Below are 57,671 nucleotides of genomic sequence, written 5' to 3'. Positions count from 1 at the left end.
AGGACTCGCTGGCCTCGGGTCTGCGGGACCTCAGACGCAGAATCTCCGCGTACGGCACGGCCGGCCAGGTGGCCCGTTGGGTGGATGCCCTGCGCGAGTACTTCCTCTCGGTGGTCTGGGAGGCCGAGCACCGCAGCCGCGGGACCGTCCCCGACCTGAACGACTACACCCTGATGCGCATCTACGACGGCGCGACGTCGGTCGTCCTGCCCCTGCTGGAGATGGGGCACGGCTACGAACTCCAGCCCCACGAACGGGACCAGACGTCCGTCCGGGCCGCGGCCGAGATGGCGTACTTCATCATCTGCTGGGACAACGACCTCTTCTCGTACCACAAGGAGAGCAGAACCGGCCGGTACTACCTGAACGTGATCCGGGTGCTGGAGCACGCGCACGGCGTCACACCCGACGAGGCCCTGTCCACGGCCATCGCCCACCGCGACCGCGTGCTGTGCCTCTTCGTCCGCCTCTGCGACAGCCTGCGCAGGCAGGGCAGCCCGCAGTTGCGGCAGTACCTCGACAGCCTCGAAGCCTTCATCCGGGGGGCTCAGGACTGGGGCATCAGTTCCCTGCGCTACACCACCCCGGACGATCCGGCGGACCTCCCCGAGGCCTTCCGCGAGACACCCACCGACGACAGCCAGGAGCCGCTGGACATACCGGCGATCGCCTGGTGGTGGGATCTCCTGCCCCGCGAGTCCTCCTCCCAGCGAGCGGACCACCGCTCGACCCTCTACGCCCTTCCCAAGCTCGCGGCACTTCGCACCGCGTAGATCCCAGCAGCAGAAAGGAGCACCGAGGTGGCATCCGGACTCGAGTCGATCCCGCGCGCACCGGGCGGACTCCCGTTCCTCGGCCACGTCTGGCCGATGTCGCGAGGGCCGCTGGCGTTCGTCAAGTCCCTCAGGGCCACGGGCGATCTGGTCCGTGTCGACCTCGGCACCCTGCCGGTCGTCTTCGTCGCCAGCCCCGAACTGGCCCACGCCGTGATGGTCACCCACGGGTCCAGCTTCGAGAAGGGCCGGCTGTTCGACCGGGTCCGCGGATTCGTCGGCGACGGCCTGGCGACGGCCCCCAGCAAGCTCCACCGGCGCCACCGCAGACTGATGCAGCCCTCGTTCCACCGGACCCGGATCGCAGGCTACTGCGACATCATCAGCGACCGGGCCCGGGACCTCGCGGCGAGCTGGGAGCCCGGCGGAACGCTCGCGATGGAGGAGGAGATGGCCAGGTTCTCGATCGGCACGCTGGCCGCGACGATGTTCGCCGCCGAGATCGGAACGCCGGTCGTGGACGTGGTGCGCCGGGACACCCCGACCATCCTCAAGTACATCCTGCTGCGCGCGGTCTCCCCGCAGTTCCTGGACAGGCTGCCACTCCCGTCGAATCGGAAGTTCGATGCGGCCGCGGCGAACCTGCGGCAGGTCATCGACGACGAGATCGCGGCCACCCGCCGGCGCGACCACGCCGACAGCCCCGACCTGCTGTCGACCCTGCTGGCCGCCCGCGACGCGGACACCGGCGAGACACTGACCGACGTCGAGGTCCGCGACGAGCTGGTCACGATCCTGTTCGCCGGCACGGAGACCGTCGGCTCGACGATGGCCTGGGCCTTCCACGAGATTGCCCGGCACCCCGAGGTCGAGAAGCAGCTCCTCGCGGAGATCGACGAGGTTGTGGGCACCAGGCCCGTCGGCTTCGAGGACGTGCCCCGGCTCACCTACACCCGCCGCGTGCTGGACGAGGTGCTCCGGCTGCACGGAGTGACCCTGCTGATGCGCCGTACGACTGCGCCGGTGGACCTGGGCGGAGTCACCATCCCCGAGGGAACCGAGGTCGCGTTCAGCCCGTACGCGCTGCTCCGCGACCCGGTCCTCTACCCCGAGCCCGGTCGTTTCGACCCCGACCGCTGGCTCCCCGAGCGGGCGGCGGACCTGCCGCGCGCGGGGTTCCTCCCCTTCGGCGCGGGCTCCCGTCAGTGCATCGGGGACGCCTTCGCCCGCGCCGAGATGACCATCACCCTCGCCACTGTCCTGGCCCGCTGGCAGCTGCGCCCCGTCCCCGGGCACACCCCCCGGGAAGCCATCGCGGCCATGCCCCACCCGGACCGCGTCCCGATGACGGTCCACCCGCGGGAGACGGCGGCCCCGGCCTGAACGGGCCGCCCGAACGCCGGGCGCACCGCGTCTGTGTGCGTCACGCCCACCCGGACCGTCGCTCGTAGGCTGACGCGGCCCGCGCGCACGAAGAGCTGGTGCGGATCAACACGGCGTCGGCGGTGGCGCACGGTGCGCCAGGCCCTCGCCGTGGCCGGTCATTAGCAGTCTTTCGATCGGCAGCAGCTCCGTCTGTGAGCGGTCATCAGGTCATCTCTGGCGGGATCGGTGAAGGGTTGCGGCCACTCGACGAGCTGTCATCCAATCGTATTAGTCTGTGCTGGGTCCATGTCAGGGCGACTGCAACGGGGGGAACGTGGCGATCGAGCTACCCAGCGAACTGATTTGGGTGATGGACCTGCTGGGCCTCAACTGGCCCCAGGTCAACGAGGACAAGGTGCGGGAGTTCGCTGACCACGTCCGCAAGTTCGCCACCAACATCGACAGCACCCACGAGACAGCCACGGCGACCATCCGGCAGATGGCGGAGCATTACCAGGCTGACTCCTACCAGCAGTTGGTCGAGCGCTGGACCAAGATGTCCAACGACCACATGTCCGAGATCGTCCAGATCTGCGGCACCGTGGCCACGCTGCTCGACGTGGCAGCAGACGCCATCGTGGCCGCCAAGCTGGCCGTCATCACCGAGCTCGGAATCATGGCGGCCGAGTTCATCGCCGCCCAGGCTGCGGCCGTCGCCACACTGGGCGTCGCCGAGGCGGCCGAGGCCGGGCCTTCGCCCTGACTGGTGGACACGCTGATACTGGATCTGCTTGATTCGGAGGAAGCGAGAACACCGCCGATGGCGATGAAGGACTACTCGGACGAGTTCAAGGCCGATGCCGTGGCCCTGTACGAGTCCACGCCCGGGGCGACCTACAAGAGCATCGCCGCTGACCTGGGTATCAACAGGGCGACGATTCGCGAGTGGGTGCTGCGGGACCGCGAACGCCGTGGCGTCGCCCCCACCGCCTCTCGGGCAGGCGAGGCAGCACCGGCCGGGACGGGACAGCCGGCACCGACCGCCGACCCGGACGAGCGGATCCGGCAGTTGGAGGCCCGGGTGGCCGAGCTTGAGGCGAGCGAGCGGAAGCTGGCCACCGAGCGGGACATACTCCGCAAGGCGGCCAAGTATTTCGCCGGCGAGACGAACTGGTGAGCCGCTTCCAGTTCGTCCACGACCACCGGGACGCCTACGAGGTGAAGCGGCTGTGCCAGGTCCTGGACGTCAACCGGTCCAGCTACTACAAGTGGCTGAGCGGTGCCCAGGCCAGGGCGGTCCGGCAACGCGAGGACCGGCTCCTGGCCGAGGAGATACGCCGCATCCACGCCGTCTCCGGCGGCGCCTACGGCTCGCCCCGGGTGACCGCGGAACTGCGCGAGTCCGGCGCGCGGGTCAACCACAAACGAGTCGCCCGCGTCATGCGGATGTACTCCATCGCCGGTGTCCGCCTGCGCAAAAGGGTCCGCACCACGATCCCGGATCCGGCCGCGCAGACGGTTCCGGACTTGTTCCAGCGGGACTTCACCGCGCCGGAGCCGGGACGCAAGTACATGGGCGACATCACGTATCTGCCGTTGGCGGACGGGGAGTTCCTCTACCTGGCGACCGTGCTGGACTGCTTCAGCCGGAAGGTCGTGGGCTGGTCCATCGCCGATCACATGCGCACCGGCCTGGTCGCCGACGCGCTTGGGATGGCGGCCGCGACCCGCGGCGGTCTGGACGGGGCGGTGTTCCACACCGATCACGGGGCGCAATACGTATCCCGGGCCTTCGCCGACCTGTGCTCGGACTTCGGCGTCACCCAGTCGATGGGCTCGGTCGGCAGCAGCGCGGACAACGCGGCCTGCGAGAGCTTCCACGCCTCCCTCAAACGCGAGACGCTCCAGGGCGCCCGCGACTACGGCGACCCCGTCACCTGCAGAAGGACCGTCTTCGCCTGGCTGACGCGCTACAACACCCGCCGCCGCCACTCCGCCAACGGCCACCTCAGCCCCAACGAATACGAACGACGACACCACACGGCTAAGCTCACGCTCGCCGCGTGACACACGAACGCGTGTCCACCTTCAAGGGCGAAGGCCCGCCCCCCTGATCGAGGCGACCAAACGGATCGTCAACCGGCTCCTGCAGGAGCTCGAGGACCAGATCATCGGGCAGCTCGTCGAGCAGGCCATCGGCCCCCTGGAAGAGGTGGTCGAGCGAGCCCTCGCCGGCCTGGTCTTCAAGGGCGTCCAGGCCGCCCTGGACGGGGTGGCCCCCGCCGGCGGTACCGGTGGTGGGGGCGGAGGTGGCTTCCGGATCAATCCAGAGGAGCTGCTGCGGCTGGCAGCCACGCTTCACGACCACTCCGACCAAGTGACCGGTCACGTCAGTACATTCGCTGCTGCCACCTCGGGGGTGTCGTTCAGTTGAGTCATCCGATCGCCAAGGCGCTGGAAGACGCCGCCGAGAAGATAGGCAAGAAGCTGAGCCACGAGGCCGGCCGCGCGGTCTCCGACATGTACAAACAGGCTGGCCATGGCACCGAGAAGGTGGTCAAACACATTCTCGATGCTGATGATGCTCACAAGAAGGAGATCATCAAGCTCGCCGAGAAGATCGGTAAGAACCACGGGGAGATCGGACCGGGCGCCAGGGCGCGCATCAGGCGACAGGCTGATGCCCGGTCCAAGATTGGCCAGCACTTCGGGGTCAAGGGTGACTATGACGCCGAGATGGTCATCCCCCGGTCCAGGTATCCCCACTCGGCCGACCACATCGAGGAGGCTCAGCGCGGCGAGATCTGGCGAGGCGACCAGTCCCACCAGGGGCGGCCGAAGCCATCGGTGGTGACCATCGACCGACCCAATGGTGACGCCAACCGCGAGGACTCGCTGCGCGGCATCCCGACTCGTTCGCCCGACGACCGCGACGAGTACCCGCCCGCCATGTACAAGGAGGGCGGCACGGGCGCGAGCGTAAAGTACATACCCAGCGGCGACAATCAGGGCTCAGGCTCAAGCATGGGCAGCGCCGTACGCGGCCTACCTGAAGGAGCTCGCGTCAAAATCAGGGTGAAACATTAGCAAGGAGGGAGACCGGATGAATGCCGCTGAAGAGCTGATCGCCCAAGCCCGGCATGGCCGGTTCAGCGAGCTGCTGCCCGACTTGCTGGCGATGGCCAGGCGCGCGGACGGTGACCGCGACGAGGTGTGGGAGGCGACTGCCGCTGCCATCCAGATCCTCTTCTGGCAGGACCGCTTCGCTGAGGCCGCCGAGCTGGCCGAGGCGATCATCGCCCAGGACGGCCCCCTCGGCGGTGAGCTGTGTGACCAGGACGTGCCCTTCCGCAGCGCCTTCCTGGCGGCCGAGCTCCACGGGGGCACACCGGCCCCGTCGCGACTGCTGGCAGCCGCGGAGCATGTCCCGGCCGGCCGGAACCTGAGCGAGGACCTGCTCTGGCTGGCGGAGCAACTGCCCGAGCGCCCCGTGGAGGAGTTGCTGCCGAGCCACTTCGACTGGGGCGGGCCGGCCAGATCGCTGGACGTAGCCACCACGGAACTGCTCGAACGCGGCTTCAACGAGCTGGCCGCGACCGACAAGTCCCTCGTCTGGCAGGCCCTGGCCAAAGCCAACGATTTCGAGCGTGCCCACGCCGTGGCCGAGGCGTCCGACGAGAAGCCGGACCGGTTCGCCACGTGCCTCTGGATGGCCGGCTGGTACGCCGTGCGCGGCGACATTCCGCGCGGCGAGCAGATGCTGCTGGCCGCTCACAGCCGGTGGTGGCCGTACATGAAGTGGGACGCGATCCCCGACGCTCCTGTTCTGCAGCTGACTTTGCGCCTGGTCACGACCGACCGGGTACGAGAGCAGTATCTGACCCGGCCGATCGGCCCCGAAGCAGCGGAGAAGAACGCATGACGCAGAGCGCCCTGGAGCAGCTGATGGGCCGCGCCCGCGGCCCGATGGGCCCGGCGATCGATCTCGACTTCGGTGTCGAGAGCGGCCCGTTGGTCGAGCTCGGCCGAGTGATCTCCCGCATGAACGGGTTCTTTCTGTTCAATGGCGGCATCCAGGTGTTCCGGGTGGGCGAGGAAGGCCTTGGGCCCGACATGCTGTCCTGGAACTCCGACGAGGTTTGGAAGGACTCCTACGCCGGCCTTGCCGACGACCTGTTCTGCTTCGGGCAGGACCTCTTCGGTAACCAGTTCGCCGTTATGGGCGGCGAGGAGGTCGTCCGGTTCGATCCGGAGACCGCCGACGTGACGCCCCTCGGCACCAGCCTCGAAGCCTGGGCGCAGTGGCTGCTCGCAGACCCCGACGTCAACGGGGTGAACTCCTTCGCCCACGCGTTCCAGAATGAGAACGGCGCGCTCAAGCCCAACGAGCGCCTGATCCCGCTCCAGTTCTTCGTCATGGGTGGCAGCTACGACTTCGACAACCTGTCGGTCAAGGACGCGGCCGTCACCATGCAGATTCGGGGCCCCATCGCCCAGAAGATCCACAACGCACCGGACGGCGCCACGATTCACCTCAGCACGAGCTGAAGCGACCGTTCGCGAATGACGTATCGACGGACTGACCCCACCGAAGAGGCTTCCTCGGTGGGGCCCAGGCCCGTGCGGGCGGACGACGGCGCGGTCAGCCTCTCGCCGGCACCGAGCCCCGGGAACGCCGAAGGCCGTTCTTCCCGAAGGAAGAACGGCCTGGTCAGGCGATTGCCTCGCTGTGCGCCGCCAGGGACTCGAACCCCGGACCCGCTGATTAAGAGTCAGCTGCTCTAACCAACTGAGCTAGCGGCGCCTGCTGACGACGGAGACTCTACGCGACCTCGGCCGAATCTCCGAATCGTGATCATCCGATCACGCTCAGCGGTCGCGGGGGATGATCCGCCATGCCACGAGGACGACCAGGAACGAGGCCGCCGAGAAGCCGGTGCACCACCAGGCCGTGGTGGTGTTTCCCCGCATCCAGGCGTCGGTGGCGACGGTCAGCGCCCAGAGCTGGCCGATCACCACGGTGATCGCGAGGACGACCCGGGCGGTGAGGATCGAGGAGCGCCCGGGCTCCTGCTCGGTGCCCGCACCGGGGCCCGGGCCGGTGCGGGTGACCCGCGGGTCGGCGTAGCCGCTGGTGGCGCGGATCTGGGGGTAGCGCTCGGGGACGGGGCGGTTCAGCCGGGGTTCGTCGCTGCCGGGGCGGTAGCCCTCGGGGAGGTGGCCTTCAGGGAGGTGGCTCTCGGGGAGGTCCGGGGAGGTCATGACGCACCACCCGCCGTACCGACCGGGGAGCCGTCGCAGCCGGCCCGGGCGGCGAGCTCGGGGTCGCTCTCGCGCAGGCCACGGCAGAGCCCGGCCCGTTCGGTCTCGCCGGATCGGGCGGTGCCGATCGCCCAGACCGCGCCGTCCTCGTCCTCGACCACGACCACCTTGGGGAGCGGACGCGGTGGCGGCCCGGACGTCACCTCGCCGGTCCGGGCGTCGAACACGCCCTCGTGGCAAGGGCAGTAGAGCTCGCCGTCCTCGCCGCGGTCCTTGCGCCAGAGCACTCCGCAGGCAAGGTGGGTGCAGATCGTCGAGTACCCGACCACCGACCCGTCGGCCAGCCGGACGGCCATCGCCCGGTCGTCCTCGCCCGGGTAGGTGAAGGTGACGGCCTGGCCTCTGGCCAGGCGGTCGGCGACCTTCAGCGGTTCGGCGATACCGTCGCCGTGCCGGTGCAGAACCCCGGCCGAGACCACCGTCGAGCCGACCACCAGCCCGCCCGACACGGTGGCCACGATCCGCAGGTAGTCGCGGCGGGTGGTGAGGGAGTCGGCGCTGATCCGGTCGACCAGGGCCGCGTGCTCCTCGGGCGATGTGCTCACGAGACCGCTCCGTTCCCGGGCGTGGCCCGCCCGTTGACCTCGATGACCCGCAGCAGTCCACCCGCCGGCGCGCCGTCGGAGCGCGAGGCGGCCGACACCGGGCCGTCCGGTACGTCCCCGACCGGCACCCCGCCCGGCGGCAGCCCGCCCGGCACGGCCGCCCGCTGCTCGGCGGGCACCACCATCGCCACGCCCGTCCTGACCGTCACGTCCCCGAACGCGAACATCGTCGAGACGTCCACCCCTGGCCGCTCGGCCTGCAGCTCCTCCAGCGTCCCGTAGAACAGCGCCCCGGTCGGGCAGACCGTCGCGCACATCGGCGCCAGTCCGTACGAGGTGCGGTCGTAGCAGGGGTTGCACTTCATCTGCAGTTTCGCCTCGAGGTCGATCTTCGGGACCCCGAACGGGCAGGCGTTGACGCAGTTGGCGCAGCCGATGCAGCGGGTCGGGTCGGCCTCCTGCACCACGCCGTCGGCGGTGATCAGGATCGCGTCCGCCGGGCAGACCTCGGCGCACGGGGCGACCGGGTCCTCGCAGTGCATGCAGACGGTGGGCAGCGAGGCGACGGAACGGCCCTCCTCGGGGTAGTCGAGGTGGATCATCGACCTGCCGCGGTGCGAGTCGCACTCCCGGCAGGCCGAGACGCAGGCCTGGCAGCCGATGCAGCGGCCGGGGTCGATGAAGATCGTCCTCCCGAGCACCCGGATCAGCCCCTCTCCGCCGTGCCGCGCCCCTGCGGCGAGGTCGGCGGCAGCGGGTCGGTGCGGGACGCCTGGGCCCCGGGGCCCGCCTGCCGCCCCGGCGGGCTCGGCGGCGCGGGTACGTCGTCCAGGGAGGGCGCCCGCTCGATCCGTACCGCGCACACCTTGTACTCGGGGATCTTCGAGCGCGGGTCCAGCGCGGCGATGGTCAGCTCGTTGGCGGCCACCGGGTACGGCCAGTGGTACGGGACGAAGACGTGGTCGGCCCGGATCGCCTCCGTCACCAGCGCCGGCAGCACCGAGCTGCCGCGCCGGGTGACCACCCGCACCGGGTCGCCGGTGCGGTACCCGTGCGAGGGGTGCACCCCGACCCAGGGGCGCGGCGTCTGCTCGACCAGGGCGCCGAGCCGCCGGGTCTGGTTGCCGGAGAGGAAGTGTGCGACCGTCCGCCCGGTGGTCAGGGCCGTTGTAGTCGACGTGCCGGGACTTCAGCGCGACCCGGGCGAACTTGCCCACCAGGTACGTCTTCTCGGAGAACAGGCTGGCCCCGCCGAGCAGACCGAAGGCGTCCGCGCCGTGCTGCGCCTGGATCCGGCGGATCTCGTCCACCGTGTACGAGAGCGCCTCCTCCCAGCTCACCTCGCGGAAGGGCTCGTCGCGCGAGCGGCGCATCAGCGGCGCGGTGAGCCGGTCCGGGTGGTTGACCTGCTGGTAGGCGTTGATGCCCTTGGGGCACAGGCGCATCCGGTTGATGTCGTGGTTGCGCGGCTCGACCCCGAAGACCTTCCCGGCGCTGTTCACCCGCAGGTACATCCCGCACTGCACCCCGCAGAAGCAGCAGTGCGTGGGCACCAGCGTCTGCTCGGTCTGGTTGGCCCGCCAGGCGTCGGCCGGGAGCCCGCCCGCGTCGCGGAAGCCCCGGGTGCCGGGTGGCGCGATGTCCGGGTCCACGCGCTCCGTCACTTGAATCCTCGCTTGACCTGGGAGAGGTAGGCGTTGCCGCGCAGCACGCGTTTGCAGCGCGGGCAGTACTCGGCCCACGCGTCGAAGCCGAGCTGCAGGTCCTGCATGGTGCCGCGGAGGTTCTCCACGTACGCGGTGGTGTCGATCGGCCGGCCGCAGTTGCGGCAGGCGAAGACCTCGGTCCTGCGGCGGCTCGTGTACTTGAACAGCTGCATGCCGACCGCGGCCGGGCGCTGAACGATGTGGAAGAACTTCCCGAACGGGAGGTACACCAGCGTCAGCACGACCGAGGCCATGTGCAGGATCGCCAGGAACTGGTAGCCGCCGCCGCGCAGGGCGATCTCGGAGAAGGTGAGCAGCAGGCCGGTCACCGAGATGGTGATCAGCGCGAGCAGCGGGACGAAGTCGTAGCCGAAGCGCTGGCCGGTGACCGCCTCGCGGTCCCGCATCCGCCGCCAGAGGAAGTACCCGGCGCCCGCGATCACCAGCACGGCCGCCAGGTCGAGGCCGTGGTACATAGCCCAGCCGAAGAAGCTGCCGGAGTCGAAGCCGAGCACCTTGAAGCCCCAGAGCCGCATCTCGTAGCCGGGGCCGGTTGCACTGGACGCGGTGAAGGTGAACCAGCCCCAGGTCAGCGGGAAGGTGATGGCGGCCGCCAACAGGCAGCCCCAGAACATCAGTTGGTGCGCGGCCCAGCGGGCGTGCGAACGGGCGCCGACGAACCTCTGGAAGCCGAGATTGGTGACGATCATCCTCGGCAGGGCGGTAGGAGCGCTGCGCAGGTTCTCCCAGGACAGCGCCGCCCGCCAGCCCTGTCGGAGGAGCCTGCGGGCGGCGGGGGCGGAGACCCACATCACGTACCGGTGGACCAGGCCGAAGGTCAGGAAGACGGTGGCCACGGTGTACGGGACGAGTGCCGAGTCGAAGTCCTTCAGGCCACGGCTGCCCAGCACGATGGCGAGTAGGAGGAGCACCGTCGCCCCGGTGGCCACCAAGGTCGCCCGGCCGGCCGTCGATCGCGTCGCTGCCACCTGGGGATTGCGTTCGCTCGACATGATCGCAAATTACTGACGAGTCGTCGGCTCCGCGCGCGGGGTGGCCCGACCGGGTGAATCAGGGCGCAGGTTCACCATACGAGTCGGGGTACCTCCAGGGGCGCGGGGAACTGCGCGACCAGGGCACGACGGACGTGCACGGTTGATCGCGCAGTTCCCCGCGCCCCTGTTGTTGTTGACCCTGTGCGTACGGTTCACCCAGGCCTCTGCTGGGGTTGTCCATGTGCGTACGGCCCGTCAGGCCTCCGGGTAGTGGCAGGCCGCCGCGTGGTCGACGCCCGGGGCGGCCTCCGCCAGCGGGGGCGACTGCTGCTCGCAGGGCGAACGCCGCACACCGTCCAGCGTCGCGTACACCGGGCAGCGGGTGCGGAAGCGGCAGCCGGCCTGACGCTCCGTCGGCGAGGGCGGGTCGCCGGGCAGCAGGATGCGCTCGCGGGCCCGCTCGGCCGCCGGGTCGGGCAGCGGGACGGCCGACAGCAGCGCCCGGGTGTACGGGTGCCTGGGCCGGCTGAAGACGGCCTCGACCGCGCCCGACTCGACCGTGCGGCCCAGGTACATCACGCTCACCCGGTCGGAGAGGTGCCGGATCACCGAGAGGTCGTGCGAGACGAACAGGTACGCCAGCCCGAGCTCGGCCTTGAGCTGCTGCAGCAGGTTGAGCACCCCCGCCTGGACGGAGACGTCCAGCGCGGACACCGGCTCGTCCAGCACCAGCAGCTGCGGCTGCACCGCCAGCGCCCGGGCGATCGAGATGCGCTGCCGCTGCCCGCCGGAGAACTGGTGCGGGTAGCGCGAGGCGTGGGCCGGGTCCAACCCGACCTGCCGCAGGAGCTCCGGCACCCGGCGGGCGATCAGCTCGCGCGGCGCCCGCTGCGCGAGCAGCGGCTCGGCGATCACGTCGCTGATCGGCAGCCGGGGGTCGAGGCTGGCCATCGGATCCTGGAAGACGATCTGCAGGTCCGCCCGCAGCCGGTGCGCGCCCGCCCGGTCGAGCCCGGCGGTGTCCTGCCCGAGGAGTTCGATCCGGCCGGATTCCGGCTTTGCCAGCCGCAGCAGCTCGAACAGCGTGGTCGACTTGCCGGACCCCGACTCGCCCACCAGGCCCAGGGTCTCGCCGTGCCGAATGTCCAGGTCGACCCCGTCGACGGCGTACACCTCGCCGACCCGGCGCTTGAAGACGGTGCCCTTCAGGACCGGGAAGGTCTTGGTCAGCCCGGTCACCCGCAGGACGGGCTCGCGCTCCTCCCGGGGCACGGCCACGGCCGGCGGGGGCACCACCGGGACCGGGTAGACCTCGCTCGGCGCCGGCCCGCGTTCGGCCAGCTCGTCCGCGCGTACGCAGGCCGCGAGGTGCCCGTCGGAGCCGGTCAGCGGGGGCTCCGCCGTCCGGCAGCGGTCCTCCACGAGTGGGCAGCGCGGTGCGAACGGGCAGCCGGGCTCCAGCGAGCCCAGGGCGGGCGGGGTGCCGGGGATCGGGACCAGCGGCCCGCCGCCGGTATCCAGTCGGGGCACCGCGCCGATCAGGCCCAGCGTGTACGGGTGGCGGGGGCGTGCGAAGAGCTCGTCCACGCCCGCCGTCTCGACCACCCGGCCCGCGTACATCACCGCGACCCGGTCGGCCATCCCGGCGATCACCCCGAGGTCGTGGCTGACCAGCACCAGGGCCGCGCCGGTCTCCCGCTGGGCGGTGCGCAGCACGTCGAGGACCTGGGCCTGAATGGTGACGTCCAGCGCGGTGGTCGGCTCGTCGGCGAGCAGGATGTCCGGGTCGTTGGCGATCGCCATCGCGATCATCGCGCGCTGGCGCATACCGCCGGAGAACTCGTGCGGGAAGTTGTCCAGCGCCCGTTCCGGCGCCGGGATGCCCACCAGATCGAGGAGCTCGGCGGCCCGCTTGCGCGCGGCGGTGCGGTCCAGCGACTGGTGGATGCGCAGGGCCTCCACGATCTGGTCGCCGATCCGGTAGACGGGGGTGAAGGCGGAGAGCGGGTCCTGGAAGACCATCGCGACCTTCCGGCCCCGGATCCTGGCCAGCTCCCGGTTGGGCAGGCCGACCAGCTCGCGGCCCTCCAGCCGGACCGAGCCGCGCACCGCCGCCGTCCCGGGCAGCAGCCCGAGCACGGCCAGTGCGGTGACCGACTTGCCGGAGCCGGACTCGCCGACGATGCCCAGGGTCTCGCCGCGCCGCAGCCGGAGGTCGATCCCGCGTACGGCGGGCACGGCCCCGAAGTCCACCGCCAGGTCGCTGACGGTCAGCAGGTCCGTGGTCATGCGCTGCTCCGGGAGGTGCGGGCGGGGCGGGCCGCCTCGGTCGTGGGGTCGAGCGCGTCGCGCAGCCCGTCCCCGATCAGGTTGACGGCGAGGACGAAGAGCACCAGCAGCCCGGCCGCGAAGTAGAACAGCCAGGGGAAGACCGGCGCCTGGTCCGTGCCGTCGGCGAGCAGGGTGCCGAGCGAGACGTCCGGGGTGCGCACCCCGAAGCCGAAGTACGAGAGTGCGGTCTCACTCATCACCGCGCCACCGACCGCCACCGTGGCGTCGGTGATCAGGAAGGAGGCGACGTTCGGCAGGATGTGCCGGACGATGATCCGCAGCGGCCGTACGCCCATGAACTGGGCCGCGCGCACGAATTCGCGCTCCTTGAGCGAGCGGGTCATCGAGCGGACCACCCGGGCGGTGATCATCCAGTTGAAGGCCGCCAGCAGCACCACGAAGGCGATCCAGCCCGCGCCCTTCAGGCGGGGCGAGATGATGGTGATGATCAGGAAACTGGGGAAGACCAGCAGCAGGTCGACCAGGAAGGTCAGCCCCCGGTCCGTCCACCCGCCGAAGTAGCCGGCGCAGGCGCCGACCAGCGAGGCCAGCACGGTGGAGAAGAGGGCCACCAGCAGCCCGATGATCAGCGACTTCTGCAGCCCGCGGACGGTCTGTGCGAAGACGTCCTGGCCGAGCCCGTTGGTGCCGAACCAGTGGGCGGCGGACGGTGGTTGGCGGATCGCCAGGTAGTCGGGGGTGGCGTAGTCCCAGGGGGTCAGGAAGGGGCCGCCGAAGGCGAGCAGGAAGAGCAGCAGCACGATCACCGCGCCGACCAGCACTCCGCGTGCGGCCAGCAGCCGGGCCAGTACGAGTCTCAATCTCCCTGCGGGGGCGGCCTCTTCGGCCACCGGGCGGGCGGTCTCCGTGATCACGGCGGTCATTGGTCGCGCCCCCTCAGTACCGGACCCGCGGGTCCAACGCGGCGTTCAGCACGTCGGCGAGGAAGCCCGAGGCCAGCACCACCACCGCGGCGAACAGGTTGACGGCGACCACGGAGTTGATGTCCTGCTCCCGGATCGCCAGGATGAACCACTCGCCCATGCCGTGCCAGCCGAAGATGGTCTCGGTGAAGGCGGCGCCGGTGAAGATGCCCAGGAAGCTGTAGGCGAACATCGTCGACATCGGGATCACCGCCGTCCGCAGCCCGTGCTTGAGCAGGGCCCGGTTGCGGGTGAGCCCCTTGGCCTCGGCGGTGCGCAGGTAGTCGGAGCCGAGGACGTCCAGCATGGTGCCGCGCTGGTAGCGGCTGTACATCGCCAGTCCGCCGAGTGCCAGCGACAGCGTGGGCAGCAGCAAGTGCAGCCCCCAGTCGGCGAGATGGGTGCCCAGGCCGCCGGACAGGTTCGGTGTCTCGTACCCGGTGAACGGGACCACCTCGTGCCCGGCCGCCTCCTTGGCGGCGATGGCGCCGTTCTTCAGGAGCAGGGCCAGCAGGAAGACCGGCGTGGAGAGCAGCACGAACGAGACGATGGTGAGCGCCCGGTCGGAGAGGCGGTACTGCTTCACAGCGCTCCACGCCCCGCCCGCGACGCCGAGCACCATCCCGAGCAGGCTGCCGACCAGCAGCAGCCGCAGGGAGACCCAGATCCGGCGGCCGAAGTCCTCGTTGACGGAGGTGTCGTGGATGGTCCGGCCCAGGTCGCCGTGGAGCACCAGCCCCCCGGCCCAGGTGCCGAAGCGCTCGACCACCGGCGTGTGGTCGTTGATGTTGAGGGCGGTCAGCTGTCGGTCCACCGAGGCGGCGGAGGGCCGGGGCTGCTTGGCCTCGAAGTACGTGCGCGGGCCGAGCGCCGCGCAGGAGAGCGCGTACGCGAGGAAGACCGCGACCACCAGCAGTGCGGCGTAGTAGCCGAACCGCTGGGCCAGGTAACGGATCACCGCCCACCGCCGGAGAGACCGTTCGTGCACCTGGTCGACATGATCACAAGCCTTCGCTCAAGGGGTGGTCGGCGCAACTTCGCGCAGCAGTTCTACGGCACGACCGGTCGGTCGTCCAGAGGGTGCGGCGCAAGCCACTTCACCCTCGTGGGGGAAGTGGCTGGTCAGAGTGTTGCAGTGGGTTGCTGACGGCGTATTGCCGAAGTGTTGCGGCCTGTTGCGTTTGGATCAGAAGTGAACACCGACCCCTGGTGGACGAGTTGATCCGCTGTTACGTTCTGCTCGCCGGACACCGACTTGGCTGCCCGCGCTCAAGTGTCGCCACACCTGGCGGCCGCAGACTCTTCGAAATCTCTTGGGGGAACCCCTCATGGACGCATCCGCCACGGCCCGCGGCCTCGGCCGGGCCACCGTCGTCGCCATCGCACTGGCGCTGACCGTCACCGGCTGCAGCTCCGGCAGCTCGGGCTCCGGTGATGTGCCCAAGAACGTGGTCCCGGCGCAGGACGCGGAGGACAACAACCCGCAGCCGCTGGAGAAGATCAAGGACGGCGGCGAGTTCCGCCCGCCGCTGCAGCAGTGGATCACCCAGTGGAACCCGTACCAGGTGGACGGCCGGTACGGCGACGCGGTCGACATCATGGGCTACGTCGAGGCGAAGATCTTCCGGACGGACGCCAAGGGCACCTACCACCCGGTGCCGGAGTACCTGGTCTCCGCCGAGGTCACCTCGACCTCGCCGCAGGTGGTGACGTACAAGATCAACCCGAAGGCCAAGTGGTCGGACGGCAAGCAACTGAGCTACCTGGACTTCAAGGCGGTCTGGGAGACCTCCAACGGCAAGAACCCGGCGTACAACATCGCGGACTCCTCGGGCTACGAGCAGATATCGGGCGTCGAGCAGGGCGCGAACGCGCAGGAGGTGAAGGTGACCTTCAGCCAGTCGTACGCCGACTGGCAGAGCCTCTTCAACCCGCTGCTGCCGGCCGCCGGGATCGCGACCCCGGACGCGTTCAACCAGGGGTGGGTGGAGAAGGTCCCGGTCTTCGGCGGGCCGTTCAAGATCGGCACGCTGGACAAGACCGCGCAGACCATCACCCTCGTCCCGAACCCCGACTGGTGGGGCACCAAGCCCAAGCTGGACAAGATCACCTACCGGGTGCTCGCGACGCCGGCGATCACCCAGGCCTTCCTCAACAACGAGGTGGACTACGCCTCCGCGGGCAGCGCGACCGCGTACGGGCAGCTCAAGGACGCCAAGGACGGCGTGATCCGGACCGGCACGCCGTGGGACGAGGTGCACATCTCCTTCGGCGGCAACGGCGCGCTGGCCGACCAGTCGGTCCGCCAGGCGCTCGGCAAGGCGATGGACCGCGCCGCGCTGATCAAGATCGTGAACCAGGGTGTGCCGGTGGAGTTCAAGCCGCTCGGCAACCACCTCTTCATGATCAACCAGACCGGGTACCAGGACAACGCCGGCGAGTGGGTCAAGTTCGACCCGGAGGCGGCCAAGGCGCTGCTGGACAAGGCGGGTTGGAAGGAGGCCGCGGCCGGCCAGCCCCGTACCAAGGACGGCAAGCCGCTGGAGCTGCACTACGTGGTCAGCGACGGCTCCGCCCAGGCCCAGCTCGACATGGCCGCGGCCGTACAGAACATGCTCCGGCAGGTCGGCGTCACGGTCTCGGTCGACAAGGTGTCGAGCAAGGAGTACTTCAGCAAGTACGTCAACCAGGGCAAGTTCGACCTGGCCAGCTGGCGGAACACCGGCTCCTTCCCGCTCTCCCTGGGCGTCGCCAACTTCCGTGCCCCGCAGGGCGACAACGTGTTCGGCAACTACTCCAAGCTCAGCACCCCGGAGATCGACTCGCTGCTGAGGAAGGCAGCCGGCACCATCGACCCGGTCGAGGCGGCCAAGCTCTACAACCAGGCCGACGTCAAGATCTGGGAGCTCGGGCACACCGTCGAGCTGTACCAGCGGCCCAGCATCGTCGCGGTCCGCAAGGGGCTCGCCAACTTCGGGGCCGGCAGTCTCGCCGACACCGACATCACCAAGGTCGGCTGGGAGAAGTAGGACAGCTCCCCATTGCCGGTCGGTCCAGCGCACGAGGGCATGACGAACAGCAGGCGGCACTCGCGAGCAGCGCGGTGATCACGAGGCCGACGGTACGGACATGGGTGGCGCGGCGAACCCGCCCCCGTGTCCTGCCATCGGCCTTGACCTTCCGCGTTGCTCGCAGACCGCCCGTGTCGTCGTTCCTCTTGACGAGGAATCTAGCGGGCTGATCGGGACGGACAGGGCACCTTCCACAGGGCGCGCCCGGGAGCCGCCGAGCTGTCACCCGGTTCGCGCACTGCAAGGTCAACTCTCGCTGACGATTGCTCAAAACGGGTGGAACCCGTACATACGGCGTGCCGCAGCGGTACGTGCGTCCGGGGGCCGCTCGGTGCCAGGATCGCGGGGACCCAACACCCTCCCGGCAGAGGCGGCATCATGACCAGCGACGCAACCGATCGCGATCCGGGCCCGTTCCGGCGGATGACCGCCCGCGACCGGGGCGAGGCCCACCGCGCAGCGACACCATTGGAGTTGTTCTTCGACCTGTGCTTCGTGGTCGCCGTGGCCCAGGCCGGCGGCCAGCTCGCCCACGACCTCGCCGAGGGCCGCGTGGGGCACGGTCTCTACGGCTACGCCTTTGCCTTCTTCGCCATCTGGTGGGCCTGGATGAACTTCAGTTGGTTCGCCTCCGCCTACGACGTCGACGACGTGCCGTACCGCCTCACCACCCTGGTCCAGATCACCGGTGTGTTGATCCTCGCGGCGGGTGTACCCAGGATGTTCGCCGACCAGGACCTCACCCTGTCGGTGCTCGGCTATGTGGTGATGCGCCTCGCGATGGTCACCCAGTGGCTGCGCGCCGCCGCCGCGGAGACCGGCGCCGCCCGCACCATGGCGCTGCGCTACGTGGTCGGGATCACCGTCTGCCAGATCGGCTGGGGGCTCATCCTGCTGGTGCCGGAGGACGCGCTCCCGTACGTACTGCCGCTGGGCATCCTGGCCGAGCTCTCCGTCCCCGCGATCGCCGAGCTGCGGACGCAGAGCACCTGGCACCCGCAGCACATCGCAGAGCGGTACGGCCTGTTCACCCTGATCGTGCTCGGCGAGACGGTCTCGGCAGCCACCCTGGCGGTGCAGGCCGCACTCGACGAGCACGAGGCGCTCGGCGAACTGCTGCCGATCGCGGCCGGCGGCCTGCTGCTCTGCTTCGCCGCCTGGTGGATCTACTTCGTCCGCCCCATCCACGACCACCTGCGCTCCAACCGGCAGGCCTTCCTCTGGGGCTACGGCCACTACCCTGGTGCTCGGCTCGGCCGCCGCCATCGGCGCCGGCCTCGAAGTCGCGGTGGAGCACGCGGTCGGCTCGGCCCACATCTCGGCGAGCGCGGCCACCGCCGCGGTGACGGTACCCGGTGCGCTCTACCTGTTCACCGTCTGGCTGCTGCACTCCCGGCACGTCAAGCACGGCGCGGCCCAGGCGCTGCTGCCGATCGCGTCGGTGGCCGTGCTGGCCTGCACGGCGGCCGGGCAGAGCGGGGTCCTGCTGGCCGGTCTGGTGGTCGCCGCGACGGTGGCCGTCGGTATCGCCCTGGACGTCAGGGAGGGCTGAGCTGTCGGTGCCCCGTGTCACGATGACGGGACCCCGTCCATGAGGAGAGTGGCCCATGCCGTCCGCCGTCCCCGAGCAGCTCGCCGACCTGCCGTACGGGCACCTGCTGCAGCCGCACACCGGCCCGCTGCGCGGCGACGAGCGGTACGACACCGTGCACTTCGACGGGGGCGTGCACACCGAGGCGGCGAACGGCGCGAGCTTCCTGGAGTGCGCCTTCACGGGCGTGGAGCTGAGCGGTACCAAGCTGCGGCAGGCCCGGTTCAACGAGGTCTGGGTGCAGGGCAGCCGCTGGGTGGCGGCCGAGCTCCCGGAGAGCGAGTGGCAGGACGCCGCTCTGCTCGGCACCGTGCTGGCCGGCATCTCGGCGTACGGGGCCGTCCTGCGCCGGGTGGTGCTGCGCCAGTGCAAGCTGGAGTCCGTCAACCTGCGCGGTGCCGTGCTGCGCGACGTGGTCTTCGAGGACTGCCTGCTGCGCGACGTCGACCTCGGCGGCGCCAGGCTGACCGAGGTCTCCTTCCCCGGCAGCACCCTGGAGGAGGTCCGTCTGGGCGGTGCCGAGCTGGGCCGCCCTGAGCCGAAGGGCGCGCCGGTGTCGAAAGCGACGAGTGACAAGCGAGGAACGAGCGCCGGAGCGAGGAGCGTCGACACCGGATCGGAGCGCCCGGAGGCGAACGGGCGAGTTTCCGTGGATCTGCGGGGAGCAGTCCGGCTCGGGTTGCCCGACGGGCACCAGGGCCTGCGCGGAGCCCTCATCTCCAGCAGCCAACTCCTGGAGCTGGCACCACAGTTCGCCCAGGCTCTGGGGATCACCGTGAAGGACCGCTGACCCTGGCGTTCATCTGGCCGTCGCTGCGCGACGCCGCGGCGAACAGTCCAACAAGCCTTGATGGAAAGTCATGGCCTACCGCCCGGACCTGCGCAAAGATGCCGCCTGACCGATGGCGTGGACACAACGTGTGTGCACAACATCGCTAGCGAAGGGACGGCCGGGCGGATGGCTGAGCTGAGTCGTAGGAAGTTCATGGCGCTGTCGGCGAGCGCGGCGGCCGGCGCCGCGGTGGCAGGGTCGGCGATCGGCGGCACGGCCCCCGCATCGGCGGCCGGCCTGAGCACGACGGGCACCATCGCGGACGCCAAGCACATCGTGGTGCTGATGCAGGAGAACCGCAGCTTCGACCACTACTTCGGCACCCTCAAGGGCGTCCGCGGCTTCGCCGACCGCAGCGCGATCCAGATCGCCGGCGGCTACAGCATCTTCAACCAGCCCAACGGCACCGGCCGCCAGTACCCCTGGGCGTTCAGCGCCACCAAGCCGGCCGGCGGCGCCGACCCCGAGCGCCTGGCCCAGTGCAACGGCGACCTCTCGCACGCCTGGTCCGACCAGCACAAGGCCTGGAACAACGGCAAGCTGGACTCCTGGGTCTCCGCCAAGGGCAACGTCCGCACCCTCGGCTACCTGCAGCGCGCCGACATCCCGTTCCACTACGCGCTGGCCGACAACTGGACCATCTGCGACGCGTACTTCTGTTCCACGCTGAGCGCCACCGGCCCGAACCGCACCTTCCACTGGAGCGGCACCATCGACCCGGGCGGCACCGCCGGCGGTCCCGCCTACGACGGGGGCGACGAGTCCGGGCTGCGCTGGCAGACCTACGCCGAGGCGCTGGAGACGGCCGGCGTGAGCTGGAAGGTCTACCAGAACGCCGCCGACAACTACGGCGACAACGCCCTCGCCTACTTCACCCAGTTCACCGGCGCCCCGGCCGGCAGCCCGCTGGCGGTCAAGGGCATGGGGTCCGTCCCGAGGACGACGGGCAGGACGCCGGACGACATCGCCGCAGCGATCCGCGCGGACGTGCTGAACGGCACCCTCCCGCAGGTCTCCTGGATCGTCGCCGACCAGGCCTCCTCCGAGCACCCGTACGCGACGCCCAACGACGGCGCGCACTTCGTGCACATGGTGATAGACGCGCTGTGCGCCGACCCGGACGTCTTCAACTCCACCGTCATGTTCCTCAACTACGACGAGAACGACGGCTTCTTCGACCACGTCCCGCCGCCGTCGCCCCCGGCCGGCACCGCCGGCGAGTTCTACAGCAACACCGCGATCGGCCTCGGCTTCCGCGTCCCGATGATCGCCATCTCGCCCTGGTCCCGCGGCGGTTGGGTCAACTCCGAGGTCTTCGACCACACCTCGGTGCTGCGCTTCCTGGAGAAGTGGACGGCCGCCATCGGCAAGCCGGCCACCTGCCCCAACATCAGCGCCTGGCGCCGCAAGGTCTGCGGTGACCTCACCGGCGTGTTCGACTTCGCCAACCCGGTGTACGGGCTGCCCGCGCTGCCCGACACCTCGGCCGTGATCGGCATGTCGACCTGCGGCCCGCTGCCCAACCCGGCGCCGGTCGACAACAAGCTGCCGCTGCAGGAGTCGGGCACCCGCCCGGCCCGCGCGCTGCCGTACCAGCCGAACGCCAACCTCGACCACCTGGAGTTCGGCTCGGGCGGCGTGACGAAGGTCTGGCTCAAGATGGCCAACGAGGGGTCGGCGGCGGTCAACTCGGCCCACTTTGCGGCGTACGCCAACGCCTACCGCAGCGGCGGCCCGTGGCAGTACACGGTGGACCCGGGCGGCAACCAGAGCGACTTCTTCAACTGCGGCACCAACTACGGCAACGGCCTGTACGACCTGAGCGTGACCGGCCCGAACCGCTTCCTGCGCCGCTTCAAGGGCGACGCGACCAAGCCCGGCAAGCTGGTCTCGGTCACCGCCTCCTACGCCGTCGAGCCGGGCACCGGCAAGCTGGCGATCTGGTTCAGGCTCGCCAACACCGGTACGGCGCCGGTGACGTTCACCATCGCCCCCAACGCCTACCGCACCGACGGCCCGTGGACCTACACCGTCCCCGCGGGCGGCAACGTCAGCGACTTCTTCAACGCGGTCGCCTACCAGAACGGCTGGTACGACCTCACCGTCACCGTGGACTCCGACCCCACCTGGTCGCAGCGCTTCTCCGGCCACCTGGAGACCGGCCTGCCGAGCATCAGCGGCTGACCGGGAGCTCCGGGCCGCTCCAGCGGCTACTCCATCCGGGGGAACGTTTGACCACGGCTCGACATGCGGCCCGGCACGCCCGGTGCCACATTGGTCGAAGCCCATTGTCCGACGAATCCCAAGGAGGAGACATGGGCCTTTTCGACCGTTTCAGGAGCCAGGCACATCAGTCTGCCGAGCAGGCGAAGTCCAAGCTCGACGACCAGCCCGAGCAGGCCTCGGACGCGATGTCGACGCAGGCGGAGAAGGCCAAGGACACCGCCCAGGAGAAGCTCGAGGAGGGCCAGCAGACGCTGGAGGACCCCGACAATCCGTGGTGATCCACCGCGGTCGAACCACCGGGGCGCGCCCTGATGGGGCGCGCCCCGGTGGCACGTCCGGCGGCGTAGTGTGACAGTGAGGGCAGCCCATCGTCCGACCGATCCCGAGGAGGAGACATGGGCATCTTCGACAGGTTCCGGGGGAAGGCACACGAGCAGATGGACCCGGCCCAGCGCGCGGCGCTGGCTCACGACGAGGCGGCCGACGCGTTCGCCGTCGACGTGGAGAAGAAGGCGAGCGAGGAGACTCCCGGGACGACGGAGCTGACCGAGCAGGACCGCAGGGCCGCCGAGGACATGACGGCCGAAGGCGACCCCTGGGACTGACCGGCCTCCGGCCACGCTGAAGGGGTGCACCCGCCGAGCGGGTGCACCCCTTCAGCGTGGCGGCAGCGGTGGCCGCCGCAGGTCGGGTCGAGGGGTGTCGGGCGGGGCGGGCGTCGCCGCGGGGGTGTCCTCCAGCAGGTCCATGGCGAGCCGTACGGCGGTCACCAGCTCGGTGTGCTCGCCCCTGGCCCAGGCGTGCGGGGTACGCAGGACGTGGACGTCCGGCTCGACGCCGTGGTTCTCCACCGACCAGCCGATGCCGCCGGTGAACCAGGAGGCGATCTTGGGCACCGAGATCTGCGTGCCGTCGCCGAGCGTGTGCCGCCCGGTCATGCCGACCACGCCGCCCCAGGTGCGGCTGCCGACCACCGGGCCGAGCCCCAGCAGCTTGATGGCGGTGATGATCACGTCGCCGTCCGAGCTGGTGGCGTGGTCGGCCAGCGCGACCAGCGGGCCGCGCGGGGCGTCCCTGGGGTAGCGGACCGGACGGCGGTCCCGGGCGAAGTCCCAGGCCAGCACCCGGCGGGTGAGCTTCTCGAGGACCAGCTCCGAGACATTGCCGCCCGCGTTCCCGCGCACGTCCAACACCAGGGCCGGGCGGTCGAGTTCGCGCCGCAGGTCGCGGTTGAACTGGGCCCAGCCGGAGCCGCCGAGATCAGGGATGTGCAGATAGCCGCACCGGCCGTCGCTGAACTCCCGTACCAGGTGGCGCCGTTTGGTCACCCAGTCCTGGTAGCGGATCGGGCGCTCGTCGGTCAGCGGGGTCACCGCGATCCGCCGGACCGGCCCTCCGGGGTCGCTGCGGAAGGCCAGTTCGACCGTGGTGCCGCCGGTGCCGGCCAGCAGCGGACCGGGGCCGCGCACCGGGTCGGGCGGGCGGCCGGCGACGGCGACGAACTCGTCGCCGTCCCGGATGCCGTACCCGGCGAGCGGGGCCCGGGCCCGGGGGTCGGAGGACTCGCCGGGCAGGATGCGGTCCACCAGCCACCGTCCGTCGGGGGCGCGGTGGGCGTTGGCGCCGAGCAGGCCGAGCGGCTGCTGGACGGGCTGCGGGCCCTCACCGCGCCGGGCCGGGGTGACGTAGGCGTGCGAGGTGCCCAGCTCGCCGAGGAGCTCGCGCAGCAGGTCGGCGAAGTCGTCGGGGCAGGCGATGCGCTCGAGCAGCGGCTCGTACTGCTCGACCAGGGCGGGCCAGTCCAGGCCGCACATCTCGGTGTCCCAGAACTGGTCCCGGACGATCCGGGCCGCCTCGTGGTACGACTGGCGCCACTCGTCGGCCGGGTGGACGGTGTGGGTGATCCGGCGGAGGTCGACGGAGAGCGGGGAGCTTGCCGAGGGGAGCTGGTAGAGCGTGAGCGTGCCGGTCGAGTAGACCAGGATCGCGCTCCCGTCGCCGGAGACCGAGAAGCCGTCCAGCTTGTCGACCAGCGTGGTGCGGGTGCCGTGCGCCAGGTCGAAGTACTCCAGCGACGGGCGGCCCGAGATGTCCGCCGGGTTGGCGAATGTCTGGCCCAGGGCGCCGGAGATCGGCCAGCGCAGCCAGACCAGGCCGCCGCGCACCGCCGCCGTGGAGGAGTACTTGGAGGCGATCACCGGGAAGGGCACCAGGCGGGTGGACAGGCCGCGGGGATCCACGGTGACGGTGCCGTCGCCGCTCGCCTCCTCCGGGTCCAGGCCGACCGGTGGGCGCCCCTCGGCGGGGGAGGCGAAGGGCGAGGGCGTGCCGGCGGCCAGCGGCACCAGGTAGGGGCGGCAGCCCAGCGGGAAGGACATGTCGCCGGTGTGCACGTCGTGCACCGGGTCGAAGCCCCGCCAGGAGAGGAAGACCAGGAAGCGGCCGTCCCGGGTGAAGACCGGGTGCTCGTCCTCGAAGCGGCCGCCGGTCACGTCGATGGTGAGCTCCGGCGAGTCGACCTTGGCGAGCTGGATGCTGCGCAGCGAGCGCCCGGCCACCGGCTGGGACCAGGTCAGCCAGCGCGAGTCGGGGGAGAAGGCCGGGCTGCTCACCGGCCCGTACGCGGAGGCGGCCACCTCGCGGACCTCGCCGTCGGCGGTGGACACCAGCAGCAGCCGGCCGTCGGAGGTGGCGACCGCCAGGGTGTGGCCGTCCGGGGTGGCGGCCAGCTCCAGCGCCCGGCCGATCCGGCCGGCGGAGATCCGCCGCGCCGGGGTCTCGGGGCTGCCGCGCGAGGGCAGCGGGGCCAGCTCGACGGCGTCCTCGCCCTCGGCGTCGGTGACCCAGGCGAGCTGCCCGGTGTACCCGAGCAGGACGGGCAGCCTGGTCCGCACGCCCGGCGTGTCGGCGAGCACCCGGGCGGGGCCGTCCCGGTGGGTCAGCCAGTACTGGCTGCCACGCACGGTGATCGCGCTGGCCCGGCCGGTGTAGTCGCAGACCAGGTCCTTGACCTGGGCGGCGGCCGAGACCTGGTACGGGCGCCGGCCGGCCCGCGCTCCGCCGAGCGGGACGTGCAGGCGGTGCGGCGCGGGAGCGTCCAGGCCGTCCAGCAGCCAGAGGTCGCCCGCGTGCTGGTAGACGATCCTGGTGCCGTCGGTCGCGGCCTCACGGGCGTAGTACGAGGCGTGGTCGGTGTGCCGGCGCAGGTCCGTGCCGTCCGGGCGGCAGGAGTAGAGGTTGCCGATGCCCTCGTGGTCGGAGAGGAAGGCGATCCGGTCGCCGATCGACATCGGCGAGGCCAGATGGCCGGGGTGGTCCGGGAGGATCTCCGTGGTGTCCAGCCAGAGCCGGCCGGTGGCGCCGCCCCGGTAGCGCTTCCACGCGGCGGGCTCGTGCGGCGCGGCGGCGGTGAGCAGCACCGTGTGCTCGGCGCCGACCTGGGCGTCGTTGACCGGCCCCCAGGGCATCCGGTGGCCGGGGGCGCCGTCCGGCGGCAGCGCGTACGCCCAGGTGTAGTGGGCGAAGGGCTCGTGGAACGAGGTGACGGCGAGGATCTCGCCGTCGGGCAGCCAGCCGCGCACCCGGGTGTCCTGGCTGCCCCAGTACGTCAGCCGGGTGGCCTCGCCGCCCGCCGCGGGGGCCGTCCAGACCTCGGGGGTGAGCGCCTGCCAGCTGGTCCAGGCGATGGTGGCGCCGTCGGGGGAGAGGCGGGGGTGGCTGACCCGGGTGCGGTCGCAGCTGACCCGCCAGGCCCGGCCCACCGTGCCGTCGGCGGCCAGCGGAGCCGCCCAGACGTCGTCCTCGGCGGTGCAGGTGAGCAGGCCGCCGCGCAGGTGGGGGTACCTCAGGTAGCCGGACGCGGTCACCTCTCCATGCTTCGGCCGCCTTGGGCCGGGCGCAACCGGGGCTGCTCCACGCACCGTCAGGCGACGGGGCGCCAGAACGCGGCGGCGCCGGAGCCATTGACACCTGTGGGGCGGATTCGCTTCAGTGGTCTAGTCCAACCGGGCGCCGTGATGCGCCCCGCCGACCCCCACCGGCGCGCTTGGGCACCCCCATGCCTCGAGGTAGGAGCATCCCCCACATGCGTACTCCCCGAACCACAAGACGCCTGGTCGCAGGCGGTACCGCCTGGGCCGTCGCCGCGGCCGGCGCCGTCGCGCTCACCTTCGGCCTGGCGTCCTCCGCCACGGCCGGCGAGTTCCTGACCAACGGCGGCTTCGAGAGCGGCTCGCTCGGCCCCTGGAGCTGCACCGGCGGCACCGGCAGCGTCGTCACCGGCCAGGCACACGCCGGCAGCTACGCGCTCGCCGGAGCCGCCTCGGCCAGTGACTCGGCACAGTGCTCGCAGACCGTCACCGTGACGCCCAACACCGCCTACACCCTCAGCGCGTACGTCAAGGGTGCGTACGTCTACCTCGGCGTCGACGGCGGGGCCAGCACCTGGACGCCCGGGACGGGCGGCGCGTACCAGAAGCTCACGGTCGGCTTCACCACGGGCGCGAGCCAGACCAGCGCGACGGTGTACACGCACGGGTGGTACGGGCAGGGCACCTACTATGCGGACGACGTCTCGCTGGACGGGCCGGGCGCGCCCTCGCCCTCGCCGACGTCCCAGCCGCCCACCTCGCAGCCGCCGACGTCCCAGCCGCCCACCTCGCAGCCGCCCACGTCTCAGCCACCGACGTCCCAGCCGCCGACGTCGACGCCGCCGCCCAGCGGGGGCCTGCCGACCCACGCCCTGGTCGGCTACCTGCACGCGAGCTTCGCCAACGGCGCCGGGTACACCAAGGTCGCCGACATCCCGGACTCCTGGGACGTCATCAACCTCTCCTTCGGCGAGCCGACCTCCGTCACCTCCGGCGACATCCGGTTCAACCGCTGCTCCGTGAGCGAGTGCCCCTCCGTCGAGTCCGACGCCGACTTCAAGGCGGCCATCGCCGCCAAGCGGGCCAAGGGCAAGAAGGTGCTGATCTCGATCGGCGGCCAGAACGGCCAGGTCCAGCTCACCACCACGGCCGCCCGGGACACCTTCGTCAGCTCGGTCTCCGCGATCATCGACAAGTGGGGCCTGGACGGGCTCGACATCGACTTCGAGGGCCACTCGCTGTCGCTGAACACCGGCGACAACGACTTCAAGAACCCGACCACGCCGGTCGTGGTCAACCTGATCTCCGCCCTGAAGACCCTCAAGGCCAAGTACGGCTCCGGCTTCGTCCTCACCATGGCCCCGGAGACCTTCTTCGTCCAACTCGGGTACCAGTACTACGGATCCGGCCCCTGGGGCGGTCAGGACCCGCGCGCCGGCGCCTACCTGCCGGTCATCTACGCGATGCGCGGCGACCTGACCCTGCTGCACGTCCAGGACTACAACTCCGGCTCCATCATGGGCCTGGACAACCAGTACCACTCGATGGGCGGCGCGGACTTCCACGTCGCGATGACCGACATGCTGCTCAAGGGCTTCCCGGTGGCCGGCAACACCGCCAACATGTTCCCGGCCCTCGCCCCCTCCCAGGTGGCCATCGGCATGCCGGCCGCCACCTACGCGGGCAACGGCTACGTCAGCCCCACCGAGGTGAACAAGGCACTCGACTGCCTCACCAAGGCCGCCAACTGCGGCAGTTACGTCCCCCGCAGCGGTGCCCAGCCCAACCTGCGCGGCCTGATGACCTGGTCGATCAACTGGGACCAGTACAGCGGGCGGGAGTTCTCCAAGAACTTCGACGGCTACTTCGGCTGACCCGGTAGCACGAGGGTCGGGCACCGCCTCGGCGGTGGCCCGACCCTCGTCGTTCGGCTAGCGGCTCTCGGCGACCAGGCCCGCGACCGTGCGGGCGGCGTCCGCGACCGGCACCCGGGTGGTCTCGCCGGTGGCGCGGGATACCACCTCGACCACGCCCTCCTTGAGACCGCGGGGGCCGACGGTGATCCGGTACGGGATGCCGACGAGCTCGATGTCGGCGAACTTCACGCCCGGGCGCTCGTCCCGGTCGTCCAGGACGACGTCCACCCGGTCGGCGCGCAGCTGCTCGTAGATGTCCTCGACCACCTTGGTGGTCTCCTCGTCGTTCTTGCCGATCGGCACGACGACCACCTCGAACGGTGCGACGGAGACCGGCCAGACGATCCCCTTCTCGTCGTGGTGGGACTCGACCACGGAGGCGATGGCGCGCTCGACGCCGATGCCGTAGCTGCCCATGATCGGCTTGATCCGGCTGCCGTCCGGGCCGAGCACGGTGACGTCCAGGGTCTCGGTGTACTTGTAGCCGAGCTTGAAGATGTGGCCGACCTCGACGGTGCGGACCACCTCCAGCGCGGCCGGGCAGTTCGGGCAGGTCTCGCCGGCGACGACCTCGCGGAAGTCAGCCCACCGCGTCACGGCGATGTCCCGCTCGACGTCCACGCCGCGCAGGTGCACGCCGTCCCGGTTGGCGCCGGTGGTCATCGCGCGGCGGCCGCGCAGCGCCTCGTCCGCGAGGACGGTGAGCCCGGTGACGCCGACCGCGCCCAGGCTGCCGGGCGATGCTCCCAGCGCCGCCTCGATCTCCTCCGGCTGGGCCGGGCGGACGGCGGTCGCACCGGTGGCGTCGATCAGCTTCTGCTCGACCAGGCTGTGGTCCCCGCGGACCAGGACCAGGGTGAGGCGGTCGTCGACGACGTACACCAGGGTCTTGATCTGGCCCTCGGCGGGCACCCCGTGCTGCCTGGCCAGCTCCTCGATGGTGCGGGCCTCGGGGGTGTCGAAGGGCTCGGGGGAGGCGAGGCCGTCCGGGTCCTGGACGGCCGGAAGGGCAGAGGTGGCCTTCTCCACGTTGGCCGCGTAGCCGCAGGCGGTGCAGTGGACGACCAGGTCCTCGCCCGCCTCGGTCGGGGACATGAACTCGACCGAGGCCGAGCCGCCCATGCTGCCGCTGGAGGCCTGCACGGGGATGGCCGGGATGCCGAGGCGGGCGAAGATCCGCACGTAGGCGTCGTGGTGCAGGTCGAAGGAGCGGTCGAGCCCGGCCTGGTCGAGGTCGAAGCTGTACGAGTCCTTCATGGTGAACTCGCGGACCCGCAGCAGGCCGCTCTTCGGGCGCGGCTCGTCCCGGAACTTGGTCTGGAACTGGTACCACATCTGCGGCAGCTGCTTGTAGGAGGAGAGCTCGTGGGCGAGCGTCGTGAAGATCTCCTCGTGCGTCATGCCCAGCGCGAGGTCGGCGCCCTTGCGGTCCTTGAGGCGGAACATCTCGTCGCCCATCACCTCCCAGCGGCCGGTCCGCTGCCAGATCTCGGCCGGGTGCATGGCCGGCAGGATCCACTCCTGGGAGCCGATCCGGCCCATCTCCTCGCGGATGATGTCGACGACCTTGGTCCGGACCCGGACGGCCAGCGGCAGCAGCGAGTAGTGCCCGGCCATCAGCTGTCGGACGAACCCGGCCCTGACCAGCAGCCGGTGGCTCGCCGCGTCCGCGTCCGCCGGGTCGTCCCGCAGGGTGGGGGCGTACATCTGGGACCAGCGCATGAGGGAGCCTTCCTGTTGCCGAGCACGGACACGACCTGCGGATACGACGTGCGGAAACGACCAAGGGCCCCCTCGCCGAAGCGAGAGGACCCTTGGCCTGTCTGTGCGCCGCCAGGGACTCGAACCCCGGACCCGCTGATTAAGAGTCAGCTGCTCTAACCAACTGAGCTAGCGGCGCCTGCTGACGGGAAGAACATTACCTGGTCAGCGGCCGAAACTCACAATCGGGTCGGCTACTCCGAGACCCACGGTGTGATCACGGCCTTGCCGCGGACGTGACCGGCCTCGACGAGCCGGTGGGCGTCGGCGGCGCGGGCGAGCGGGAAGGTCGCGGCGATCTCCAGCTGAAGGCCGCCGGCCTCCCAGAGCTCGACCAGCTCGGCGAGGCGGGCGGCGGTGCGGGGGCCGCGCAGCCCGCGTACGCCGAGGCGCCGGGCGGCCTCGTAGTCGACGATGGTGCCGATCCGATCGCGCTCTGCCACCAGCTCGACGGAGGCGTCGAGGGCACCGCGCCCGGCGGCGTCCAGGGCGGCGTCCACACCGTCCGGCGCGACGGCGCGGACCCGGTCGGCCAGCCCCGGGCCGTACGTGACCGGGACGGCGCCCAGCTCCCGCAGGTAGTCGTGGTTGCGCTCGCTCGCGGTGCCGATCACCTTGGCGCCCCAGGCGCGGGCGAGCTGGACGGCGACGGTGCCGACCCCGCCGGAGGCGCCGTGGATCAGGACGGTCTCGCCCGAGCGGACCTTGAGCTCGGTGAGGGCCACATGCGCGGTCTGCCCGGAGGCGGAGAGCGACCCGGCCTCCTCCCAGGGCATCGCGGCGGGCTTGCCGACCAGGTGGTCGCCGGACACGGTGATGTACTGGGCATGGCCGCCGAGCAGCCGGAACCCGAGGACCTCGTCTCCTACCTCCCACCCGAAGCTGCCCGCGCCGAGCTGCTCGACCACCCCGGCGAACTCGTTGCCGGGAACGGCGGGCAGCACGATCGTGGCGCCGGGCGGGCTCCAGCCGGAGCGGACGGCGGCGTCCGCGGGCTGGATCCCGGCGGCGAGCACCTTGACCAGCACCTCGCCGGGCCCGGGCGCCGGGACGGGCAGCTCGACCACATGCAGGACGTCGGGGCCGCCGGGCTCCGAGAATGCCGATGCCAGCATGGTGAGGATCTCCTCTTCGTCAGGTCCGGCCACCACTGTGCAAGTTGAAGGCCGCTTGAGGTCAAGGCCGAACCGGCTCGCCGCGCCGACGGAATGTTCTGCAGGTGACGTCACCCCAACGCGCAGATGACGTCGGGCTCGGCAGGCCGGTGACGTCACGCCAGGCGCGTAGGCTTGCCCGGGGCAGGCCGTCAACGGAGTCGGCGCACCACTCTCTGTACCGCCAGACCTCGCGCAACCCTCCCGCTGGGCCCCTGCCGGTATCTGTACAACCGGATGACTCAAGGAGCAACCGATGACGGCGAACCACGCCACCATCCGTACCCCGCTCGATCGTCTGCCGCAGTGGGCGGCGCTGGCCAAGCACCGCGAGGAACTCGGCGAGCAGCACCTGCGCGAGCTGTTCGCCGCCGATCCGGAGCGCGGGCGGCGCTACTCGCTGCGGGTGGGTGACCTGCTGGTCGACTACTCGAAGCAGCTGGTGACGGACGAGACGCTGGTACTGCTGCGCGAGTTGGCGGCGGCGACGGGTGTGGCCGAGCTGCGGGACGCGATGTTCCGGGGCGAGAAGATCAACATCACCGAGGACCGGGCGGTGCTGCACACCGCGCTGCGCGCCCCGGGTGACGCGGTGATCGAGGTCGACGGCGAGAACGTGGTGCCGGCCGTGCACGCGGTGCTGGACAAGATGGCCGCGTTCTCCGACCGGGTCCGCTCGGGCGAGTGGACCGGGTACACCGGCAAGCGCATCCGGACGGTCGTGAACATCGGCATCGGCGGCTCGGACCTCGGCCCGGCGATGGCGTACGAGGTGCTGCGCTCGTACACCCAGCGGGACCTGGACGTGCGCTTCGTGTCCAACGTGGACGGCGCGGACCTGCACGAGGCCGTCCGTGACCTGGACGCCGCCGAGACGCTGTTCATCGTGGCCTCGAAGACCTTCACCACGATCGAGACCATCACCAACGCGACCTCGGCGCGGGAGTGGCTGCTCGGGCAGCTGGGTGCCGGCCAGGACGCGGTGGCCAAGCACTTCGTGGCGCTCTCCACCAACGCCGAGGGCGTCGCCGACTTCGGCATCGACGTGGCGAACATGTTCGAGTTCTGGGACTGGGTGGGCGGCCGCTACTCGTACGACTCGGCCATCGGCCTCTCGCTGATGATCGCGATCGGCCCCGAGCGGTTCCGCGAGATGCTGGCGGGCTTCCGGCTGGTGGACGAGCACTTCCGGACCGCGCCCGCGGAGGAGAACGTGCCGCTGCTGCTGGGCCTGCTCGGGGTCTGGTACGGCGAGTTCTTCGACGCCCAGTCGCACGCGGTGCTGCCCTACTCCCACTACCTGTCGAAGTTCACCGCGTACCTGCAGCAGCTGGACATGGAGTCCAACGGCAAGTCGGTGGACCGGGAGGGGAACCCGGTCACCTGGCAGACCGGGCCGGTGGTCTGGGGCACGCCGGGGACCAACGGGCAGCACGCGTACTACCAGCTGCTGCACCAGGGAACGAAGATGATCCCGGCCGACTTCATCGGCTTCGCGAAGCCGGTCGGCGACCTGCCCTCCGGGCTGGTGGCGCAGCACGACCTGCTGATGGCCAACTTCTTCGCGCAGACCCAGGCGCTGGCCTTCGGCAAGACCCCGCAGGAGGTCGCGGCCGAGGGCGTGCCGGCCCGCCTGGTGCCGCACAAGACCTTCAAGGGCAACCACCCGACCACCACCATCCTGGCGGCCGAGCTCACCCCGTCGGTGCTCGGCCAGCTGATCGCGCTGTACGAGCACAAGGTCTTCGTCCAGGGCGCGGTCTGGAACGTCGACTCCTTCGACCAGTGGGGCGTCGAGCTCGGCAAGGTCCTCGCCAAGCGGATCGAGCCTGTGCTGCTCACCGGTGAGGGCGCGGAGGCGCTGGACAGCTCCACCGCCGCGCTGGTCGCGGACTACCGCTCGCTGCGGGGCCGCTGACGGCGGGTCGCGGGACGGGTGCTTCAGGACGTGGGCCGCGCTGATCGGCGCGGCCCACGCCCGGGCGGCCCGGGCTCGGAAACGCCGAGAGGCCCCCCGCTTGCGCGGAGGGCCTCTCGCTGTCTGTGCGCCGCCAGGGACTCGAACCCCGGACCCGCTGATTAAGAGTCAGCTGCTCTAACCAACTGAGCTAGCGGCGCCTGCTGACAGAGAAAACTCTAGCAGCGGGGTCGGGCGGAGCCAAAATCGAATACCGCCGGGCGGTGGTTCAGGCGGACGGGAGTGGGTACAGCGGCGCGCCGGGGGTCGACGGGTCGGCCTCCGGGAGCTCGCGCGGGGTGGACACCGCGCCCCGGGAGGCGCGGACGCATGCCCAGAGCACCACGGCGGCCCCCGGCAGCCACGGCTCTTTGGTGTCGGGAGCCACGATCCAGCGGCCGGCCCCCTGGCCGGGGGAGTCCGGCGCGTCCACCATCCGCTGCACGGGCGGGACGGTCACCGCGTCGCCCAGGCCGTGGCAGAGCAGCGGCGGAACCTCGCGGGCCCACTCCTCCCAGGCCAGCAGGGTCCGCAGCCGAGGCGCCGCGCCCGGCTGGACGAACAGCAGGGTACGGCCGCGGAACGACGCGACCGGGCCGCAGCCCGGACCGGAGGCCCACAGCTCGTCCAGCACCTTGCGCCCGAACAGCGACGGCATGCTGATCACGTCGAAGACGCGGCCGCAGGGCAGGACCGAGGGTGCCCAGGGGCGTGACTCCCACAGGGCGCGCATGCTGCGCGGGTACTCACTCGCGGAGGCCAGCCAGGACTCCCCGGCCACGGTGACGTACTCCACGGATTGATACGTCCAGATGTCCACGCACAGCAGATTGGCGCGAGGCGGGGCCTGCGCGGAGGGAAAGCCTCGTTTGCCGGACAGTGCGGGGGGCGGGGGCGTACCCTTCCCATCCCACGCGCATATGCCAGTGGCCAGCCTGCGGTGCGGCCGTGGGGCGCCGGTCAGCGCTCGCCGTTGCGGTGCTGCTTCAGCAGGCTCTGGCCGTACTCGACCATCCGGGCCGCGTAGTCGGGCGTCCAGTCGACGCGGGCGGCGATCTCGGCGGGGGACAGGGCGTCGAAGCGCCGGGTGTCGGCGAGCTGGGCGGCGGCGATGGCCTGGAAGTCGGTGGCGCGCTCGGCGGCGGCGCGGAAGGCCAGGGTCAACTCGGTGGAGCGGCGGAGCAGTTCGGCCGGGTCGTCGATCGACTCCAGGTCGAAGAAGCGCTCGGGCTCGGGCTCGTCGGCCTGCGGTTCGAACAGCAGCTGGGCCGGGCGCAGCCGGCGGACGGGGTTGGCGGGGCCCGGTACGGCCGGCGCGGTCGGGGACGGGGTGCTCTGGCCGTGCTGGCCGCTCTGGTCGGAGACCGGTGAGTGGCGGTCGGGCATCGGTGGACACCTCCGGGGTGATGGGTGACGGCTGCCCTCGGGGCATGGGCAGCCGGTATTTACCGCCGTCCATTGTCGCGCGGCGGTGACCGGTAGCGGAACGGTGTGCGTGCGGGCGCTATTCCCGGGCCGTGCGCCCCGGCCGGGTCAGGCGAGCCGAACGCGATGCTCGCCGAGGTGGGCGAGGACGGCATGGTTGGCCTCCCAGCCGTCCGGGAACTTCACCGTGACGCCGAGCTGCACCGGCTCCGTCGCCGGGTGCTCGTCCAGCAGCTCCGCGATCCCGGCCCGGGCGACCACGATGCAGGCGTGCCGGTGCCGCGAGGCGAGCACACAGAGCCGGCCGGTCTCCAGATGGAACGCGGTGGCGTCCGGCCGCCCCGAGAGCGGGTGCAGGACCACGGTGACGTCGTACTCGCGCCCCTGCAGCCGGTTGGCGGTGTCCACGGTGACGGCCGGGCCGGCGGCCGCATCGACCGGAACGCCGAGCCCCGTGAGCGCCGCCCGGACGGCGGCCGCCTGGTCCCGGTGGGCGGTGCCGACGGCGATCCGGCCCGGGGTGAGCGGGGCGGACCCCTGCTCGGAGTGCGCGGTCAGCCCGCGGTCGAGCAGGCGCCGGACGGTGGCCGCGACGGCGGCCACCGCCTGCGGGTCCGTCCGGACGGTGTGCCGCGCGGGCAGCTCCAGCAGCGCCCAGCCGTGCTCGGCGGCCTCGTCGATCGCGGTGTCCACGGCGGAACCGTCCGGGCGGACGGAGGCGGTCAGCAGCCGCTCACCGGGACCGGTACCGGAGCGGAACGGCGTGTACGGGTAGAAGGCGGCGGAGATCAACGGCGCCGCGCTGTGCGGCAGCCGCCAGGAGACCGGCAGCCGGTGCGGGCGGATCGCCGGGTTGTGTGCGAGCAGGGTGACCACCGCGCTGCTCGACGGATCGTACGAGAGCCCGGCCCACTGGTCGGTGCCGACCACGGTGAACGGGTCGAGCTGGCCCGGGTCCCCCACGAACAGCGCCCGCTCGAAGAGCCGGGCGACGGCGAGCAGCGCGTCGGAGCGCATCTGGTACGCCTCGTCCACGATCGCGTGCCGCCACGGGGCCTCGGTCTTGACCCACTGCCACTTGGCGGCCGTGGAGACCACCACATCGTGCTCCAGCAGGGCGCTGACCTTGTCGGACGGGGTGACATTGGCGTGCCGCAGCGCCTCGGGGGCGGGGTGGGAGTCGCTCGCGTGCAGGCGCCCGATGGTCAGGTCCGGGCCCTTCTCGGCCAGGCGGTCGACCAGGTCGTCCACCTGGCTGTTGGTCTGGGCGACGATCATCAGGCGCTCGCCGGCCCCGACCAGCTCCCGGGCGGCCTTCACCACCAGGGTGGACTTGCCCGCGCCGGGCGGGGAGTCGACCACCACCCCGCGCGGGGCGCCGGGGGAGGGATGGACGGTGGCGTCCAGGATCGCGGCCACGGCGGCGTCGGCGGCGACGCCGGGGGCGATGGGCGCCTCGGGGGCGGCGGGAGCCTTGAGGACGGCGGAGCCGTCCGGGCCGGTAGTCATGGTGCTGGTCATTCCCACTCTTCGGTGGCGGTAGGCGAATGCTCGATGGCGCCGGGCGGGCCGCCGTGCGTCCAGGGGGTGTCGTCCGGCTCGGGGAGCGGGGCGGACCGGCGGGGCGTCAGCTCGAAGAGGGTGAAGGTGATCCGGTCGCCGGGCTCGGGCACGGTGCCCGGCTCGGGCTCCTTCTTCCGACCCATCCCGGAGGTGACCCGGACGGTGATCGTGCCCTCGGCCGGGTCGGAGCCGACGATCAGCGCCTTCTGCGCCGCCGGCCCTGCCCCGGCCTGAGGTGCCCGGTGCACCTCGCGGCCCGGGTCGGCATGCGGGCGGTCGGCCGTGCGGACGGTGACCAGCGGGCGGGGCTTGGGCGAGCGGCCCGAGGTGTCGTACGCGGGCGTCACCTCGGTGACCACCCCGGTGAAGGCCTCGCCGGCCAGCCGGCACTCGGCCATCGCGAGCGGGTCGTCCAGCGCCTCCTGGACGTCCAGCCTCGCCTGCTCGCGCTCGCGCTGGGCGAGCTTGCGGGCGGCGGTCACGGCGTCGTCCTGCTTCGGCTGCGGGGGCTCCCCGGCGGCGAGGCGGTCGCGATGGCCGGTGTACGACCAGCGGTCGCTCTCCCAGCGCTCGGCGAGGTGGGCGGCCGGGGGCAGCGCGCGCAGCAGGTCGAGGCCGTGCCAGACGTCGAGCCAGGTGGGCAGGAGGACCTTCTCCAAGGCGGAGTGCAGCTGCTCCGACGCCTGCTTGACGTGCAGCTCGGCGCGCTCGGCCTGGTCGGGAGACGCCTGCTGGAAGGCGACGAGGGCGGCGTCGTGGCGGGTGATCGCGGGGGACAGGACGCCCGAGTCGAAGGCCGGGTCGGTGGCGGGACCGGCGGGCGGGTGGGTGAGCTGCCCGTTCGCATCGCGCTCGGTCTCCGCCCGCAGTGCGGCCTCGGCGCCCGTCAGGCCGGGCGGCGGGGAGTGCCAGCCGAGCTGGGCGGCCAGGTGCTGGTCCTCCAGGTGGCTCTGGCCCGTCGCCCAGTGGCGGGCGAGCAGGCCGGTCATCGGGAGCAGCAGGCTGGAGCCGGGCACCTGTGCGCGCTCGGTGAGATGCGTCAGCCAGCGGCCCAGCAGCGGCACCTGAGTCGGCGCCGGGTAGGCGCCGGGGTCGGGATCCTCGGCGGTGCGGCGGAACCGGGTGGACCGGCCGAGCAGTGCCAGGTGCTGGACGGCGCCGCCGTTGGGGACGATCAACTGCGGGGCGTCGGCACACAGTTCACGGAAGACCTGGGTCTTCTCGCCCGTCTCCGGGTCCTTCTCGGAGCCCTCGATCTGCTCGACCTCGGCACCGAAGGACTCCAGGTAGGGGAGCAGATCGGCGGCGAAGCGGGCCAGGAAGTCGAATCGCTGGGTGCGGTTGAGCGGCTGCGGCACGATGTGCAGGCGGGGCGCCTCGCGGTCGGTGCCGAGCAGCACGGCGAGCGGCGCGCCGGCCTCACCGGCGGCCGCGAGCGGGACCACCACCATCGGCCGCCCGGAGAGGTGCCGGTGCCGGACGGTCGCCAGCGGCTCGGCCCGCCCGCTGCGGACGGCCTCCAGCCGGGCGATGGTGCTGAGCAGACTCATCGGACGGGCCTCCCGAGGGCCTCGGAACGCAGCGCGGCCGCATACGCCAGACGGGCCGCGGCCTCGTCCGATTCCCGGGCCCGGCCTGTCTCACGGGCCTGACCTGTCGCGGCGGCGAGCGCCTCGGTGACCGTACGGATGCTGCCCAGCTCGCCACGGACACCCCGGCCGAGCTGCTCGACGGAGTCGGCGCAGCGGGCCTGGGCGCGGCAGTGGAAGCCGAGCTCGCAGCTGGAGAGGCAGTCCGGACTGTAGGCGGCCGGGACCGCCTCCACGGCGGCGGAGAGCTCCTCGACGGGCCGCGTGGGGCTGCCCGCTTCGTCCGGAGCCAGATCGAAGGTGGTGCCCGGCGGCAGGGCGTCCAGCAGCTGCTCGATCCTCGTCAGCCGGGCGAGCTGACGGCGTGTCGTGGCCAGCTCGCGGCGGATGTCCACCGCCGCGGCCGTCGGCCGGTTGGTGAAGTCCTTCGGGCAGACCAGCAGCACGCTGAGCTCCGGGCTGCCGGGGAACTCCGGGGCGGCGTACGGCGACGCGTCGAGCGCACCGCCGGCCAGCGCGGCCGCCGTCTCCTGGAGCGCCAGCACGTACACGGCGGCCTGGCGGGCGGCCGCGCCGACCTTGGCCGGGTCGGCGGAGCCGTCCAGGACCGGGAACGACTTGATCTCCACCACCGTGCAGCGGCCACCGTGCACCACCACGGCGTCCGGCTCCAGGTACGCCGGGCTGCCGGCCACGGTGAGCCGGAGCATCGGGTGGTCCAGCAGCGTCCAGGCGGACCGGTCGGCCGCGGCGGAGGCCAGGGCCTCGCGGGTGCGCTCCGCCCGGACGGCGGGGGTGGCGCGGCGCAGCAGGTCGGGCACGGTGAGCGGGGTCGAGTCGGCCGGCAGCCCCAGGTGGCGGCGGAGCGGCTCAAGCAGTGCCGCATAGCCGTCGTCCTTGAGGCGGGACTCGAAGATGTTGCCGCGCGCTATCGCGAACGGCGACTGGCCGAACGGGGCGGGACGGCCCAGCTGCTGGGCGACGGCCGCCTTGTCGACGCCTGCGGCGTCGAGCACGGCACGGCGGCGGCAGCCCGGATTGGCGGCGAGCGCGGCGAGGGCACGGGCGTCGAGGCTGCGCTGCGGCGCCGGGCCGCGCAGCTCGGAGAGCCGCTGGGCGTGGGGGTCCCCCCGGCCGGAGGTTGGGGGAGGCTCTGCCTGCCTGAAGTGCGAGACGTTCATGGTGCGGCCCAGTGTTGCATCCGGGTCCGACAATCCGGGACGGAACGCGTCGCCCCGGGCCTACCCGGAGGTAACCGGCGAGTAGGGAATCATGGGACCCGGCACTCAATGGTGAGACCGGCCACTGCCACCCCAGCTGCGAGGAGTCCCCCCATGCCCGCCCGCATCGTGCTCGTCCGGCACGGCGAGACCGACTGGTCGGCCACCGGCCGCCACACCGGCCGTACCGACATCCCGCTCACCGAGGAAGGCCGCGCGATGGCCCGTGCGCTCGGCGCACGGCTGGCGCAGGCGCCCTGGAACGGCCTGCCCGACGCCCTCGTTTACACCAGCCCGCTCTCCCGGGCCAAGGAGACCTGCGAACTGGCCGGCTTCGGCGACCGGGCCGTCGACCGCCCCGAACTGATGGAGTGGGACTACGGCCGGTACGAGGGCCGCACCGGCCACGACATCCGGGCCACCGACCACCCGGGCTGGCTGATCTGGCGCGACGGGGTGCCCGGCGGCGAGAAGCTCTCCGAGGTCGCGGCCCGGACCGACACCTTCCTCGCCGGGCTCAACGACGAGCACGGTGTGCCGCACCCGGACACCACCACCATGCACGGAGCCGACCGTGACGTGGTGCTCTTCGCCCACGGCCACCTGCTGCGCATCCTGACGGCCCGTTGGCTCGGCCTGCAGCCCGAGTACGCCCAGCGCTTCAAGCTCGGGACGGCGGCGCTCTCGGTGCTGTCCTGGGAGTACGGGCTGCCCGCCGTGGAGGTCTGGAACGACCTCAGCCACCTGCAGGAGGGCTGACACGGCCCGGACCGACCCGGCTTGACGGTGTGTCAGGCCGGAGCGGTCCGGGGTACGGATCTACGGGTCAGGCCGCGATCGCGGTGTCGTACTCGGCCAGGAACGCGCCGACCTCGGGTACCGTCCGGTGGGCGCGCAGGTGGCCCGCGGTGTCGGCCAGCATGCCCCGGATCCGGGCCGAGCGGACCTCGGCGAGCAGCAGGACGGCGGCCGAGCCGTGTCCGGCCGCCCCTGCCAGGTCACCGCGGCCGAGCCGGTCGTGAGCCAGCTCGGCGGTGTAGAGCACCCGGTTGCGGACGAAGTGCGGCGCCTGCAGCGCTATGGCACGGCAGGCCCGCTCGCTCGCCCGGTCCCACTCGCCCAGCGCCGACCAGCACTGCGCCTCAAGACCGGCGATCTCGGCCTCCCCGAAGAAGGACATCCACTCCGGATCGGCCTCCGACTCGCCCCGGTCGAACAGCGTGTACGCCCGGCCCAGCGCCCGTTCGCAGGCGGACCGGTCCTGCAGCAGCGCCCAGCCGCCCGCCTCGCGCATCGCCAGCAGCGACAGCAGCCGGTCCGAGTCCAGCCTGCGGGCCGCGGCCTGGCCGGCCTGGGCCGCCCGCAGCGCCTCGCGGGGGCGTCCGGCGTCGCGGGCCAGGAAGGCGCTGTTGCAGAAGACGTGGGCCTCCAATGACGCGTCGTTCGCCATCCGGGCGGTGGCCAGTGCCTCGGCGTAGAAGGAACGCGCGTCGGCCGGCCGGTTGGAGTCGTGGGCCAGCCAGCCGACCGAGATCGCCAGCTCGCCGGCCCCGGCCTGGAGCCGCCGCTCGGTGGCCGCACTGTACTCACCGTCGTTCAGCAGGACGTACGCGCTGCGCAGGGACTGGCCCGCCAGCTCGAAGAGCGCGTCCGCGCCGTGCGCGTCGTCGAGCAGGCGGATGTCCCGGACGGCCTGCTCGACACCGCGAACCTCGGCGGCGCCCACCCTGCGCGGCGGGGGAGCGGCCTGGCGGGGCAGGCCGGACAGGGTCAACTGGGACAGCGTCACCTCGGTGCGGGACGGCCGGGACTGGTCCGACTCGGTGCGGACGGAGTCGGATCGGGGGGTTGCGGCCTCGGCCGGCCCGTCAAGGCCGAGCACTGCCGCCAGGGCGGTCGAGCCGCCGCTCAGGAACGTACGGCGACGCACGTCGTCGTTCTCCTCGTCGGGATGGTGCGAATCGTTGAGCAGGAGCACGCCACCGATCCCGAGTGCCGACGCGGGAGACGGGGCGGTCTCCCCCGTACGGCGGCGGACCGCCGTACGGGGGGCGAAGCCGAGCTCCTGCAGCGAGCGGTCCGGCCACATGTGCCGGAACACCCGCTCGTACGCGTAGTTGGGACAGCGGATCTCGCCGGCCTCGACCCGCCCCACGTAGCGGGCGTCGCAGGACACGTGCTCGCCGATCTCGCGGGCGGCCCGGCGGATCGCGGTGGCGAACTCGCCGGGGGAGCGATCCCCGCGCAGCTCGCGCATCGCGGTGTTGGGGGCGGCGGCAGCCGGTGAGGGCTGCGGTTCGAGGGATCTCGTGGCTGCCATGCTCTGCGCTCCGAGCTAGTGCTGAGAGGTCGTGCCGGGTGGTGCCTTGTGCTGGTCCTGCGGTGGTCCTGCGGTGGTTCGTGATCGGTGGTTCGTGAGCTGTGGTGCGGGGTCCGGTACCGAGGGGTTGCGGCCGCGGGTGGCGGCAGATGCGGAGGGGCCGGGGCGGGCCTGGTGGGAGCGCCGCGGCGATGGCACGACAGTACCGGGAGTCATGGCTCGAATACGGCGAGTTGCCGGATCATGTGCGGTCAATTCGGCATATTTCCGGCAGCGTTGCCGAGTTCTGCCATGAAATGCCATTGCTTGCTGTACGTCCCCCCGTGGCCTCCGGCACACAAACAGCGTTGTCCTGATACGTGGAAGCCTCGGCTCGCACCCCCAACCGATCACGCGATCGAGCAGCTCGGCTTCCGACCTGACGAGGTGACAGGAGGGCCCCCATGGCCACCGGAGTGCCGCAGTACCGACGCCTGGCCGCCGGAGGAGTGCTCCCGGGTGTCGCGCCCGCCCTGGTGCCGGACGGCGGGGGCGGCGGTGAGCCGTCGTGCCTGGGAGGCGGCGGCGCCGCCGCGCATCCCGTGCCGACCGGGTACGACACCGTCACCGTCCCGGTCCGGCACGGTCTGGAGACGGTCGACATCCTGCGGCTTCGCAGGGCCTGCGGGGCGGTGCTCCAGACGGCGGGCGGGTCGGCGATCGCCTTCCTGGTCCCGGCCGGTACCGCCGAGCGCTGGCACCTGCCCGGCAGCACCTGTACGGCGGGGGCCGTCCTTCTCCCGCCCACCGATCCACGGTGGGTGATGCCCCCGTCGGGTCCGAACAACCTGGTCCGCCCCACGGACGCGTGGGTGCTCCGCTCGGCCCTCTGCGAGGCCGCCTGCACACTGACTGCGGGCGGCCTCGGCCCGTTCTGACCCATGGGTGTCGGGCAGGCCGTCCCCGGTCGGCAGCTCCGAGCTGCGGCTTCGCCGTCGGCCCCGGCTCCGATCCCGGCGATAATGGTCGCCATGGGACGCAACAGGGCCGGCAGGGCTCGTACCGAGGCCGAGCCGACGCCCGCCGCACCCGGTGGTGCCTCCGGCGGCGCCCGGGTGCACGCGCAGGGCCCGCTGGCCCGCCCGGTCGACACCGGTCTGGCCGAGCTCGTCCCGGACCGTGACCGCGCCCGGGCCTGGACGCTGCTGGTGGACGGTGCGCCGCAGTCCCTGGTCGACCTGGCCGACCCGACGTACCTGGGCTTCGAGTACCAGCGCAGGCTCGGCCACCTGATCGATCTGGCCGCTCAGCCGGGCCGGCCGATCACCGTGCTGCACCTCGGCGGCGGCGCCCTCACGCTGGCCCGCTACGTCGCCGCCACCCGCCCCCGCTCCCGTCAGCAGGTCGCCGAGATCGACACCGCGCTGACCGAACTCGTCCGCACGGAACTGCCGTTGGAGCGCGGCTGGCAGATCAAGGTCCGCGGCTCCGACGCCCGATCGGTCCTGGAGCGCGCCCCGGAGGGCGCCGTGGACCTCGTGATCGCCGACATCTTCGCCGGCGCCCGGGTGCCCTCCCACTGCGCGACCGTCGAGTTCGCCGCGCTGGCGGCCCGGGCGCTGTCCCCCGGCGGCCGGTACGCCGTGAACATCACCGACGGATCGTCACTTCTCTTCGCCAGGTCCCAGGTGGCCACCCTGCGCGCGGTCTTCCCGGAGGTCTGCCTGGTGGCCGACCCGGCGGTGCTGCGCGGCAAGCGCTTCGGCAACCTGATCCTGGCCTCAGCCCATCAGCCGCTGCCGCTCGAAGAGTTGGGCCGCCGGGTGGCCTCCGACTCCTACCTGGGCCGGGTCGAGCACGGTCGCGCGCTGGCGGACTTCACGGCCGGTGCGGCGCCCGCAACCGACGCCACGGCTGCCCCGTCGCCCGCGCCACCGCCAGGGGTCTTCCACTGACGGAGGCCTGCCGTCGGTCGCCTTGCGCGCCGCCGGAAGGCCGCCTCAGTGGCCGCGCGGAATGCCGCGATGCTTGTACATGGCGGCGCCGGTGAGCAGCAGTCCCGCCGCGATCGGGACCAGGACGGCGGTGAGGTCGCCGTCGGTGTCCACCGGGTAGGCGGTGGCGAGAGCGATCCCGTCCTCGGGAGCCGGCTGCTCGGGGTTCTGCAGCCGTACCGCTGCCGATTGCGGGCCGGCCGCGCCCACCGGGCCCGGGCCGGTACGGATGGCGGCGAGGTGGGCGGTGCCCGCCACGGCATCGCTCGTGCGCTGGGCGGGAAGCCCCGCCTCGGTGGCCGTCCGGCTCTCGGCGCCGGGTGTGGCGGCGCGGGAGGCACGCGCGGCGCCGTCCCCCCGGGGCTGCGGGGGGACGGCGGGGAGCAGCACGGCGGCGATCGCGAAGGCGTCGGGCACCGTGGTGGCCTGCCCGGGGAGCGGCAGGCCACCCGCCCTGATCCGGTCCTGCAGCACCTGCCCGACGGGTGCCGCCTGGCGCTCCAGCGCCGGTACGGCCGTGCCGGTCAGCTGGTCCAGCAGCGCGGGCGCGTCGGCCCGGCTGACCAGGTCCGTCGCGGGCTCGCCGGCCGCGGCGTACGCGCTGGTCATGCCGAGGCCGAGCCCCCACACATGGGCGAGCACCGCGCTGCCGGCCGCGAGCGTCCGGGTCCGGGGTCGGGGCAGCCGGCCGCTGCGATGCGCGGTGGGGGCTGCTGCGGACTGGGGTGGGACCGCTCGATTGGCTCGCACGTGAGGAGAGAACGAGCGGGCCCTACGTAAAGTCACGCATTGTGGTGACGTAACGTAATCGTCACAGCTCAGGGCTCTGGGGGAGGCCGCCCCGGCGGATCACCTCGGCGTACCAGCGGGCGCTGGCCTTCGGGGTGCGGGCCAGGGTCCGGTAGTCGATGTGCACGGCTCCGAAGCGCTTGCCGTAGCCGTACGCCCACTCGAAGTTGTCCATCAGCGACCAGAGGTAGTACCCGCGCACATCGGCGCCGGCCTCGACGGCCCGGGCCACGGCGGCGAGGTGGCCGTGCAGGTAGCTGATTCGTTCGGGGTCGTCGACGGCGCCGTCGGGGCCGACGGCGTCCTCGAAGGCCGCGCCGTTCTCGGTGACCAGCATCGGGAGGCCCGGGTGGGCGCGGTGCACGTCGAGCAGCAGGTCGGTGAGGCCGGAGGGGTCGATCGGCCAGCCCATCGCGGTGCGCTCGCCGGGGGCGAGGTGGAACGCCACGTCCTCGGCGCCCGGCCAGGGGGAGGCCTCGCTGGCGCCGTGGCCGTCGTGGCGGGGGAGGTCCTTGGCGTTCTCGGCGGAGGAGACCACGGTCGGCGTGTAGTAGTTGATGCCCAGCAGGTCGATGGGCCGGGAGATCTCGGCCGGATCGCCGGGTTGCACCAGGCTGTCCCAGTCGACCAGGTGGGCGGTGTCGGCGAGCAGGTCCTCGGGGTACGCGCCACCGAGGATCGGGCCGGTGAAGACGCGGTTGCCGACCGCGTCGATCCGGCGGGCCGCCTCGCGGTCGGCGGGGTCGGTGGTGAGCGGGCGGATCTGGTGCAGGTTCAGGGAGATGGCGGTCCGTGCGGAGGAGGGCAGGGCGCTGCGGAGGGCGCCGACGGCCAGGCCGTGGCCGAGGTTGAGGTGGTGCGCGGCCCTGAGCGCGTCGGCGGGATCGGTGCGGCCGGGGGCGTGCACGCCGGAGCCGTACCCGAGGAAGGCGCTGCACCAGGGCTCGTTGAGGGTGGTCCAGATGCCGACCCGGTCACCGAGGGCCTCGGCGGCGAGGGCGGCGTAGTCGGCGAACCGGGCGGCGGTGTCGCGGGCCGGCCAGCCGCCGAGGTCCTCCAGGTGCTGCGGGAGGTCCCAGTGGTAGAGGGTGGCGACGGGGGTGATGCCGTGGTCGAGCAGCTCGTCGACCAGGGCACGGTAGAAGTCCAGCCCGCGCTCGACGGCCGGGCCGCGACCGGTCGGCTGGATGCGGGGCCAGGAGAGCGAGAAGCGGTACGAGGTCAGGCCCAGCTCGGCCATCAGCCGGACGTCCTCGCGGAAGCGGTGGTAGTGGTCGACCGCGGTGTCGCCGGTGTCGCCGTCGAGCACCTTGCCGGGGGTGTGGCTGAAGGTGTCCCAGATGGACGGGGTGCGGCCGCCTTCGGCCACGGCTCCCTCGATCTGGTACGCGGCGGTGGCGGCTCCCCAGGCGAAGCCGGGCGGGAAGCTGCTTCCGGTCGGGGCCTGGACGGTGTGCGATTCGGTGGTTGTCATGCGGGAGCGCTCCCATGAAGTGTGGTGGGCGGCCTGAGGACGTCGGTCAGCTCTTGACTGCGCCGGCCGTGATGCCGCCGACGATGTGCTTGCCGAGCAGGGCGAAGATCAGCAGCAGCGGGAGGGTGCCGACCAGGGCGCCGGTCATGATCACGGCCTGGTTGATGTCGTGACCGCTGCCGCCGCCGATCGCGGACAGGGCGACCTGCACGGTCGGGTTCTGCTGGGTCAGCACCACGAAGGGCCAGAAGAAGTCGTTCCAGGACTGGACGAAGACCAGCATGCCGAGAACGGCCATCGCGGGGCGGGCGATCGGGAGGACGACGTGCCAGATGATCCGCAGACTGTGCGCCCCGTCCACCCTGGCGGCCTCGATCAGCTCCACCGGCAGTGCCTCGACCAGGAACTGGCGCATGAAGAACACCCCGAAGGCCGCCACCAGCGAGGGCAGGATCACCGCCTGCAGCTGGTTGCCCCAGTGCAGGCCGGTGATGATCCGGTAGAGCGGGATCACGCTGAGCTGCGGCGGGATGGTCATGGTGGCCACCACCAGGGTGAGCAGCGCGTTCCGGCCGCGGAACGGGAGCTTGGCGAAGGCGAAGCCGGCCAGGGTGGAGAAGAGCACCGTGCTGAGCGAGACACAGCCGGCCACGACGGTCGAGTTCAGCAGGGCCGTGCCCATGTCCGCCTGGTCCCAGGCGGTGGTGATGTTGTGCCAGAGCTGGCCGCTCGGCACCAGCGGCGGAGGCGACTGGGCGACGCGCTCGCCGGTCGAACTGGCCGCGACGAACGTCCAGTAGAGCGGGAAGAGCGAGACCGCGGCGGCCAGTGCGAGCACCACGTAGGCCACCGGACCGGCCTTGTCGTGGTCGCCAGCGCCGGCCCGGAATCGGCGCCTGGGCGCGGTGGAGAGGGCGGTGGTCACGGTCAGCCTCCCAGCTTGGAGCGGTTGCGGCGGGCGATCAGGAGGTTGACGGCCCCGATCAGGAGCAGGATCAGCAGCATCGTCCAGGCGACGGCCGACGCCCGGCCCAACTGGCGGCTGGGCCAGCCCAGTTCGTACATGTAGAGACTGAGGGTCTGGAACTGGTGTGCGGAGCCGCCGCTCACCCCCACTCCGCCGCCGAACAGCATCGGCTCACCGAAGAGCTGGGTGGCGCCGATGGTCGACACGATGATGGTGAACAGGATGGTGGGGCGGATGGACGGGATGGTGACCTTGGTGAACTGCTGCCAGCGGGACGCCCCGTCCAGGCTCGCCGCCTCGTACAGGTCCTTGGGGACGGCCTGCATCGCGGCGAGGTAGATCAGCGCGTTGTAGCCGGTCCAACGCCAGGTCACGATGGTGGAGATGGCGATCTGGGACGGCCAGGTGTCCGCGTACCAGTCGGTGTGCTCGATGCCGGCCAGCGAGAGGAACCAGTTGATCATCCCGTAGTCGGGGTTGAAGAGCTGGACGAAGACCAGTGTCGCGGCGGCGATCGAGGTCGCGTACGGGGCGAGGATCGCGACCCGGAAGAAACCCCGGCCGCGCAGACGGTAGTTGAGCAGGTGGGCCAGGCCGAGGGCCATCAGCAGCTGCGGGACGGTGGAGATCACGCCGATGGTGAAGGTGTTGCGCAGCGCGTTCCAGAACTGGTCGGTGTCCCAGAGCCGGGTGTAGTTGTCGACGCCCCGCCAGTCCATCACGTCGGTGTTCAGCAGGTCGACGCGGTGGAGGGAGAGCCAGCCGGTCCAGATCAGCGGGAAGAGGCCGAAGGCGGCGAAGCAGAGGAAGAACGGCGCGATGTACGCGTACGGGGAGGCCTTGAGGTCGAGCCGGTACAGGCGCGAGCGCCAGGCGGAGCGGGGTGGTGCGGCGGCGGGGCCGGTGCGCCGGGGGGCGCTGGGCGGGGCCGAGCCGTCCTCGGCTGCGGCTCGGATGGAGGTGGCCACGGGGTGTCCTTCCCGGGGGTGGCTGGTGTTTCAGGCTGGTGCGGCGGCGTCCGGCTGAGTGCGGGAGCTGTCCGGCCGGGCGGCGTGCTCGGCCGGACAGCTGGTTGAGCGTCAGATGTGCTTCCGGGGTCAGCCGTTGACCTTGTCGGCGATGAGCTTGTTCACGTTGGACCAGGCCTTGGCGGGGTCGGTGCCGTGCTGCTCGATGTCGAGGATGCCGTTGTCGGTGATGATGGTCTTCACCGTGCCGTCGTTCTCACCGATGGCCGCGGGCAGGATGCTCTGCGCGGTGGTCGCGTAGATCTGGCCGGTCGGGGTGTCGCCGAAGTAGTCCAGCTTGGCGCTCTGGACGGCCGGCAGCTGCAGGCCCGCGGTGGTCGAGGGCAGGTTGCCCACCTTGGTGAAGACCTTGGCCTGCTGCTCGGGTGCGGTCAGCCAGGCGGCCAGGGCGGCCGCCTCCTTCTGGTGCTTGCCGGCCTTCGGGACGGTCAGGAAGGCGCCGCCCCAGTTGCTGGCGACGGGGGCCTGGGCGATGTCCCACTTGCCCTTGCCGGAGTCGCCGGAGTACTTGCTGATGATGCCGGTCATCCAGGACGGGCAGACCACGGTGGCGAACTTGGCGTTGGTGAAAGCGGCGTTCCAGTTGTCCTGGAACTGCCGCAGCCCGGCGCTGATCTTGGCCTGCGAGGCGCTGACGGCGATGTCCCAGGCCTTCTTGACGCCCGCGCTGTCCTTGTAGACGAGCTTGCCGGAGGCGTCCGAGTACTGGTCCTTCTCGCTGGACAGTGCGGCGTTGAACAGGCCGCTCGCGGAGTCGGTGAAGAAGGTGCCGGCCGGAGCCTTGGCCTGGTACGTCTTGCCGGCCTCGACGAACTTGCTCCAGTCGCCCTGCCAGAGCTTGCCGACGGACTCCCGGTCGGTGGGCAGGCCGGCCTGCTGGAAGAGGTCCTTGCGGTAGCAGACGGCCATCGGGCCGATGTCGGTGCCGAGGCCGATCAGGGCGCCGTTGGCGGTGGTCGCCTGCTTGGACTTCCAGGGCAGCCAGGCACCGGCGCTGACGCCGTCGGCCTTGCCGAGGTCGGTGAACTTGTCGCCCAGGGTGCCGGCGGCCTGGGCGATGTAGCCGACCTCGACGGCCTGGATGTCGGCGAGGCCGCTGCCGGAGGCGAGGTGGGTGGTCAGCGCGTCCCAGTACTTCTGGCCGTCCTGGGTGGTGTCGTACTTGATGGTGATGTTCGGGTGGGCGGCCATGTACGCGTCGTACAGCCCGGCCTCCTTGTAGCCGAAGGTCCCGAAGTCGCCGACGGTGAGGGTGATCTTCTCGCCGCCTGCGGCGGAGGACGAGCCGTCGGAGCCGCTCTTGGCGCTGCTGCTGCAGCCGGTGAGCAGGAGGGCGGTGGTGGCGAGTGCGGTGGTGGCGAGGACGGCGGCTCTGCGGGGGCGGGTGGTGCGCATTGCGGTCTCCTTGTTCCGGGTGGGGCACGAGGTTCCGGGGTGGGGCGTGGGTTCTGCGTGGGGCTCGGGTCTTGCTGCGTGGGGTTCTGCGGTCGCTTCTGAGTCGGCTTATGCGTGGGGTGCTGGGTCCGCGAGAGTTCGGCGGGTGGTGCGGGCAGTGCGGGCTGTGCAGGCGGTGCTTCGAGTCGTTGATCGAGCGGTGTTCCCGGCAGCCATTCGCCGCTAGAGTGTGGGAGCGCTCCCACGAGGCATGCCGGAAGGTTCCTGTGTCAGAGGGGCGAGTGTCAAGACCAGAAGTCGGATCCGTTGCCGGAGCGTGTCCTGGCGGCGGCGGACCCGTGGGCGAGCGGTGCCGCCCCGGGACCGTCAGGGCAGGCGAAGCTGCAGTTGGCGGGCCTGATCACGGCCCGGGGGGATCGGTCGGGGCCGGAACCGGCCACAATGAGCAGCAACCGAGATGAGCGGTAACCGGGACGGCCGGTCCCGGGAAGATCTCCAAGAGGTGAGCGATGAGCCAGACCGCACAACGCCCCGCGGGGCCCCGGGGCAACTCGGGCGCGAGCGGGCGAGGCTCGGCGCGACCGACCCTGGAGGAGGTGGCCGCTCTCGCCGGCGTCGGACGCGGCACGGTCTCCCGCGTGATCAACGGCTCGCCCCGGGTCAGCGACAAGGCCCGCGAGGCGGTCCAGACGGCGATCGCGGAGCTCGGCTATGTGCCGAACCGGGCGGCCCGCACCCTGGTCACCTCCCGGACCGACTCCATCGCGCTGATCGTCCCGGAGGCGGAGACCCGGCTCTTCTCCGAGCCGTACTTCTCGGACATCATCAGCGGCGTCTCGGCCGAACTCGCCGAGACCGACATGCAGCTGCTCCTGATCCTGGTCCGCAACCAGCGCGAGCGGGAACGACTTTCGGCCTATTTGCGGGCGCAGCGGGTGGACGGCGTACTGCTCGTGTCGGTGCATCAGGACGACCCGCTGCCGAGCCTGCTGGAGAGCCTGGAGATCCCCTCCGTGCTCGCCGGGCGGCGCAGCGACCTGGAGCCGCTGAGCTACGTCCACGCGGACAACGCGGGCGGCGCCCGGATGGCCGTACGGCACCTGCTGCGGCGCGGCTGCGAGCAGGTGGCGACCATCACCGGGCCGCTGGACATGGAGGTCGCCTGGGCGCGTCTCGGGGGCTACCGGCGGGCGCTGGAGGAGGCCGGACGCCCGTACGAGGAGGAGTTGGTGGGCCTGGCCGACTTCACCGAGGAGGGCGGCCGGCTGGCGATGCGTGAGCTGCTGGAGCGCCGGCCCGGGCTGGACGGGGTCTTCTGCGCGTCGGACGTGATGGCCGCCGGGGCGATGCAGGTGCTGCGGGCGGCCGGGCGGCAGGTGCCGGGCCAGGTGGCCGTGATCGGCTTCGAGGACTCGATCGTGGCCCGGCACACCGATCCGCCGATGACCAGCGTGCGCCAGCCGACCGAGGAGATGGGGCGGACGATGGTGCGGCTGCTGCTGGACGAGATCGCCGACCGCGGGCGGGCCCGGCGGCAGGTCGTGCTGGCCACGGAGCTGGTGGTGCGGGACTCCGCGTAGCTCCGGTACGGGGAGGGCGGCTTGGGCGGCCGTGGGCGGCTGACCGGAGCTCTCCTGAGCCCTGGTCAGCCGTCGGCTGCGGCGGCGACCCGTGGGTCGGGTCCCGTCCTCGCCCTCCTGCCCCGGGAGGGTCAGGAGTTGGGGCGCAGGGTCCACGTGATGGTCATCACACCCGTGACGGCGCCGTCGGCGCGGGTGATCTCCACCGTCACCGGGAACTCGGGGCGCTCGCCCTTGTCCAGCTCCGCGAGGATGTCGGCGATCGGGCGGCCGAGGGTGGCGGTCGCGGTGACGACGCCCATGGCGAGCTTCTTGTACGAGATCTCGGCGTTCACCGCCAGCGGCACGGCGCGCGAGAGCTGGTCGGCGAAGGCCGCCAGGACGATGCAGCCGCTCGCGGACTCGGCCAGGGTGAACATCGCACCGGCGTGCGGCCCGCCGACGTGGTTGTGGAACTCGGGCTGGTCCGGGAGCTGCAGCACGGCCCGTTCGGGGCTGGTCTCCAGGTACTCGAGCTTGAGGGTGCGGGCCATCGGCACGGTGGAGTCGAGCAGCTGGCCGATCGAAGGTGTGGTCATGCCGATGATGTTACTAGCCAGTAGCTTGTTGCGGGAGGGGCCACCGGAATCTTCCGGGCCGGCGGGCATGACGTGCGGTCCGGCCTCTCGCCGGAGGTCCGCCATGTTCGATCCGAACGGTGGACATGCCGAAACGCCTTGAGGGCCGGATCTCTTCAAGAGATCCGGCCCTCAAGGCTGTTGGGGTGAGTGACGGGACTCGAACCCGCGGCCACCTGGACCACAACCAGGTGCTCTACCAACTGAGCTACACCCACCATCTGTCCGGGGCGTTCCCGCTCCGACAGGAAGAACTCTACAGGATCCGAGAGGGTGCTCGCGCCAGGGTTTCGAGTGCGGGCGCCGCCGCGGGGGAGAGCGGGGGAGAGGGTGGGGGCTGGTCAGGAGGTGGGCAGCTGGTACTTCGCCGCGATCGCCCGGGCGGCGTCGGTGTCCGGGCCGGGCGGCTCGACGAACACGGCCTCACGGTAGTAGCGGAGTTCGGCGATGCTCTCGCGGATGTCCGCGAGCGCGCGGTGATTGCCGCCCTTCTGCGGGCTGTTGTAGTAGGCGCGGGGGAACCAGCGGCGGGCCAGCTCCTTGATCGAGGAGACGTCCACGATCCGGTAGTGCAGGTGCTGTTCGAGAGCGGGCATGTCACGGGCCAGGAACCCGCGGTCGGTCGCCACCGAATTGCCGCACAGCGGTGTCTTGCCGGCTTCCGGAACGTGCTCCCGGATGTAGGCCAGCACCCGTGCCTCGGCCTCGGCGAGCGTGACGCCGTTCTCCAGCTCGTTGAGCAGCCCGGAGGCGGTGTGCATGGTCCGCACCACCTCGGGCATGTTCGCCACCGCTTCGGCGGGCGGGCGGATGATGACGTCCACTCCCTCGCCGAGGATGTTCAGCTCGGAGTCGGTCACGAGCGCCGCGACCTCGACCAGGGCGTCCCGGCCGAGGTCGAGCCCCGTCATTTCACAGTCGATCCATACCAAACGGTCATTCACGCCACTCACCCTACGGCGCGATCACGCGAGCCCGACAGTTGACGGCCGGCCGCGTTGGGACGTGCCGCGCCGGGGCTCCCTTCGTCGTCCGGGTCCGTGTGGGTCTCGGTACCGGTGTCCGGGTGCGTGTCCGTACGGGTGTCCGGGCGGCTGCCGGCGAGTGCCGCGCCGTCCGGCCGGTGCCCCTGCCCCAGGCCACGGGCCGTGGGCTGGCCATGGCCTTCCTCCTCCGCGACCGCGTGCTCCACGGTGCGTTCCGCGATCCGCTCGGACGAGCGGTCGGAGGCACGGTCGGAGGCCCGCTCGGAGGCACGGGGCGGCCGGCTGGCCGGGCCCGGTTGGGCGGGGACGAGCGGCCGGATCCGGTTCTTGGCCGGCGGCGGGTTGCCAGGGGAACCGGGTGTCTGCGGGGTGGCCGCGCCGGCCGAGCCGACCTGGCCCGTCTGGCCGACGTGGGTGCCCGAGCCGGGCGCCCGGTCGGCCGGGTGGCCCTGCGACGGCACGGCGGGCGTCGGAGCGGGCCGACGGGCCCGGTAGCTCGTCCGGTACGCGGCCGGGGAGACCCCCAACTGGCGGCGGAAGTGACCGCGCAGCGCGACCGGCGAGCGGAAGCCGCAACGGCGTGCCACATCGTCCACCGAGAGCTCGGACGTCTCCAGCAGCCGCTGGGCCTGCAGCACCCGCTGAGTGATCAGCCACTGCAGCGGCGCGCTGCCGGTGAGCGTACGGAACCGGCGGTCGAACGTACGACGGCTCATGTACGCGCGAGCGGCCAGTACCTCGACGTCGAACTGCTGGTTGAGGTTCTCCAGCGCCCAGGTCACCACCTCGGCGAGCGGGTCGTTGCCGATCTCCTCCGGTAATGACTGGTCGATGTACTGGGCCTGCCCGCCGCCCCCGCGCCGGCTCGGCACGACCAGCCGACGGGCCAGCGCATTGGCGGCCTCGGCCCCGTGGTCGCTCCGCACGACATGGAGGCAGAGGTCGATGCCGGCCGCCGTTCCGGCGGAGGTGAGCACATCGCCGTCGTCGACGAAGAGTTCGCGAGGGTCGACATGGACGCGCGGGTAGCGCTTGGCCAGGGTCGGCGCGTACATCCAGTGCGTCGTGGCCGGGCGGCCGTCCAGCAGGCCGGCGGCCGCGAGGACGAATGCACCGGTGCAGAGGCCGATGATCCGGGCGCCCTCGTGGTGGGCCTTGCGCAGGGCGGCGATCGCCTCGACGGGCGGCGGTTGGGAGATCGACCGCCAGGCGGGCACCACGATGGTCCCCGCGCGGGAGAGGGCCTCCAGGCCGTAGGGGGCGGTGAGGGTCAGCCCGCCGGTGGTGGCGAGCGGGCCGTCCTCGCCGGCGCAGACCAGCAGGCGGTACCGGGGGACCCCGGCATCCTGGCGGTCCACCCCGAAGACCGAGAGCGGGATCGAGCTCTCGAAGATCGGGGCCCCGCCGAAGATCAGGACGGCAACGGTCTCGCGGCGCCGCCGCCCGGACAGCTTCCGAGGTGCGGGAGCGAGGCCGGGAGTCGAGGCGCCCGTGGTGCCTGCCGTTGCCGCAGCTGCCATCGAGGCTGCGGGACCACCGTGCTGGACCGGGAGTTGATGTGGCAGCTGGGCCGGGATCTGGCTCTGGAGCGGGCTCGCGGCTTGCGAGAGGGCGGCCGTGGTGGCGTAGGCGGTCACCGGCGCGGTGGCCGGACCAAGGGTCAGCCCGGTTACCGAATCGGTAGTTTGGCCCGCGAATGACCCGCCGCCCAGGGCTTGCGGTGCGAACCCCTGTGGCCCCGAAGTCGAGTTGAGAGGCACCTGATGTCCGGCCCGCGACGCATGCGACGACTGGGCAGGGTAGGACGGTTGGGACGACTGGGGGCCATGATGAGCCTTTGAAGGCTGTGCTGCATGACCAGGGTGGGTGGCGTGGCTGCCGTGGGTGCCCTGAGAGTTGTGGGGAAGTCTCGACGCCGAGGTGGGTGCGGCCTGTTGTGCGGTCGCGTCGCTTCTCGAAGCCCGGCTCGTGCGGCCGGACGGCGACTGGCCGCCGTCAGGACCCGCGTCGCTCCTGCTCACCCTGCTCAAGGCGCTCCAGCCCCCTCGGTGGTGTGGTGTGGTGGTGCTGCACTGCTCGCCAAGATCGAATCTACTGGGTGGACCGTTGCCGTTGTGACAAGTTCACCATCCGACGCTATGTCGACATGGCAATTTGGCGTGATGCATTCGATCACGAAGCGTGGCACCCGTCGACCCCTCTGGGAAGGGGGCGGGAGGAACGGTGGCTTGTTGTCGCACGACCTGTCTCCGGGGAGTGTGGTGCGGTGCGCCCTGCCGGATGGTCTGGGCTGCGGCTTTGCCCAACGGTGATGACCTGTCCCGAGATTGACTGAAAATAGGCGGTTCGCAACAGGGGCGCGCGGGGAGCGGATGTGCGCCGCTGTGAGCCGCTGTGCAGCCAAAGAGGGGCCAGGGCAGGCCGTCGGGCCGCACGGTTAGGGTCGCTCCATGGAGATGCGCAGCCGGCTCGAACAGGCCAACGACAATGCCGCCGCCTTCTGGCTCGGCCAGGCCCGCGTGCACGGGTGGGAGCACATCCGGAGCGCGGGGTACACGGCTGTCCGCTGTGCCCGGGACGCGGCTGACGCCCATCGCGTCGTGATCACCCGGCCGTACGGCGAAGCCGGGGAACTGGTGGCGGAGTTGACGGAGCTGTTCCGTACCTGGGGAACGGTTCAGCTCTGCCTCGAGGACCCGTACGGGGGACTGGACCTCGCGCGGTTCGGCCGCGAGGCCTCCCTTCAGATGGCGGTGATGGCCCGCGAACCCGAGGACGCATCAGGCCTGGGGATCTCCGATCGGACGGCCGCCGGGCTGACGGTCGACGAGGTCCGGGACGACGAGGATCTGGCAGCCGTGGAGCGGGCCGTGGTCGAGGGGTTCCCCGTGGCGGCCAGGCAGCCCTGGGTACGGGGTGAGCTGCTTCCGCCGGGGCTGCTCACGCTCCCCGGCTACCGGGCATGGCTGGGGCGGGTGGACGGCCGGCCGGCCGGCGGCTGTATGACCTATGACGACGGGGAGACGGTCGGCGTCTACTGGGTGGCCACCCTGCCGGAGCACCGGTCTCAGGGCATCGCCCGCGCGGCGGTGGCCGAGGCACTGGCCGCCCACCCCGGGCGGGTGACCACCTTGGTGGCCACCCTGCTCGGTGAACCGCTGTACCGCAGGCTGGGCTTCACCGAGCAGGGCGTGACCCGCTGGTGGCGTTAGGCCCTGTCCGATAGTTCCCGCCGGGCGCCCACCCCCGCGCGCTGATCTGACGCGAATCGTCGGACAGGGCCTAACCGGCGGTGCCGTCAGGGATGCGGACGGCCGCGACGCGGCGCACGGCAGCTGCGCCGGTCTTGTTGGCGGGGAAGGGCGGGACGGTGGCGGCCGTGGTCCGCCCGGGTGCTGTGGTCGCCGCCGCAGCCGGTCGCGGGCCGAGTGCTGAGACGGGTGTCGGGGCCGGGGCCAGAACCGGGGCCAGAACGGGGGCAGGGGCAGGGGCGGACGCAGAGGAGCGGGGCACGGCGTACCGGCCGGTTGGGCGCTCGATCTCGTACTCGCCGTTGTACTCGCCGGCGTGACGGATGCGTTCGGAGGCCGGAGCAGCGGCAGGGGCGCCCGCCAGCTGGACGGGAGCGGCGTCGGCTGTGGCGACCGCCGGGCGGACGGAGCGGCGCGGGTTCGGTCGGAGGCTCGGTGCGTTACGTGCCGTCAGGACCAGGCCGACGGCCTCGGGCAGGCCGGCAGCACTGAGGGTGGGCCGGTAGCCCGATTCGGCCCAGGGGCGGCCATGGTGGAGCCAGACACTGCGGAGGCCGGTCACCTCGGCGCCCGCGATGTCGGCCGGCGCGTAGTCGCCGATCATCCAGGTGTGCGAGGTCCAGTCGGCGGTCGGTGGAACGCCGCAGCGTTGCGCGGCGATCTCGAAGATCTGCGGGTCAGGTTTGAGACATCGGGCCTCCTCGGAGATCACCCAGCCGTCCACCAGCGGGCCGAGGCCGGTGCGGCGGATCTTCTCCAACTGGGGGCGGGTGCCGCCGTTGCTGACGATGCCGAGAGTCCATCCGGCGGCCCTCGCGGTGTGCAGCGCGTCGATGTGCGAGGCGGGGCAGTGGATGTGGGAGTTGATGCCCCGCCGGTAGTGGGCGAGGAGCAGTTCGGTGGAGTGGTCGAGGCCGTAGCGGCGCTTGATGGCCCCAAGTACCGTGCCGCGGGGCACGTAGCCGCCGCCGTCGATGGTGGTGAACCAGCTCAGGTCGCCGGGTGGTAGACGGTGTTCGTCCAGGAAGTCCTGCGCCCAGGCTCTGAACGCGGCGTCTCGGGGCAGGAGGGTGTTGTCGAGGTCGAACAGCAGCAGCGGCATGCGCTGCATGCTGCCAGTGCTCCGGGGTATGCAGATGGCAATTGCCAATCGACGGCCCGAACTGGATCGAAATGGCCGAAAACCGGAGCGTCCTGGAGGTAGCGGATCTACCGGATCTAGGGGACAGAGTGAATACGGAGGACGCAGGAGATCACTGCGCCTGACGGGGACGCTGTGTCTGCGCAGGATTTCGCGAGGGTCTCGGGAGGGCCCGGATGGGCACGGTACCGGTCGATGACAGTCCGGTCACGTTGTGTTGTCGGGCTGTTGCATTGGAGAGCCTCCTCGGCCAAGCTCCAGGGAACCTCCTTCTCGGGCGGGCGCCGGACCGCCGGTAGCAGGGGGGCGTGAAAGGCGCGGCGCACGCATCCTCCGTTAGCGGGATCGTTGCCGTTTCGGGGCTCTGCTGCTGGGCTGGGCCTCGCCTCCGTCGTACTCTGAAAGGAATAGGTCACATTCGGTGGCGCTCGGCAGAGACCGGCTCGGTGTCGTGGGTGGGCTTGTTGCCTGGGCAGCTTTGTCCTTCCCTGTCGGCCCATCTCACTCGAAGAGCTTTGAGCCATGGCTGGTTTTGAGCCCCCCAGATCCGCTGACGCGAATGTCGTCGCCCGGCCGGTCGACGAGTCCTCGTCGTGCGCGCCGGACGTCCGGCGGTCAGCGGCCGTTTTCGCCCGCGACGTCGTGCGCCGCGGTTGGCCGAAGCCGCGGCAGCGGAGGGGCGAGCACAGGGAAGAGCGGGCGGAGGGCGCGGTGACGGACGGCGCGGGGTCGGCGGTCGGCCGGCCGGGCGGGGTGGACGAGCCCTCGGTTCAGGAGCAGGCGGCGCGCGCCTGCGACCCGGTCTTCCAGCATGGTGTGGTGGTGGGGTTCGACGGCTCCCTCTCGAGCGAGCGGGCGCTTGCGTACGCGGTCGGCATGGCCCGCCGCTCCCAGTGCGGGCTGGTGATCGTCCATGTGGCCAACCGCCTGCCGGCGACGGTCTGGGCCGGTTGTGAGCCGCCGGTCTTCGTCGATCTTCCGGATCACCGGACGGAGATCCTCGGACTGGAGTTGGCCTGCGCCGACTACCTGGCCGGCGTGCCGTGGATCCTGGTGGAGCGGGGCGGGGACATCTGTCACGAGATCGAGGAGGTCGGCCGGGAGTACGCCGCCGACGCGATCGTGGTGGGGAGTACCCACGGGCTGCTAGGCAAGCTCTTCGGTTCGGTCTCGGGCAGGTTGGCGCGCCGGGCCAACCGGCCGGTCATCGTCATTCCCTGACGTGCAGTCGGTGAACCCGCAGGCTTTGACGGGGTGTCGGGGCCGATGCGTGGCCGTCTCGCCGGAGCGGACGCCGGCACACATGTGAGGGAGTCTCGGGCCTCACAGAGGTGTGCCGGGCGTCCAGCGGTCGTGGTTGGTGCGTGGTGGGGCAGTCGGTGATTGAACGTGGCCGACGGTGGAGCGGGTAACCGGGCGCAGACTCAGGAGGTCATGCCCAACTCCCGCGCGATGAGCATCCGCTGGACCTCGGAGGTGCCCTCCCCGATCTCCAGGATCTTGCAGTCACGCCAGAAGCGGGCGACCGGGAACTCGTTCATGAAGCCGTAGCCGCCGTGGATCTGGGTGGCCTCCCTGGCGTTGTCGACGGCAGCCTCGGAGGAGTACAGCTTGGCGATCGCGGCCTCCTTCTTGAAGGGCTCGTTGTGCAGCAGCCGGGAGGCGGCGTCCCGCCAGGCCAGGCGGGCGGTGTGGGCGCGCATCTCCATGTCGGCGAGCTTGAACTGGATGACCTGGTTGGCGCCGATCGGGCGGCCGAAGGCGCGGCGGGTGGCGGCGTACTGGAGCGACTGGTCGACGCACCCCTGGGCCAGGCCGGTGGCCAGGGCTGCGATGGCGATGCGGCCCTCGTCGAGGATCCGCAGGAACTGGGCGTAGCCGCGGCCACGCGTACCGAGCAGGTTGGCCGCAGGGACGCGGCAGTCGGTGAAGGACAGTTCGCGGGTGTCGGAGGCGTTCCACCCGACCTTGGAGTACTTCTTCGAAACCGTGAAGCCAGGGGTACCGGTGGGCACG

Annotated in this window: 44 protein-coding genes, 4 tRNA genes and 5 pseudogenes (2 of these 53 cut by a window edge); 21 read left to right on the top strand and 32 right to left on the bottom strand. The window is 71.6% G+C overall.

The features are described 5' to 3' along the window. The 4 genes from FB465_RS12075 to FB465_RS12060 all read left to right on the top strand — a co-directional run. On the top strand, positions 1–773 hold the 3' portion of the coding sequence (locus FB465_RS12075; RefSeq protein WP_246192629.1) for a selina-4(15),7(11)-diene synthase. The gene continues 355 nt to the left of window position 1, outside the view; 773 of the gene's 1,128 nt are visible here — the last part of the coding sequence; its start codon lies off the left edge, out of view; its stop codon occupies positions 771–773. A 27-nt stretch (positions 774–800) separates the two neighbouring features. Continuing rightward, the gene (locus FB465_RS12070; protein ID WP_281292334.1) at positions 801–2,156 is read left to right on the top strand and encodes a cytochrome P450; all 1,356 of its coding nucleotides are present in this window, start codon (positions 801–803) and stop codon (positions 2,154–2,156) included. Positions 2,157–2,472: 316 nt separating this feature from the next. After that, a complete protein-coding gene (locus FB465_RS12065; RefSeq protein ID WP_211785764.1) occupies positions 2,473–2,901 on the top strand; it encodes a WXG100-like domain-containing protein in 429 nt (142 codons plus the stop codon). A 57-nt stretch (positions 2,902–2,958) separates the two neighbouring features. Next, positions 2,959–4,205 (top strand): IS3 family transposase gene (locus FB465_RS12060; RefSeq protein ID WP_145790195.1). Its coding sequence is split into 2 segments (ribosomal slippage): positions 2,959–3,301 and positions 3,301–4,205, totalling 1,248 coding nucleotides; the frame shifts between segments, so codons are not numbered across the junction. Here FB465_RS12060 and FB465_RS12055 read toward each other — a convergent pair. Continuing rightward, positions 4,189–4,527, bottom strand: coding sequence for a hypothetical protein (locus FB465_RS12055; protein ID WP_145790193.1), 339 nt, complete (start codon positions 4,525–4,527; stop codon positions 4,189–4,191). The genes FB465_RS12060 and FB465_RS12055 overlap by 17 nt on opposite strands. Positions 4,528–4,568: 41 nt before the next feature. Here FB465_RS12055 and FB465_RS12050 point away from each other — a divergent pair, with 41 nt between their 5' ends. The 3 genes from FB465_RS12050 to FB465_RS12040 are packed head-to-tail and all read left to right on the top strand — an operon-like array spanning position 4,569 to position 6,686. Then, positions 4,569–5,225, top strand: coding sequence for a NucA/NucB deoxyribonuclease domain-containing protein (locus FB465_RS12050; RefSeq protein ID WP_145790191.1), 657 nt, complete (start codon positions 4,569–4,571; stop codon positions 5,223–5,225). A gap of 16 nt (positions 5,226–5,241) precedes the next feature. After that, positions 5,242–6,060 carry a hypothetical protein gene (locus FB465_RS12045; RefSeq protein ID WP_145790189.1) on the top strand — a complete coding sequence of 273 codons (819 nt, stop codon included), beginning with the start codon at positions 5,242–5,244 and terminating at the stop codon, positions 6,058–6,060. Next, positions 6,057–6,686 (top strand): DUF2625 family protein, encoded by a 630-nt coding sequence (locus FB465_RS12040; protein ID WP_145790187.1) that lies wholly within the window; start codon positions 6,057–6,059, stop codon positions 6,684–6,686. Before FB465_RS12045 ends, FB465_RS12040 begins: the two co-directional genes overlap by 4 nt. 182 nt (positions 6,687–6,868) lie before the next feature. On the opposite strand, the gene FB465_RS12035 is transcribed toward FB465_RS12040, so the two are convergent. The 9 genes and pseudogenes from FB465_RS12035 to FB465_RS11995 form a co-directional block, all read right to left on the bottom strand. Continuing rightward, positions 6,869–6,942 (bottom strand) — tRNA-Lys (locus FB465_RS12035). Positions 6,943–7,007: 65 nt separating this feature from the next. Then, entirely contained in the window at positions 7,008–7,400 is a 393-nt protein-coding gene (locus FB465_RS12030) for a DUF6755 family protein (protein WP_145790186.1), read from the bottom strand. Beyond that, positions 7,397–8,005: a Rieske (2Fe-2S) protein gene (locus FB465_RS12025; protein ID WP_145790184.1), complete on the bottom strand. Its 609-nt coding sequence runs from the start codon at positions 8,003–8,005 to the stop codon at positions 7,397–7,399. The genes FB465_RS12030 and FB465_RS12025 overlap by 4 nt, the downstream gene beginning before the upstream one ends. Positions 8,006–8,142: 137 nt before the next feature. Further along, positions 8,143–8,706 (bottom strand): annotated as a pseudogene (locus FB465_RS12020) (4Fe-4S dicluster domain-containing protein); the annotation flags it as partial. A 5-nt stretch (positions 8,707–8,711) separates the two neighbouring features. Then, a pseudogene (locus FB465_RS12015) lies at positions 8,712–9,675 on the bottom strand (molybdopterin dinucleotide binding domain-containing protein). After that, positions 9,666–10,700 carry an MFS transporter gene (locus tag FB465_RS12010; RefSeq protein WP_246192628.1) on the bottom strand — a complete coding sequence of 345 codons (1,035 nt, stop codon included), beginning with the start codon at positions 10,698–10,700 and terminating at the stop codon, positions 9,666–9,668. The pseudogene FB465_RS12015 and the gene FB465_RS12010 overlap by 10 nt, the downstream one beginning before the upstream one ends. Positions 10,701–10,961: 261 nt before the next feature. Next, positions 10,962–12,995 carry an ABC transporter ATP-binding protein gene (locus FB465_RS12005; RefSeq protein WP_145790180.1) on the bottom strand — a complete coding sequence of 678 codons (2,034 nt, stop codon included), beginning with the start codon at positions 12,993–12,995 and terminating at the stop codon, positions 10,962–10,964. Continuing rightward, a complete protein-coding gene (locus tag FB465_RS12000) occupies positions 12,992–13,921 on the bottom strand; it encodes an ABC transporter permease (protein WP_145790179.1) in 930 nt (309 codons plus the stop codon). The genes FB465_RS12005 and FB465_RS12000 overlap by 4 nt, the downstream gene beginning before the upstream one ends. A gap of 13 nt (positions 13,922–13,934) precedes the next feature. Beyond that, positions 13,935–14,918 carry an ABC transporter permease gene (locus FB465_RS11995; RefSeq protein ID WP_145797286.1) on the bottom strand — a complete coding sequence of 328 codons (984 nt, stop codon included), beginning with the start codon at positions 14,916–14,918 and terminating at the stop codon, positions 13,935–13,937. Positions 14,919–15,288: 370 nt separating this feature from the next. Between FB465_RS11995 and FB465_RS11990 the strand changes: the two genes are divergently transcribed. The 6 genes and pseudogenes from FB465_RS11990 (at position 15,289) to FB465_RS11965 (ending at position 22,285) form a co-directional block, all read left to right on the top strand. After that, positions 15,289–16,989, top strand: coding sequence for an ABC transporter family substrate-binding protein (locus tag FB465_RS11990; protein ID WP_145790177.1), 1,701 nt, complete (start codon positions 15,289–15,291; stop codon positions 16,987–16,989). 420 nt (positions 16,990–17,409) lie between these two features. Beyond that, positions 17,410–18,583, top strand: a pseudogene (locus FB465_RS11985) (low temperature requirement protein A). A gap of 55 nt (positions 18,584–18,638) precedes the next feature. Next, on the top strand, positions 18,639–19,412 hold the full coding sequence (locus FB465_RS11980) for a pentapeptide repeat-containing protein (RefSeq protein WP_145790175.1): 774 nt from the start codon (positions 18,639–18,641) through the stop codon (positions 19,410–19,412). Between the two features lie 168 nt (positions 19,413–19,580). Then, complete coding sequence (locus tag FB465_RS11975) at positions 19,581–21,638, top strand: phosphocholine-specific phospholipase C (RefSeq protein ID WP_145790173.1); 2,058 nt, start codon at positions 19,581–19,583, stop codon at positions 21,636–21,638. Positions 21,639–21,769: 131 nt separating this feature from the next. Then, positions 21,770–21,958: a hypothetical protein gene (locus tag FB465_RS11970; RefSeq protein ID WP_145790171.1), complete on the top strand. Its 189-nt coding sequence runs from the start codon at positions 21,770–21,772 to the stop codon at positions 21,956–21,958. Positions 21,959–22,075: 117 nt separating this feature from the next. Continuing rightward, positions 22,076–22,285 carry a hypothetical protein gene (locus FB465_RS11965; protein WP_145790169.1) on the top strand — a complete coding sequence of 70 codons (210 nt, stop codon included), beginning with the start codon at positions 22,076–22,078 and terminating at the stop codon, positions 22,283–22,285. Between the two features lie 51 nt (positions 22,286–22,336). Here FB465_RS11965 and FB465_RS11960 read toward each other — a convergent pair whose 3' ends face one another. After that, the gene (locus tag FB465_RS11960; RefSeq protein WP_246192627.1) at positions 22,337–25,546 is read right to left on the bottom strand and encodes a S41 family peptidase; all 3,210 of its coding nucleotides are present in this window, start codon (positions 25,544–25,546) and stop codon (positions 22,337–22,339) included. A 218-nt stretch (positions 25,547–25,764) separates the two neighbouring features. Between FB465_RS11960 and FB465_RS11955 the strand changes: the two genes are divergently transcribed. Further along, the gene (locus FB465_RS11955) at positions 25,765–27,423 is read left to right on the top strand and encodes a chitinase (RefSeq protein WP_145790167.1); all 1,659 of its coding nucleotides are present in this window, start codon (positions 25,765–25,767) and stop codon (positions 27,421–27,423) included. Positions 27,424–27,480: 57 nt separating this feature from the next. On the opposite strand, the gene FB465_RS11950 is transcribed toward FB465_RS11955, so the two are convergent. From FB465_RS11950 to FB465_RS11940, 3 genes are all read right to left on the bottom strand, one after another. Continuing rightward, entirely contained in the window at positions 27,481–29,187 is a 1,707-nt protein-coding gene (locus FB465_RS11950; protein ID WP_145790165.1) for a proline--tRNA ligase, read from the bottom strand. A gap of 104 nt (positions 29,188–29,291) precedes the next feature. Then, positions 29,292–29,365 (bottom strand) — tRNA-Lys (locus FB465_RS11945). 55 nt (positions 29,366–29,420) lie between these two features. Further along, positions 29,421–30,341, bottom strand: a complete 921-nt coding sequence (locus tag FB465_RS11940) for an NADP-dependent oxidoreductase (RefSeq protein ID WP_145790163.1) — start codon at positions 30,339–30,341, stop codon at positions 29,421–29,423. A gap of 295 nt (positions 30,342–30,636) precedes the next feature. Between FB465_RS11940 and pgi the strand changes: the two genes are divergently transcribed. Beyond that, a complete protein-coding gene (gene pgi, locus FB465_RS11935) occupies positions 30,637–32,298 on the top strand; it encodes a glucose-6-phosphate isomerase (protein ID WP_145790162.1) in 1,662 nt (553 codons plus the stop codon). 126 nt (positions 32,299–32,424) lie between these two features. Here pgi and FB465_RS11930 read toward each other — a convergent pair. The 6 genes from FB465_RS11930 to FB465_RS11905 all read right to left on the bottom strand — a co-directional run bounded on the left by FB465_RS11930 (position 32,425) and on the right by FB465_RS11905 (position 38,095). Continuing rightward, positions 32,425–32,498, bottom strand: a tRNA-Lys gene (locus FB465_RS11930). 68 nt (positions 32,499–32,566) lie between these two features. Then, entirely contained in the window at positions 32,567–33,157 is a 591-nt protein-coding gene (locus tag FB465_RS11925; RefSeq protein ID WP_211785763.1) for a bifunctional DNA primase/polymerase, read from the bottom strand. A gap of 140 nt (positions 33,158–33,297) precedes the next feature. Continuing rightward, complete coding sequence (locus tag FB465_RS11920) at positions 33,298–33,723, bottom strand: hypothetical protein (protein WP_246192626.1); 426 nt, start codon at positions 33,721–33,723, stop codon at positions 33,298–33,300. Between the two features lie 147 nt (positions 33,724–33,870). Then, the gene (locus FB465_RS11915) at positions 33,871–35,283 is read right to left on the bottom strand and encodes an AAA family ATPase (protein WP_425461165.1); all 1,413 of its coding nucleotides are present in this window, start codon (positions 35,281–35,283) and stop codon (positions 33,871–33,873) included. After that, positions 35,280–36,875, bottom strand: a complete 1,596-nt coding sequence (locus FB465_RS11910; protein WP_145790160.1) for a hypothetical protein — start codon at positions 36,873–36,875, stop codon at positions 35,280–35,282. Before FB465_RS11910 ends, FB465_RS11915 begins: the two co-directional genes overlap by 4 nt. Further along, on the bottom strand, positions 36,872–38,095 hold the full coding sequence (locus FB465_RS11905; protein WP_145790158.1) for a hypothetical protein: 1,224 nt from the start codon (positions 38,093–38,095) through the stop codon (positions 36,872–36,874). Before FB465_RS11905 ends, FB465_RS11910 begins: the two co-directional genes overlap by 4 nt. Before the next feature lie 153 nt (positions 38,096–38,248). Here FB465_RS11905 and FB465_RS11900 point away from each other — a divergent pair, with 153 nt between their 5' ends. Continuing rightward, positions 38,249–38,893 carry a histidine phosphatase family protein gene (locus tag FB465_RS11900; protein WP_145790156.1) on the top strand — a complete coding sequence of 215 codons (645 nt, stop codon included), beginning with the start codon at positions 38,249–38,251 and terminating at the stop codon, positions 38,891–38,893. Between the two features lie 67 nt (positions 38,894–38,960). Here the strand turns inward: FB465_RS11900 and FB465_RS11895 are convergent, their stop codons facing one another. Beyond that, entirely contained in the window at positions 38,961–40,454 is a 1,494-nt protein-coding gene (locus tag FB465_RS11895) for an NsdA family TPR-like regulatory protein (RefSeq protein ID WP_145790154.1), read from the bottom strand. 443 nt (positions 40,455–40,897) lie between these two features. Here FB465_RS11895 and FB465_RS11890 point away from each other — a divergent pair, with 443 nt between their 5' ends. Both FB465_RS11890 and FB465_RS11885 read left to right on the top strand, forming a co-directional pair. Continuing rightward, entirely contained in the window at positions 40,898–41,371 is a 474-nt protein-coding gene (locus FB465_RS11890; protein WP_246192625.1) for a hypothetical protein, read from the top strand. A 93-nt stretch (positions 41,372–41,464) separates the two neighbouring features. Further along, complete coding sequence (locus FB465_RS11885; RefSeq protein WP_170290570.1) at positions 41,465–42,388, top strand: spermidine synthase; 924 nt, start codon at positions 41,465–41,467, stop codon at positions 42,386–42,388. A gap of 45 nt (positions 42,389–42,433) precedes the next feature. Here FB465_RS11885 and FB465_RS11880 read toward each other — a convergent pair whose 3' ends face one another. The 5 genes from FB465_RS11880 to FB465_RS11860 all read right to left on the bottom strand — a co-directional run bounded on the left by FB465_RS11880 (position 42,434) and on the right by FB465_RS11860 (position 48,080). After that, positions 42,434–43,177 (bottom strand): hypothetical protein, encoded by a 744-nt coding sequence (locus FB465_RS11880; protein ID WP_145790153.1) that lies wholly within the window; start codon positions 43,175–43,177, stop codon positions 42,434–42,436. 61 nt (positions 43,178–43,238) lie between these two features. Continuing rightward, positions 43,239–44,690: a GH1 family beta-glucosidase gene (locus FB465_RS11875; protein ID WP_145790151.1), complete on the bottom strand. Its 1,452-nt coding sequence runs from the start codon at positions 44,688–44,690 to the stop codon at positions 43,239–43,241. A 46-nt stretch (positions 44,691–44,736) separates the two neighbouring features. Further along, the gene (locus FB465_RS11870) at positions 44,737–45,615 is read right to left on the bottom strand and encodes a carbohydrate ABC transporter permease (protein ID WP_246192624.1); all 879 of its coding nucleotides are present in this window, start codon (positions 45,613–45,615) and stop codon (positions 44,737–44,739) included. 2 nt (positions 45,616–45,617) lie between these two features. Next, on the bottom strand, positions 45,618–46,625 hold the full coding sequence (locus tag FB465_RS11865) for a carbohydrate ABC transporter permease (protein ID WP_145790148.1): 1,008 nt from the start codon (positions 46,623–46,625) through the stop codon (positions 45,618–45,620). A 129-nt stretch (positions 46,626–46,754) separates the two neighbouring features. Further along, positions 46,755–48,080, bottom strand: coding sequence for an ABC transporter substrate-binding protein (locus FB465_RS11860; RefSeq protein WP_145790146.1), 1,326 nt, complete (start codon positions 48,078–48,080; stop codon positions 46,755–46,757). A gap of 509 nt (positions 48,081–48,589) precedes the next feature. On the opposite strand from FB465_RS11860, the gene FB465_RS11855 reads away from it, so the two are divergent. Then, a complete protein-coding gene (locus tag FB465_RS11855; protein ID WP_145790144.1) occupies positions 48,590–49,660 on the top strand; it encodes a LacI family DNA-binding transcriptional regulator in 1,071 nt (356 codons plus the stop codon). Between the two features lie 131 nt (positions 49,661–49,791). Here the strand turns inward: FB465_RS11855 and FB465_RS11850 are convergent, their stop codons facing one another. The 4 genes and pseudogenes from FB465_RS11850 to FB465_RS11835 form a co-directional block, all read right to left on the bottom strand. Then, positions 49,792–50,238, bottom strand: a complete 447-nt coding sequence (locus FB465_RS11850) for a DUF4442 domain-containing protein (protein WP_145790142.1) — start codon at positions 50,236–50,238, stop codon at positions 49,792–49,794. Positions 50,239–50,419: 181 nt separating this feature from the next. Then, positions 50,420–50,495, bottom strand: a tRNA-His gene (locus FB465_RS11845). A gap of 123 nt (positions 50,496–50,618) precedes the next feature. Beyond that, complete coding sequence (gene orn, locus FB465_RS11840) at positions 50,619–51,221, bottom strand: oligoribonuclease (protein ID WP_145790140.1); 603 nt, start codon at positions 51,219–51,221, stop codon at positions 50,619–50,621. A gap of 478 nt (positions 51,222–51,699) precedes the next feature. Beyond that, positions 51,700–52,783, bottom strand: a pseudogene (locus FB465_RS11835) (helix-turn-helix domain-containing protein); the annotation flags it as partial. A gap of 930 nt (positions 52,784–53,713) precedes the next feature. On the opposite strand from FB465_RS11835, the gene FB465_RS11830 reads away from it, so the two are divergent. Then, a complete protein-coding gene (locus FB465_RS11830) occupies positions 53,714–54,475 on the top strand; it encodes a GNAT family N-acetyltransferase (protein WP_145790138.1) in 762 nt (253 codons plus the stop codon). A 70-nt stretch (positions 54,476–54,545) separates the two neighbouring features. Here FB465_RS11830 and FB465_RS36280 read toward each other — a convergent pair whose 3' ends face one another. Continuing rightward, a complete protein-coding gene (locus FB465_RS36280) occupies positions 54,546–55,625 on the bottom strand; it encodes an HAD family hydrolase (protein ID WP_246192623.1) in 1,080 nt (359 codons plus the stop codon). 813 nt (positions 55,626–56,438) lie between these two features. On the opposite strand from FB465_RS36280, the pseudogene FB465_RS11820 reads away from it, so the two are divergent. Next, positions 56,439–56,876: pseudogene (locus FB465_RS11820) on the top strand (universal stress protein); the annotation flags it as partial. A gap of 203 nt (positions 56,877–57,079) precedes the next feature. Here FB465_RS11820 and FB465_RS11815 read toward each other — a convergent pair. Beyond that, positions 57,080–57,671 carry the end of an acyl-CoA dehydrogenase family protein gene (locus tag FB465_RS11815; RefSeq protein WP_145790135.1) on the bottom strand. Its footprint extends 599 nt past the window's final position, so the window shows 592 of its 1,191 coding nt (coding positions 600–1,191); its start codon lies beyond the right edge, outside the window; the stop codon is at positions 57,080–57,082.

Origin of the sequence: Kitasatospora atroaurantiaca (genome assembly GCF_007828955.1) — a bacterium.
In the GTDB taxonomy this organism is placed as follows: Bacteria; Actinomycetota; Actinomycetes; order Streptomycetales; family Streptomycetaceae; genus Kitasatospora; species Kitasatospora atroaurantiaca.
This window is presented reverse-complemented; position numbering and strand designations above follow the sequence as displayed.

Excerpts from the sequence above, each read along its gene's own strand:
- FB465_RS12045 (WP_145790189.1), top strand. The coding sequence starts at position 5,242 with ATGAATGCCGCTGAAGAGCTGATCGCCCAAGCCCGGCATGGCCGGTTC.
- FB465_RS12040 (WP_145790187.1), top strand. The coding sequence starts at position 6,057 with ATGACGCAGAGCGCCCTGGAGCAGCTGATGGGCCGCGCCCGCGGCCCG.
- FB465_RS12030 (WP_145790186.1), bottom strand. The coding sequence starts at position 7,400 with ATGACCTCCCCGGACCTCCCCGAGAGCCACCTCCCTGAAGGCCACCTC.
- FB465_RS12005 (WP_145790180.1), bottom strand. The coding sequence starts at position 12,995 with ATGACCACGGACCTGCTGACCGTCAGCGACCTGGCGGTGGACTTCGGG.
- FB465_RS12000 (WP_145790179.1), bottom strand. The coding sequence starts at position 13,921 with ATGACCGCCGTGATCACGGAGACCGCCCGCCCGGTGGCCGAAGAGGCC.
- FB465_RS11990 (WP_145790177.1), top strand. The coding sequence starts at position 15,289 with ATGGACGCATCCGCCACGGCCCGCGGCCTCGGCCGGGCCACCGTCGTC.
- FB465_RS11980 (WP_145790175.1), top strand. The coding sequence starts at position 18,639 with ATGCCGTCCGCCGTCCCCGAGCAGCTCGCCGACCTGCCGTACGGGCAC.
- FB465_RS11975 (WP_145790173.1), top strand. The coding sequence starts at position 19,581 with ATGGCTGAGCTGAGTCGTAGGAAGTTCATGGCGCTGTCGGCGAGCGCG.
- FB465_RS11970 (WP_145790171.1), top strand. The coding sequence starts at position 21,770 with ATGGGCCTTTTCGACCGTTTCAGGAGCCAGGCACATCAGTCTGCCGAG.
- FB465_RS11965 (WP_145790169.1), top strand. The coding sequence starts at position 22,076 with ATGGGCATCTTCGACAGGTTCCGGGGGAAGGCACACGAGCAGATGGAC.
- FB465_RS11955 (WP_145790167.1), top strand. The coding sequence starts at position 25,765 with ATGCGTACTCCCCGAACCACAAGACGCCTGGTCGCAGGCGGTACCGCC.
- FB465_RS11950 (WP_145790165.1), bottom strand. The coding sequence starts at position 29,187 with ATGCGCTGGTCCCAGATGTACGCCCCCACCCTGCGGGACGACCCGGCG.
- FB465_RS11940 (WP_145790163.1), bottom strand. The coding sequence starts at position 30,341 with ATGCTGGCATCGGCATTCTCGGAGCCCGGCGGCCCCGACGTCCTGCAT.
- pgi (WP_145790162.1), top strand. The coding sequence starts at position 30,637 with ATGACGGCGAACCACGCCACCATCCGTACCCCGCTCGATCGTCTGCCG.
- FB465_RS11920 (WP_246192626.1), bottom strand. The coding sequence starts at position 33,723 with ATGCCCGACCGCCACTCACCGGTCTCCGACCAGAGCGGCCAGCACGGC.
- FB465_RS11915 (WP_425461165.1), bottom strand. The coding sequence starts at position 35,283 with ATGACCAGCACCATGACTACCGGCCCGGACGGCTCCGCCGTCCTCAAG.
- FB465_RS11910 (WP_145790160.1), bottom strand. The coding sequence starts at position 36,875 with ATGAGTCTGCTCAGCACCATCGCCCGGCTGGAGGCCGTCCGCAGCGGG.
- FB465_RS11905 (WP_145790158.1), bottom strand. The coding sequence starts at position 38,095 with ATGAACGTCTCGCACTTCAGGCAGGCAGAGCCTCCCCCAACCTCCGGC.
- FB465_RS11900 (WP_145790156.1), top strand. The coding sequence starts at position 38,249 with ATGCCCGCCCGCATCGTGCTCGTCCGGCACGGCGAGACCGACTGGTCG.
- FB465_RS11895 (WP_145790154.1), bottom strand. The coding sequence starts at position 40,454 with ATGGCAGCCACGAGATCCCTCGAACCGCAGCCCTCACCGGCTGCCGCC.
- FB465_RS11890 (WP_246192625.1), top strand. The coding sequence starts at position 40,898 with ATGGCCACCGGAGTGCCGCAGTACCGACGCCTGGCCGCCGGAGGAGTG.
- FB465_RS11885 (WP_170290570.1), top strand. The coding sequence starts at position 41,465 with ATGGGACGCAACAGGGCCGGCAGGGCTCGTACCGAGGCCGAGCCGACG.
- FB465_RS11875 (WP_145790151.1), bottom strand. The coding sequence starts at position 44,690 with ATGACAACCACCGAATCGCACACCGTCCAGGCCCCGACCGGAAGCAGC.
- FB465_RS11860 (WP_145790146.1), bottom strand. The coding sequence starts at position 48,080 with ATGCGCACCACCCGCCCCCGCAGAGCCGCCGTCCTCGCCACCACCGCA.
- FB465_RS11855 (WP_145790144.1), top strand. The coding sequence starts at position 48,590 with ATGAGCCAGACCGCACAACGCCCCGCGGGGCCCCGGGGCAACTCGGGC.
- FB465_RS11850 (WP_145790142.1), bottom strand. The coding sequence starts at position 50,238 with ATGACCACACCTTCGATCGGCCAGCTGCTCGACTCCACCGTGCCGATG.
- FB465_RS11830 (WP_145790138.1), top strand. The coding sequence starts at position 53,714 with ATGGAGATGCGCAGCCGGCTCGAACAGGCCAACGACAATGCCGCCGCC.
- FB465_RS36280 (WP_246192623.1), bottom strand. The coding sequence starts at position 55,625 with ATGCAGCGCATGCCGCTGCTGCTGTTCGACCTCGACAACACCCTCCTG.